This is a genomic window from Streptomyces sp. CBMA152 (assembly GCF_014596475.1).
Taxonomy (GTDB): domain Bacteria; phylum Actinomycetota; class Actinomycetes; order Streptomycetales; family Streptomycetaceae; genus Streptomyces.
This window is the reverse complement of the sequence record NZ_MECJ01000033.1, coordinates 682,854-737,630: the sequence shown is the minus strand read 5'-3', so window position 1 is coordinate 737,630 and position 54,777 is coordinate 682,854. Positions and strand designations below refer to the sequence as shown.

Here is a 54,777-nt window from a genome sequence, read left to right as displayed (position 1 = left end):
TCCTCGTCCACGATCACCGTGGAGCGGATGACGCCGGTGACGGTCTTGCCGTACAGCTTCTTCTCGCCGTACGCGCCGTACGCCTCCAGGACCTCCTTCGACGGGTCGCCGACGAGGGTGACCTTCAGGGACTCCTTCTCGCGGAACTTCGCCAGCTTCTCCGGCTTGTCGGGGGAGACGCCGATGACGTCGTAGCCGTGGCCGGTCAGGAACTCCAGGTTGTCCGTGAAGTCGCACGCCTGCTTGGTGCAGCCGGGCGTGAGGGCGGCCGGGTAGAAGTACACGATGACCTTGCGGCCCTTGTGCGCCGCCAGCGAGACCTCGTTGCCGTCCGCGTCGGGCAGGGTGAAGGCGGGGGCGGTGTCGCCGGGCTGGAGTCGCTCGCTCATGGGGGTCTTCCTCCGGAAGGGCCGAGGGTGGGGCGTACTCGGACAGAGCCTAATGGGGGCCTGTGACAGTGCATCGGCGGCAGAGCTGACAGACTGTCGATGACGGATACCCATGACAGCGACGGAGGCGGCGCAGTGTCGGAAGCCAGGACCCCTGCGCAGATCGAGGCGGACATCAGGAGCCGGCGGGATCAGCTCGCGGTGACCCTCGACGAGATCGGTGTGCGGCTGCACCCCGCGACGATCGTCGGGGACGCGAAGGCCAAGGTCGCCTCGGCCGTGGACCGGACCGCGGGCCGGGCCTTCGTCGCCGTGAACAAGACCGTCTCGGACGTGAAGGCCCAGTTCGTGCACGAGGACGGCGCACCCCGCATGGAACGCGTCGTTCCGGTCGCGCTCCTCGCCGTTGGTCTCGTCGGCCTTCTCGCCATGTCCTCGTCGAAGTCGTCGGCCAGGGCGGCGAAGGCCGCCAAGAAGAAGCGCGGCTGACCCCGCGCGCTCCCTCCCGGCCCCATCCGCGTTCGCCCTTCGGCATACGCCGGGTGCACGGGCAGGTAGGTTCGAGTCCGTGAGCGAGAACACCCACGACAAGCTGCCCATCCGGATGCTCCACGACCGCGTGCTGGTCCGGTCCGACACCCCCGAGGGCGAACGGCGTTCCGGCGGCGGCATCCTGATCCCCGCCACCGCCGCCGTCGGCAAGCGGCTGGCCTGGGCCGAAGTGGTCGCGGTCGGCCAGAACGTCCGGACCGTGGAGCCCGGCGACCGGGTGCTGTACGACCCGGAGGACCGCGCCGAGGTCGAGGTGCGCGGCATCGCCTACGTACTGATGCGTGAGCGCGATCTGCACGCCGTCGCCTCGGAGCGGGTTTCCGAGGATTCGACCGGGCTTTATCTGTAGGCGTCTCAGAAGGGGCTGGTGACCGGTGTCACCAGCCCTTTTGGTTGCCCTTTGCTATCTTTGAAGCACCTAGTAGCACCCCGACGAGACGCGTCGTACCGGGTCAGGACAAGACGACGCACCCCACGCGCGCACGCCCGTACGCGCGTGAACGTCTCTCGGAGGTGCCCGTCATGGCCTGGGTTCTGCTGCTCGTCGCCGGTCTGCTCGAAGTCGGCTGGTCGATCGGGATGAAGTACACCGACGGTTTCACCCGGCTCGGGCCGAGCGTGCTCACCGGCGCCGGGATCGTCGCCTCGATGCTGCTGCTCTCGCAGGCCGCCAAGACCCTGCCCATCGGCACCGCCTACGGCGTGTGGGTCGGTATCGGCGCGGCCGGTGCGGCGGTGCTCGGCATGGTGGTGCTCGGCGAGCCCGCCACCGCCGCCCGGATCTTCTTCGTCTGTCTGCTGCTCGTGGCGGTGGTCGGGCTCAAGGCGACCTCCGGCCACTAGCCGGCCATAGAAGCCATTACCCCGTACGTGTACGCGGCTGGCGGCGCGGGCGGTCCGCGCCACCGGCCGTCGTCCCGGCCGTCGTCGTGCCCTGTGCCGCCCCGCCGGTGCCGCCCGTGCCCGCCGTCGTGCCGCCGGTGGTGGTGCCGCCGTCCGTGGTGCCGCCGTTGGTCGGGCCGGTGGTCGTGGTGCCGCCGTCGGTGGTGCCGCCGTTGGTGGTGCCCCCGTTGGTGGTCCCGCCCTGCGTCTGCCCTTGGGTCTGCCCCTGCGTCTGGCCTTGCGTCTGCCCTTGGGTCTGGCCCTGTGTCTGACCTTGCGTCTGTCCCTGGGTCTGTCCTTGGGTCTGGCCCTGCGTCTGGCCTTGGGTCTGCCCCTGGTCCTGGCCCTGCGTCTGGCCCTGGTCCTGACCCTGGGTCTGGCCCTGTGTGTTCTGGTTCGGGTTCGGCGCCTGTGTCTCGACCGGCGGCGGCATCGCCGCGCCGTCCTGGAGCTGGAGGTCGAAGTCCTGCGGCTCGGTGCCCTTGAGGGCCGCGGCCGTGTACTGCGCCCACACCTGCGCGGGCGGCCCGCCGCCGTTCATGCGGTCCTGGCCCAGCGCCCCGTACAGCGACTTCTGGACGGCCGTGTCGGGGTCCTGGCCCATCACCGCGACGACGGTGGCCAGATCGGGTGTGTACCCGGCGAACCAGGCCGCCTTGTCCTCCTCCGCCGTGCCGGTCTTGCCCGCCGCCGTACGGTTCGCGGCCTGCGCGGCCGTGCCGGTGCCGCCCTCGACGACGCTCTGCAGGATCGAGGTGGTGGTGTCGGCTGACTCGCGGCTGACGGCCTGCTTGGTGTCGTTGGACGGCAGGTCCACCTTTTCACCGTCCTTGGTGACCGACTCGACCAGCGAGTACGTGCCGTGCTTGCCGTGGTTGGCGAGCGTCGCGTACGCCTCGGTCATGTCCAGGACGGACGCGGTCGCGGTGCCGAGCGCGATGGCCGGGCCGTTCGGCATGTCGGGCGTGCTGGACGGGATGCCGAGGGAGACCGCGGTCTGCCGGACCGCCTTGGGGCCGACGTCCACGGCCATCTGCGCGTACACCGCGTTCACCGACTTGTCGGTGGCGGTCCGCACCGTGATCGGCCCGTACGAGACGTCGTCCTCGTTGGCGGGGTTGAAGGCGGTTCCCGACCAGCCTTGTACGAAGCGCTTGTTGGTGCCGTCGTAGATGGTGTTGGGCGTGATGGTCCGCCCGTCCTGCGTCTTGGACGCGTTCTCGACGGCCGAGGTGAAGACGAACGGCTTGAAGGTCGAACCGACCTGGTAGTCGCGCCGGGTCGCGTTGTTGACGTACTGCTTGGTGTAGTCGATGCCCCCGTACATCGCGAGCACCTTGCCGCTCGCCGGGTCGATGGAGGCGCCGCCGACGCGGACGTTGCGGTCGACCTTGCGGTCGGCGCTCACCTTGGACATCACCTTGTCGTCGACGGCGGCGACGAACGCGTCCTGCTTGGCGCGCTGGAGCGTGGTGGTGATCCGGTAGCCGCCCTTGGCCAGGGTGTTCTCGTCGATGATCTTGTTGGTGGTCAGATAGTCCTTGACGGCCTCGACCACATAGCCGCGCTGTCCGGCCATCCCGGCCGCGGGCCGCGCCTTGCCCGGCACCGGGAAGGTGGTGGCGGCCCGTTCGGCCGGGCTCAGCCAGTTCTTCTTGACCATGCCGTCGAGCACGTAGTTCCAGCGCGCCACCGCCTTCCCCTTGTTCTCGGGGTGGGCGACCACGTCGAACGCGCTGGGGGCGTTGAGCAGCGAGGCCAGGTAGGCGCCCTCGGCGGTGGTGACCTTCTCGATGTCCTTGCCGTAGTACGCCTGGGCGGCGGCCTGGATGCCGTACGCGTTGCGGCCGAAGTAGCTGGTGTTGAGGTAGCCCTCCAGGATGTCCGCCTTGCTCACCTCGCGGTTGAGCTTGATGGCGATGAAGAACTCCTTCCACTTCCGGCTGATCGTCTGCTCCTGCCCCAGGTAGTAGTTCTTCACGTACTGCTGGGTGATGGTGGAGCCGGACTGCTTGCCCTTGCCGGTGAAGGTGTTCCAGGCCGCGCGGACCATGGCCTTGGGGTCGACGGCCCGTTCGGAGTAGAAGTCGCGGTCCTCGGCGGCGAGCACGGTGTGCTGCACGGTGAGCGGGATCTGCGCGAGTTTGACGTTCTCGCGGTTGACCTCGCCGTCGCGCGCGAGCTGGCTGCCGTCCGCGTACAGGAAGACGTTGGACTGGGCGGTCGCGGTGGCGTTGGCGGGCGGGATGTGGACGAGCGTGTACCCGGCGATGAAGCCGCCGATGAGCAGCAGGGCGATGACCAGGACGGTCCCGAGCACCCAGCGCCAGCTGGGCAGGAACCGCCGCCAGCCGGTGCGCTTCCTCTTGCTGTCGGGCTGGCCACCGTTCGCCGGGCCGACACCGGGTGCCGGGGCGGCGCCGGGTGCCGCGTCCGGCCCGCCGGACGCCGGGTCCCGAGGGGCCCAGCCGGGCTGTCTCGGCCGGTCCGGCTGCTCGTCGTCGCTCATGTCCCTCTCGCCACTGCGGATGTCGGAATCGCGTCGTACGCCCATATTGCACGTCCGGCCGGGGAAAAGCCGTCGCGCTGGAGCGCCCGCCGGAACTAAGGTCGGGCACTTTGGCACCTAGGACTCGGTGAGGAGGCGGCACGTGCGGTTGTACGCGGTCGTCGCGGCGGGTGGCTTCCGTCGCTACACGACCTACCGGATCGCGACGGCGGCCGGTGTGTTCACCAATACGGTCTTCGGCGTCATCGTGGCCTACACCTATATGGCCCTGTGGAAGGTCCGTCCGCATCTCGGCGGCTACGACCAGTCCCAGGCCTTGACCTATGTGTGGCTCGGCCAGGCCCTGATCATGACGGTCGCCATGATGGGCGGCGGCTTCGAGGACGAGCTCATCGAACGCATCCGTACGGGTGACATCGCAATCGATCTCTACCGTCCCGCCGACCTCCAACTGTGGTGGCTGGCCGGTGACGTGGGGCGGGCGGCGTTCCACCTGCTCGGGCGGGGCGCGGTGCCCATGGCGTTCGGGGCGCTCGCCTTCGACCTCGCGCTCCCGGCCGACCCGCTGCGCTGGCTCGCGTTCCTGTGCGCGGTCTTCCTGGGGATCGTGATCAGCTTCGCGATCCGTTTCCTGGTCGCGCTGTCCGCGTTCTGGCTGATGGACGGGGCGGGCGTCGCGCAGATCTCCTGGCTCGGCGGAATGTTCTTCTCCGGCCTGGTGCTGCCGCTCAACGTCTTCCCGGGCGCGCTGGGCGAGGTGGCGCGCGCCCTGCCGTGGTCGGGGCTGCTCCAGATCCCGGCCGACATCCTGCTGGGCCGCCACACCGGCTGGGGCCTGGTGGCGGCGTACGGGTTCCAGCTCGGCTGGGCGGCTGCGCTGCTCGGCGTCGGACGCCTGCTCCAGGCGACCGCGACGAGGAGGGTGGTGGTGCAGGGTGGCTGAACGCACGATTCAGGGTCCGGACCTTCAGGACGTACGCGGTGTCGACGAGCCCCGCAGGCTCCCGCCCCGCAGCCGCCTCCGCGACGCCGCCGACGGCATCCGCGCGTACCGCCTGATCGCGGGCATGTGGATCCGCTCCACGCTCGCCTACCGGACGTCCTTCGTCCTGACCACCTTCGCCAACTTCGCCGCGACCGGGCTCGACTTCGTGTCCATCCTGCTGATGTTCTCGCACGTGGACGCGCTCGGCGGCTACTCGCTGCCCGAAGTGGCCCTGCTGTATGGGGCGTCGGGCGCCGCGTTCGGTCTCGCCGACCTGGCGATGGGGTCTATGGACCGGCTCGGCCGCCGGGTGCGCGACGGCACGCTCGACACCCTGCTCGTCCGCCCGGTGCCGGTGCTCGCGCAGGTCGCCGCCGACCGTTTCGCGCTGCGCCGCCTCGGCCGTATCACCCAGGGACTCCTGGTCCTCGGCTACGCGCTGCTCACGCTCGACATCCACTGGACGCCGCTGCGGGTGCTGATGATCCCGCTGATGCTGCTGAGCGGCGGGGTCATCTTCTCATCGCTGTTCGTGGCGGGCGCGGCCTTCCAGTTCGTCGCGCAGGACGCCTCCGAGGTGCAGAACTCCTTTACGTACGGCGGCGTCACGATGCTCCAGTACCCGCCGACGGTGTTCGCGAAGGACATGGTGCGCGGCGTGACATTCGTCGTCCCGCTGGCCTTCGTCAACTGGCTGCCCGCGATGTACGTACTGGACCGGCCGTATCCGCTCGACCTGCCGACCTGGCTGGCGTTCGCACCGCCGTTCGTGGCGGTGGGGTGCTGCGCGCTGGCGGGACTGGCGTGGCGGGCGGGACTCAGGTCGTACCGAAGCACAGGAAGCTGACATGGAATCAGATGGCACGTATGTGGACCTCATCGAGCTCGACGGCGTCGAGAAGGTCTTCGAGGTCCGCCGCAAGAGTGGGCGGTTGAAGCGGGAGAAGAAGCAGGTCAGGGCGGTCGACGGGATCAGTTTCCGGGTCGCGCGCGGCGAGATGGTCGGCTACATCGGCCCGAACGGTGCCGGCAAGTCCACCACCATCAAGATGCTCACCGGCATCCTCACGCCCAGCGCGGGCCGGGTGCGGGTGGCGGGCCTGGACCCGTCCCGCGAACGCACGCGCCTGGCCCAGCGGATCGGTGTGGTCTTCGGCCAGCGCACCACGCTGTGGTGGGACCTGCCGCTGTACGACTCGTACCGCCTGGCCCACCGCATGTACCGCATCCCGGACGCCCGCTTCCGCGAGAACCTGGACCGCTGCGTCGAACTCCTCGATCTGGGCGAGCTGTTGGACGTGCCCGTACGTCAGCTCTCGCTCGGTCAGCGGATGCGCGGCGACATCGCGGCGGCGCTGCTGCACGACCCGGACGTGCTGTACCTGGACGAGCCGACGATCGGCCTGGACGTGGTGAGCAAGGCGAAGGTGCGCGAGTTCCTGAGCGACCTGAACGCCGAGCGCGGCACGACGGTCCTGCTGACCACCCATGACCTCACCGACATCGAGCAGCTCTGCAAGCGCGTGATGGTGATCGACCACGGCCGTCTGGTGTACGAGGGCGCGCTGTCGGGGCTGCACGAGGTGGGGGAGAGCGAGCGGACGCTGGTGGTCGACCTGGAACGCGAACTCCCGCCCATCGACGTCCCCCACGCGCGCGTGGTGAAGGTCGAGGGCCCCCGCCAGTGGCTGGCGTTCCCGGCGACGGCCTCGGCGGCGCCGCTGGTGGCGCAGGTCGCGGCACAGTACCCGCTGGTGGACCTGTCGGTGCGTGAGCCGGACATCGAGTCGGTCATCGCTCGGATGTACGCGGACCGGGGCCTTTATTAGGCTGGCGACATGACGAGTGAACCTTCGGGGGCCGGGTTTCCCGAGATGCGTGCGTCCGACGCGGAGCGCGAGCGGGTGGCCGAGGCGCTGCGGGAGGCGGTGGCCGAGGGCCGCTTGGACATGGAGGAGTTCGAGGAGCGCTTGGAGGCGGCCTACAAGGCGCGCACGCACGGGGAGTTGGCGCCGCTGGTGCGCGACCTGCCGGCGCCGGGCGGCAGTGGCGCGGCGGCTCCGGTGTCCTTGCACAAGCCCTCCGGCGAGGGTTCCGTCGAGGTCGACTGGCCGTCGCGGATCGGCGGCACGGCCACCTCGCGGGGTGCGTTCGCGCTCTGGGGCGGATTCGGCCGCCGGGGTACGTGGACGATCGCCTCGAAGTTCACCGCGTTCGCGATGTGGGGCGGCGGCGAGATCGATCTGCGCGAGGCCCGCTTCGAGTCCCGCGAGACGGTGATCCGCTGCTTCACGATCATGGGCGGCATGGGCGTGACGGTCCCGCCCGAGCTCACGGTCAGGGTCCGAGGTTTCGGCCTTATGGGCGGTTTCGGCGACCGGGCGACGGGGGACGGCACGCCGGGTTCACCGACCGTGACGATCACCGGATTCGCGCTGATGGGCGGGATCGGGGTGGAGCGAAAGCTCCGCAAGGCGGCGAAGCGCCAGCTCAGGGAGTCGGGCGGGGCGGGTCGCGACCAGGTGGAGGGCGGGGGCCCGCGCAAGGAGCTGGGCTGACAGCGGAGATTCGCTGCACTTGTCCGTGTACGTGCTGCCGGGAACTCCACGTGCGTCCCGGGAGTCCCTGAGGTAGGGACAATTGCGTACGGGGTGGTGCGCGCGGCGCGGACGGGCGGAGTGATGGAACGTACTGATGCGGCATCGGCCTCGGCGTCGGCCGGCCCGAGACCGGCCGATGCGGGGCCGCTCGGCTCCCCGTTCTCGTACACGGAGGCGGACGAGGAGAAGCGCCGGGGCGTGCGCCGGATGAAGGCGACGGCGACGGGCCTGCTGCTCCTGGTCGCGCTCATCTTCGCCCTGGCGACCTGGGCGGACCGCTCGGGCGCGGGCCCCTGGGCGGGCTATGTGGCGGCCGCGGCCGAGGCGGGCATGGTGGGCGCGCTGGCGGACTGGTTCGCGGTGACGGCCCTGTTCCGCCACCCGCTGGGCGTCCCGATCCCGCACACGGCGATCATCCCGAACAAGAAGGACCAGCTGGGAGTGTCGCTGGGCGCGTTCGTAGGCGAGAACTTCCTTTCTCCATCCGTGGTTCGTACACGCCTCGGAGCCCTGGGAATCGGCAGCAGGCTCGGCGCATGGCTGGCGGAGCCGGCGCACGCGGACCGGGTGACGTCGGAGCTGGCGACGGCGCTGCGGGGCGCGCTGACGGTGCTGCGGGACTCGGACGTCCAGGCGGTGGTGGGCGAGGCGATCACGCGCCGGGCGGACGCGGCGGAGGTCGCCCCGGGGATCGGCAAGACCCTGGAGAAGGTGGTCGCGGACGGCGGCCACCGCAGGGTGGTGGACCTGGTCTGCGCGCGCGCCCACGACTGGCTGGTGCTGCACGGGGACTCGGTGATGGACGCGGTGCAGGGCGGAGCGCCGGGCTGGACCCCGCGTTTCGTCGACAAGAAGGTCGGCGAGCGCGTCTACAAGGAGTTGCTGCGCTTCGTCACGGAGATGCGGGACATGCCGACGCATCCGGCGCGCGGGGCGCTGGACCGCTTCCTGGCGGACTTCGCGGCGGACCTCCAGTCGGACACGGACACGCGCGCGAGGGTGGAGCGCCTGAAGTCGGACGTCCTGGCCCGCCCGGAGGTCCAGGACGTGATCGCGTCGGCGTGGTCCTCGGTCCGCTCGATGATCATCGCGGCGGCGGAGGACGAACGCAGCGAGCTGCGCCTGCGGGCGCGCGCGTCCCTGCTAGCCCTGGGCGCCCGCCTCTCCACGGACACCCGCCTCCAGGCCAAGGTCGACGGCTGGCTCCAGGACGCGGCGGCGTACGTGGTCTCGACGTACCGCGCGGAGATCACGTCCCTGATCACGGACACGGTGAGGTCCTGGGACGCGACGGACACATCGAGAAAGATCGAGGCCCACATCGGCCGCGACCTCCAGTTCATCCGCATCAACGGGACGGTGGTGGGGGCGTTGGCGGGGTTGGTGATCTTTACGGTTTCGCGGGTGGTGGGGGGGTAGGGGGGGGCGGGTTTTGGGCGCGGGGTAGGTGCCTCTGACGCGCGGTGCCGGGCGCGCAGGTCTGCGGCTTCCCGGACGGTGTTCCCGATCCGTACGTGCGGTCCGGGCCGCCAGGGTTGCCCGGGTACTCGACTGCCGGGCGGCGGTGAGGCCAACGGGCTCACCCGGGAGGGGAATGTCTGCGGGGCCCTGCTGGGCGCGCGCTCGCAGTCCTGTCCCTGCTCTGCACCGTCACGCGCCCAGCCACCCTGCGGGGAGTTGCATCACTACGTACGTACGAGTCGCATCCGACGTTCAGATGGTTCCCGGTTTCGGTCAGGCACTTTTCCGGGTGACGGCCCAGGACGCCACGGCAACCCCACCCGCCACGGCGAACACGGACGGCCAGGCGCCGACCTTCTTGGCGAGCGGGTGCGACCCGGCGAAGGCGGCCACGTAACCCGCGGTGAGCCCGACGGCGGCCTTGGTCCCGGCGGCCTGCTTCCACTCCCGCGCGGCGAGAGCCCCGGCGACGGCGAGGGCGACCCCACCGAGCTGCCGCTTCTTGGTCCACCGCGCGACCCCGTACCCCCCGACAAGCCCACCCGCCGCGATAGCCGCTGCCGGAACCTTCGCCATGTCTGCCTCCTGCGCCTGCCCTGTATGGACTGTCCGTCCCGAGGCTAATCGGCGGTCGCCGACGACCTGCATCCGGTCCGCTACATCCGCCCCGCCCGAAGCGCCCCGACGAACTCGGCCCAGGCGGGGTCGGCGAAGGTGAGGCGAGGTCCGTGGGGCCGCTTGGAGTCCCGGACACCTGCCCCACCCGCGAGGAACGCGGCCTCGACACACTCGCCGCCGGATCCGTTGCTGTAGCTGCTCTTGAACCATTCTCCGTCGGTGCTGGCACACGGCATGTCGCTGGGAGAGTGTGTGGTGTTCATCGCGAGTGCTCCTCCATTACGCGCCTGATCAAGGCAGTTGAACGAGACGGGCTCGACGCGAGAGCCCGAAGGTTGTCGAAGGCCTTGGTGTACTGCCCTACATCATGCTGCGTTTCCAGATACGTGGCATCGGTCAGACCGTCTCGGTAGACCAGATCGGGATCCTCCTGTTCCGGGAACCCGAGGATGGTGAATGCGCCCGTCGCGGGATAGCTCCCGGCGGTGAACGGCAGTACCTGCAACGTCACGTTTCCCAACTCGCTCACGGCGAGCATTCGTTCGAGCTGGTCATGCATCAGCTTGCGGTCGCCGATGACGTGACGCAGCACGCTCTCGTGAACGATGAACCAGGCGTCGGGTGCCGACGCCTTGGTGAGGAGGCTTTGCCGCTCCGCCCGGACCTTCACCGCCCGTTCGAGATCCGCCGCAGGCAACTGGTTCGAGGCAAGATGCAACTCCGCGATGTACTCCGGGGTTTGCATCAGGCCCGGGACGAACTCGCACTGGTACTGGCGCAGGCTCGACGCCGCCTGCTCGAAGCCGACGTATCCGGCGAACCAACGCGGGACTCCGGTGCCGTGCGCCTGCCACCAGCCGCGCAACTTCGAATCCTTGGCCAGCGCCATGAGGAGTTCCCGCAGTTCGTCGCCGGTGCCGTAGAAGCGGCACAGGGCATCGACGTCGGAGGGCTGAACACGGCCGCTGCCCGTCTCCAACCGGTTGACCTTGGAGCCACTCCAGCTCAGTGCCTCTCCGACTTGGTTGCAGGTCAGCTGGCTGATCTCACGCAGCTTCTTGAGCTCGATGGCCAGTCGGCGGCGACGAGCAGTCGGGGAATCGGCCACATCAACTCCATGTGCTGTAGCGGACGTTCAGTCTCTGCGGAAGTGGGGCGTCCTGCCAATCGCCCGATCGTGGGAATCCCGTCGTGCAAATTGCATGACGGGATGGGCGCTGCCATGCTCGCACCATCGCCGATGCGGGACCGAGAGGGTGATGGCATGGCGGGATGCAGGTTCAAAGTCCGCAGAAAGCCGTGGGATCTGCCGTTCCTGGCGGAGCCTGAGGAGCTGAGCGGGCTGCGGAACGTGATGCGGTTACACCTGGGCATCTGGGGCCTGCCGCACATGATCGACGCCGCCCAACTGTGCGTAACCGAACTGGTCACGAACGTCATCACCCACGTCGGCCCCGGCACCCCGACAACCCTGGCGGTCTCGATGAACGGCGGCTCCCTACGCCTCGAAGTGACTGACCCGGACGTACGGGCGCTGCCGACCCTCCTCGCGGCCACCGAGGGGGAGGAGTCGGGCAGAGGGATGGCGATCGTGGACGCCGTGGCGACGCACTGGGGCGTTGTCCTCCGCGCGGACACCAAGGTGACGTGGTGCGAGCTCACCACCGGGCTTCAAGCAGCAGACGATCACGTCAGGGAGCTTGGAGTCGACACGGCGGAGGAACTGCTCTCGTTGTACTGCTACTTGGAGAACCATGCGGCCGGAGGGGACGCCACGTCCTTCAGCGTGGCGGTTGCCGAGGAGGCCGCGATCCAGATCTTTGCCGACCTCCTCGACTGGTTGCGAGCGCACGGCTGCGACCCGAGCGTCACGCTGGACCAGGCCCTTGTGCGCTGCGAAGTCGAATCGCCATAAAGCCAGAGTTGCTGCGTCAGCTCGCCACGATGTGCGCATACGTCCAGACGTCCGCCGGCAGTTCGTTGTGGAGACGCCACGTTATGGCCATCGGCTTGCTTCCCTTATGCCCGTCGTACGTTGCCGGACCCAGCAGCATCCACGGCTGGGACTTGCCGATGTCGTTGTCCTTGTAGCGGCGCATGAAGAGCATCACGTGGCTGCCCTGCTCGACATGCTTCTGGTAGCGGCGGCCCGTGGGCGAGTTCGCCGCTGTGGTGCTCTGCGACTCCCAGTGAAACTTCGTGGGGCTCAGCGCGAAGTCCTTGTACCGGATCGACGGGGAGAAGTCCTTCTCGTTCTTCTCCAGTGTGATCAGCAGGGCGTCCGTCTTGAGGGCGTCCACCCATGCCACGCCTTGCGCGAACGAGCCCGGCATTTGTCCGCCGAGTTTGGCCACGCCGAGGGCGGCCAGGATCTCCGAGCGGTTGTACGAGCTATGGATCTTCAGGGGGAGCCCGTGGTGGGGACCCGTCAGGTCGAGCGGCAGGTGGTCCGTGCGCTCGTGGATGTGCGCCAGCACCTGGCGGAGTTCACTGCGCAGCGCGACCTGCTCGCGGAGCGAGTCGAACCCCTCCTGGTAGCTGGAGAATCCGCCCGCCTTGTCCCACAGGTTGAAGAAGAGCATGCGGGCATAGCCCTGGTGCTTGACGTCCAGCTCGACGTACGCGGGCGCGTCGTCTTCCAGCAACTGGGTGTACGCCTCCACGCGCTCGCGGTCGTCTGCGTGCAGGAACGCGTGGACGCGCTTGAGGAGTTGCTCCTCGCCGGGCGGTGCGTCCTCCGGGATGAGATTCGCGTAACGCAGTATCCGCGTCCAGGAGTTGGAGCCCTTGTACAGCTCCTTGATTTCTCGGCGGCTCTCGGTGAGATAGCCCGACAGGCCCAGCTCGGCGAAGTCCTTCACCTCGGAGGCGAGGACCTTGATACCCGCCTTGAGCTGCGTACGGACGTTGTCCAGGACGATGTCCTTGGCGACGCCTTCAAGCATGATCTGGCAGCCGGAAGGGAGCTGCGGGAAGTCGCGCTCCAGGTTGTCGACCAGTCGGTTGCGCGACAGGCTCGTCAGGGCGCGGAACTGCTCCTCGAAGCGGAATTCGGCGCGGTGCTCACCGATGAAGTCGAGGACGGTCAGGACTGGCTTGTTCGGGGTGCGGCGCAGGCCGCGGCCCAGTTGCTGGAGGAAGACCGTCGCACTGTTCGTCGGCCGCAGGAGCAGCAGGGTGTCGACATCCGGGATGTCGAGCCCTTCGTTGAACAGGTCGACCGAGAAGATGACTTGGAGGGGGCCATTGCGCAGAGCGGCCAGCGCGGAGTCCCGCTCGGAGGGGGTCGAGTCACTGTCGAGGGCGATGGCTTTGATGCCCGCATCGCGGAAGAAACCGGCCATGAAGCGGGCGTGCGCCTTGGTCACGCAGAATCCGAGCGCACGCATGGACTCCGGGTGGGAGATCTTCTGCTGTATGGCCTTCACGACCAGCCGGGCCCGAGCATGGTTGCCGGTGTAGACGTCACCCAGCTCGGCAACGTCGTACGAGCCCTTCTGCCAGCTGAGCTGCTTGAGGTCGGTGCCGTCCGGAATGCCGAAGTAGTGGAACGGGCACAGCAGATCGTTGTCCAACGCCTCCCACAGGCGCATTTCGGCGGCGATACGGCCGTCGAAGAATTCGTCCTGGACGTTCAGCCCGTCCATACGCTCGGGCGTGGCCGTCAGGCCGAGCAGTTCCGCGGGTGCGAAGTGGTCGATCACCTGCCGGTAGGTGTTCGCCGTCGCATGGTGGAACTCGTCGATGACGATGACGTCGAAATGGGCCGGGTTCAACAGTGCGAGGCGCTGCTCGGTGAGCGACTGGACGCTGGCGAAGACGTGCTTCCACTCGCTCGGCTGCTCCCCGTTGTGCAGGAGCTCCCCGAATGAAGCGTCGTCGAGGACCTCGCGGTAGGTGCGCCGAGCCTGCTTGAGGATCTCCTTGCGGTGCGCCACGAAGAGCAGTCGCAGGTCCTTGCCCGTGGTGCGGAGCAGATCGCGGTAGTCCAGTGCGGCCATGACGGTCTTGCCGGTGCCGGTCGCGGCCACCAGCAGATTGCGGTGCCGGTCGTGGACCTCCCGCTCGATGGTGAGCCGCTCCAGCATGTCGCGCTGATGCGCGAAGGGGCGCACTTCGAGCCCGGAGAGGCTGATCCGCGTCTCACCTGAGCTGGTGGTGCCGCCCGCCAGACCAAGCGCCTCGTCCAAGCGTGCAGCATCCGCATCCGGGTCGTACGGCTCGAACGCGCTGCTGCTCCAGTACGCGTCGAAGGTGGACTCGAACTTGTTGAGGACGTCACGGGTGGCGACCGAGGACAGTCGTACGTTCCACTCCAGGCCGTCGAGGAGCGCGGCCTTGGAGAGGTTGGAGCTGCCGACGTACGCGGTGTCGAAGCCGGTGTTGCGTCTGAACAGCCACGCCTTGGCGTGCAGCCGGGTGGAGCGGATCTCGTAGTTGATCCGGACCTCGGCGCCGAACTCCCGCACCAGCCGGTCAAGGGCGTGCCGGTCGGTGGCGCCCATATAGGTCGTCGTGATGACCCGGATGGGTACGCCGCGCTCCTTGGCGGCGCGCAGCGAGTCCTCCAGGACGCGAAGTCCGTACCACTTCACGAAGGCGCAGAGCAGGTCGACGCGATCCGCCGTGGCCAGCTCGGCCCGCAACTCGCTGCCGAGGCTCGGGTCTTCGGGCGCATTGGTGATGAGAGCCGTCTCGGAGAGCGGGGTGAGCGGGCGCATCGCGTACACACCCGGCGCCTCCTGCTCGGCGAGGGCCAGCAGCTGGCGCGGGCCGTCGACGATGACGTCCTCGGGGTCCGTGTTCGGCTGCGCCGATGCCGCATCCTTGGGGGATACGGCATCCGGCTGCGAGGGCCCTTCGGCGGCGAATGAGGAGAACGACGCCATGATGTGGTTGGCCGCGGCTACCTGCCTGTCCTGCGGAAGCTCCCGCAACTTCCGCTGCACGGCCGCGGCGACGAACCGCGCGAGCACATGGGGCGAGGACTCCTGGCTGACCTCGGCGTCGACGGCCTTCCATCCGTCGCTGGTGAGGCTGTCGATCTGCTCCTGCACCTGCTGCGTGATCAGCTTCTCGTACACGCCGGTGATCGGCTGCGTGAAATCCCCCGAGTCCGCCACGGCCTCTCCCTGGGTCGCTGGGTCATTCGATTCCGTTGCGACTCAGTTTTAACAAAGGCCACTGACAACCCCGACAGCGGCGTCACATCGCCCCGTGGCACTCCCCATAAGCCACCCCGGACCCGCACCAGCAATCCGCCCCCCGCCGAGGCGGCCAAGCCACCGCGCGCCCCCGGGCCGCCAGCGTTGTGGCGTACTGGGGGAGGAGGTCCGCGTTGGAGGGGGAGGAGGATTCTGAGGCTGCGAAGGCCTCGTAGGACGGGACCGTGCCTGTCACGATGCCCAGGTTCGCCGTGCCCGTTGCTGACAGCTCGCGCAGCGATGCCTCGATGTCCAGCAAGTGGGCCGCGTGGGTGGGGTATTCGGACTGGAGCTCCGGGTACGCCGTGAGGAGTTCCGTCAGTTCTGGCTCCGGCCAGTGCAGGACCGCTACCGGGAACGGGCGGGAGAGGGCCGCGCGGTAGGAGCCCAACTCCGTGCGCAGGCGGGCCAGTTCCGCCTTCAGCTCCGCCGGGTCGTTCGAGCCCAGGGACCACAGGCGCTTGGGGTCGTGGAGTTCGTCCAGGGTGATCTCGGCGCGGTGCAGGCGGTCCGCGAGCTCGTCCCAGGTGTCGTGGTCCAGGGCGAGGAGGCGGCGTACGCGGTGGCGGGCCGTCAGCAACGACTGGGTGGGGTACGGGATTTCCGTCGACGCGTCGGCCGTCGGGACGAAGAGGGTCAGTGCCGTTGTCAGGACGGTGTGGGCCGCGTCGAGCTCGTCGTGGGTCTCCAGCGTCTCCGCGATGATCTCCCACGGCGCCGGGTCCCGGGGGGCCGCGATGCGGATGCCCTCGATCATCGCGCGCGCCTCGGCCTCGTGCCCGTACTCCCAGAGGTTGGCGGCCTTGAACGCCTTGATCAGGGTGGGGTGCTCCGGCTCGGATGCCAGCAGGCGGTCGTAGAGCGTGGTGGCACGCTCGCGGTCGCCGGCGAGTTCCAGATGGGCCGCGGCCTGGAGGAGCAGCGGTTCGTGGTCCTCCGGGTACTGCGTCGCGGTGCGCAGCAGACGCTCGGCTTCGGTGGTGTGATCGGCAGGCGTGTCGGGGCGCATGAGGGACACCGTACTGCTGTGCGGGGTCCCGGCGGAGGGGTGTTCCGGCCCTGGTGAGTTGACGGGGCAGCCCTTATGGTGCGCGCGTGCGGACGTCGATCTGGGTGCGGAAGCGGATGCCGAAGCCCTCGCCGGTACCTGTGGTGGTGCATGGGCGCGGGCGCTCTCGGCGGTTGCCCTTGTGTCGGCATGACGCGTACGTACGTCCAGCCGCGCGCCCCGCGCGCGTGCCCCCGGCATCGGGCCCGCGCCCCCGCCTCCTCGCCCGCGCCCTCTGGAGCGGTGCCGAGCTCGCCGTCACCCTCGGGGTCGTGATCCTCCTGCTCGTCGCCCATCAGCTGTGGTGGACCAACCGGGAGGCGCGGGCCGAGGCGCGGCAGACCGTGCACACGCTGGAGCGGGAGTGGGGTCGGCAGCCAACGGCCCACGCCCCGGTCCCACCGGCTCCCTCACCCCGCACCGCCGGGTCGCCCGCCTCCGCCACCGGCAAGCCCGCCCCCGACGACCGCCCCCAGGGCGACCAGGCGTACGCCGTGCTCCGTATCCCCTCCCTCGGCATCACCGCCCCGATCGCCGAGGGGATCAGCAAGCACGGAGTGCTCGACAAGGGGTACGTGGGGCACTACCCCGGCACCGCCCAGCCCGGCCAGGCCGGGAACTTCGCGCTTGCCGGGCATCGCAACACGCACGGCGAGCCCTTCCGGTACATCAACCGGCTGCGGCCGGGCGACCGCGTCGTCGTCGAGACGCGGACCGCCGTTTTCACCTATCTGGTGGACAGTTCGCTCAATCAGACGTCCGCCGGCGACAGTGGTGTTATCGCTCCCGTCCCGCGCAGCAATTTCCGTACGGAGTACGGATACAGCAGGGCCGGGTACTACGTCACGCTCACCACCTGCACCCCGGAGTTCACCTCCAGGTACCGGCTCGCGGTGTGGGGGAAGCTCGCCTCGGAGCGCCCCCGCTGACCTTCACGCGCGCTCGCGCAGCACCAGTGCGAGCACCGCTCCCGGGACCGCCAGCCCCGCCGACACCCACAGCGCCGCGTTCACCCCGGACGGGGCCACCGCGATCGTCAGGGTGACCCCGGCCGACGAACCGATGTACCGGGCCGTGTTGTTGGCGCCCGACCCCATCGCCGCGCGGTCGGCCGGTACGGACTCGACGGCCAGGCGGGGCAGCGCCGCGTTCAGCAGGCCGCTGCCGACGCCGCCCACCACCAGGCCGGGCACCAGGCGCCACTGCGTGCCGCCCACCGGGTGCACCGCGCCCAGCATCGCCAGGACGCCCACCGCGTGCAGCGCGAAACCGATCGCCAGCTGGTGGCGCGCGGCGACCCGGCCCGCCAGGCGCCTGGCCTGCAACGCAACCACGAACGCGAGGCCCGACCAGAGCACGAACAGCCACGCCGCCGACATCGGGGACGTACCGCGTATCTGGTGGAGCAGGTTCGGCAGGCAGCTGAACAGGCCGATCACCGACAGGCCGGTGAACAGCGCCGCCGCCGACGACGCCAGGAACACCGGGCGGCGGAAGAGCGCGAGGTCGATCGTCGGGGTGGCCGCGCGGCGCTCCACGCGCGCGAAGGCGACCGTGAGCAGTACCGCCGCCGCGAGGAGTACGCCGACGGGCGCGCGCAGCCAGCCGTCGCGGCCCAGCGTCAGTGCGCCGATGAGGGCGGTGAACGCGAGCGCGAGGGTCAGCGCGCCCGCCCAGTCGGGGCGCCCGCCCGCGCGAGGCGCGCGGGACTCGGTCAACGCGCGCGTGGCGGCCGCGAAGGCGAGCAGGGCCGCCACGGCGAGGACCGCGTACGCCAGGCGCCAGTTCACCGTCGCCAGGCCGCCCGCGAGCAGCGGGCCGACCGCGATGCCGCCGCTGACGAACGCGCCCCACACCCCCGTCGCCCGGATCCGCGCGGCCCCGGCCGGGAACGCGGCGACCAGGAGGCCGAGGCTGCTCGCCAGGATCGCCGCGCTCGCCGCGCCCTGGGCGACCCGGGCGAGCGTGAACGTCAGGGTCGTGGGCGCGACGGCGCCGAGCGCGATCGTGATGCCCAGAGCAAACGTTCCGGCGAGGAAGATCCGGCGCCGCCCGTAGTCGTCGGCCAGGCTGCCCGCGACCAGGAGCAGCGCGGCCAGGCCCAGCGGGGTGCCGTTGAGGAGCCAGGCCTGGGCGGAGACCGGGGTGCCGAACGACGCGGTCATGCCGGGGAGCGTGAGCATCGGGGCGGTGTAGTTCATCAGCGCGACGGCGGTGGCGGCGCTGGTCGCGGCGAGGGTCGCGCCCGCCCCCTTCGGGGGAGCGTCGGTCCGCGACGCCGTCGCCGTCTCGGTCGGTATGTGCACTGTCTCGCCGGTCATGAGCTCTTGGACTCCAGGCGTATCCGTAGGTTCAATCAATGAACTTGCGTGCGTGGGTGATCCTAGCACGGTCGGTTCGTTCATTGAACCCACTCCGCTAGACTGGCTCCATGGCTCTCGGCAAGGACTACGTCGCCCAGGAGTGCTCCATCGCCAGCGCGCTGGAGATCGTCGGCGAGCGCTGGACGCTGCTGGTCGTACGGGACGCGCTGTACGGCGTACGCAGGTACAACGACTTCCTCGTCCATCTGCGCATCCCGCGCGCGGTGCTTGCCGCGCGCCTCCAGACGCTTCTGGACGCCGGGGTCCTGGAGAAGCGCCGGTACCAGGAGTCGCCGCCGCGCGACGAGTACGTCCCGACCGAGCGCGCCCTCGCCCTGTGGCCCGTGCTGCGCTCGCTCGGGCTCTGGGGGCGCCAGAACATCCCCGGCGCCGTGCAGATGCGCAGCTTCCATCACGTGGGGTGCGGTACGGAGCTCGGCGCGTACGGGGAGTGCCCGGCGTGCGGGGTCGCGGTGGCGCCGCGGGACGTGGAGATGCGGCCGGGGCCCGGGCTCAACCCCGACCCCGAGGACTGGGTCAGCCGTGCGCTGCTGGCACCCCGGCTCCTGCTCCAGCCGCTTGAGGCCGAGCGCACGTGACCGAGCCCGTCTGACCGTCCGGACCCGTTGTCCGACCCGTCGTGTATAACGGCAGAAGAGTCAGGAGTCGGACAGATGCTCGGGCAACACTTGCTCGGGCAGCGCGAAAACGAGGGGGGTAAGCATGACCGGCACGACGCGTTTCGCGCGGCCCGCCCTGCGCCTGCCCTCCCTCCCGTCGGTCCGCCTCACCTTCAGCCTGCTCCTCTTCCTCCTCGTCGAGGTCCTGCTCATCGGCGGCGGCACGCTGTCCGGGGCCGTCGCCCTGGCCGCCACCGCCGCGGCCGGCTCCGCCCTCGCCGCCTGCGCGACGCTCGCGTCCCGCGCGGTGCCCAGGGTGGCGCGTACGCGTATACGTACCGCGATACGTGACCGGGAGCGGCGCACCGCCTTCCTTCCGCAGCGTGACCCCGATGCCTCCGGACGACCGCGGCCCCGAGCCCCCGGCCGCCTCGCGCCGACGGCCGCGTAGGGCTCCGCTTCTTCCTGTCGACAACCCCTGTGTGTACGTGGGGGTCTCTGCCGACCCTTGCCGCCCTCTGCCGGTCCGTCACGCCGTCGCTATGTGACTCAGAAGTGACTCCGGAGGCTTTCCATGTCCGTTTTCGCCACCCTGGTCGGGCACCTCGCCGACCTCGTCCAGCCGCTCTTCCACGGCGCCGCGGCCGCCGCCGCGATCGTGCTGTTCACCATGCTCGTACGGCTCGCCGTGCATCCGCTGTCGCGGCAGGCGGCGCGGGGGCAGAAGGCGCGGGCCGCGCTCCAGCCGCGGATAGCCGAGCTGCGCAAGAAGCACGGCAAGGACAACGAGAGCCTGCAGAAGGCGATCATGGAGCTGCACGCCGAGGAGAAGGTCTCGCCGTTCTCCGGGTGCCTGCCGAGCCTGTTGCAGATGCCCGCGTTCTTCCTGCTGTACCACCTGTTCTCCAGCACCAGCATCGGCGGCGAGCCCAACGCGCTGCTCGACCACACCCTGCTCTCCGCCCCGCTCGGCGGCCGGTGGGCGGACGCGCTCGGGCACGGCGGGGTCGTCGGCGGGCAGGGTCTCGTCTACCTCGGCCTCTTCGTGCTCGTCGCCGGGGTCGCGACCTTCAACTACCGGCGTACGAAGCGGCAGATGGCGACGACGCCGATGGTCCCGGCCGACCAGCAGGAGGCCATGCCGGGGCTGGGGGCGATGACGAAGTTCATGCCGCTGATGTCGTTCGGCACGCTGATAACCGTGGCGGTCGTGCCGCTCGCGGCCGCGCTGTACGTGGTCACGAGCACGACGTGGTCGGCCGTCGAGCGGGCGTACCTCTACCGGGACGCGCGGCCCGACGCCGAGCGGGACGCGGGCGCGCTCAGCCCGGCGTAGAAACGGCGCAGCCTGGTCCTCCCTGGTTACGGTCCAGTTTGTGAACGGGGTCTTGCGGAGTGGACGTCGACCTTGGAGGATCGAACGATCCTCCGATGGCCGCTACCCATCGGCCGGGCCACGCTCGACCATAGGGAGACAGACCATGAAGCTGCTGCGCGTAGGCACGGCGGGCAATGAGCGCCCCGCGCTGCTCGCCGCCGACGGGACCCTGCGGGACCTGTCCGGGCTCGTGCCGGACATCGACGGTGAGCTGCTCTCCGACGAGTTCGCACTGGACCGGATACGGGCCGCGGCGGACACCGGGGTGCTGCCCGCGCTGGACGCGGCGGGGGAGCGCGTCGGGCCGCCGGTCGCCCGGATCGGCAAGGTCGTGTGCATCGGGCTGAACTACCACGACCACGCGGCCGAGACCGGTGCGGCGATCCCGGGCGAGCCCGTCGTCTTCTTCAAGGCGGCGGACACGGTCGTCGGGCCCGGCGACACGGTCCTGGTGCCTCGGAAGTCGGTCAAGACCGACTGGGAGGTCGAGCTCGCGATCGTCATCGGGCGCACGGCGCGTTACATCGGGGACGACGAGGACCCGCTGGCGTACGTCGCCGGGTACGCGGTCTCGCACGACGTGTCCGAGCGCGAGTTCCAGATCGAGCGCGGTGGCACGTGGGACAAGGGCAAGAACTGCGAGACGTTCAACCCGCTGGGCCCCTGGCTGGTCACCCGGGACGAGGTCCCGGACCCGCAGGCGCTGTCGCTTCGCCTGTGGGTCAACGGCGAACTGAAGCAGAACGGGTCCACTGCCGACCAGATCTTCCCGGTCGCGGAAGTGGTGCGGTACGTCAGCCAGTTCATGACGCTGTACCCGGGGGATGTGATCAACACGGGTACCCCGGCGGGGGTCGCCATGGGGCAGCCTGAGCCGAAGCCGTATCTGCGGGCGGGGGATGTGGTCGAGCTGGAGGTCGAGGGCTTGGGGCGCCAGCGCCAGGAGCTCAAGAACGCGTAGCGCGTCCGCGGGGTGCGGGGCTTTGTCTGCGGGCCGTCGGTGGCTGGTCGCGCAGTTCCCCGCGCCCCTGAAAGGGCCCTCCGGGCCCTCCTGTTTTCGTCTGCGGACCGTGCTGGGTTGCTCGCGCAGTTCCCCGCGCCCCTTGATGCGCCCCTGCGGGGCGCCCCTTTAGGGGCGCGGGGAACTGCGCGACCAGCCCCCACCGGCCCGCAGGCGAATCCGCGCAACTCAACCCGACACAAACCCCCGCAACCCCTCCACCACCAGCGCATGGTCGTCCACCTGCGGCAGGCCGGAGACCGTCACCGTGCCGATGACGCCCGCGCCCGTCACCCGCAGGGGGAACGAGCCGCCGTGGGCCGCGTACACATCGGGGTCCAGGCGGGAGGACGCCTCGAATGTCGTGCCCTTGGCGCGGAAGCGGGCGCCGACCAGGTACGAGCTGGACGCGTACCGCTCCGTGACGCGGCGTTTGCGGTCGACCCAGGCGTCGTTGTCCGGGGTCGAGCCCGGCAGGGCGCAGCGGAAGAGCTGCTGGGCGCCCCGGTGGATGTCGATCGTGACCGGGGCGTCGCGGGCCACGGCCAGCTCCCGCAGGAGCGAGCCGAGCGCCCACGCGTCCTCGTACGTGAAGCGTGGGAGGGTCAACTCGACCTCCTGCGCCTCCAGTTCGGCCATGCTGAAATCGGGGTCGAAGACGGGCGTCGTCACAGCGCCACCTCCACCGTCACGCCCTCGCGCGCGGACCGGCGCGCCGCCTCCAGTACGTCGAGCGCCGCCGCCGCCTCGTGCGCGGTGACCGGCGGTTCGCCGCCCTCGCGCAGGGCCTTCGCGATCGCCGTGTAGTACGCGGGGTAGTCGCCCGGTACGGTCTCGACCGGGCGGCCGCCGCCCGTCAGCGGGGACTCGCCGGAGCCGACCCGGCCCCACATCCCCTCCGGTTCCCGGCCCCACGGCTGCCCGGCGACCGGCCGCTTCCCGTCCCGCAGCGCCGCCTCCTGCGGGTCGAGGCCGTATTTCACATAGCCCGCCGACGAGCCCAACACCCGCATACGCGGGCCGAGTTCGGCCGTCGTGGCGCTCACGTACAGATGCGAGCGCACCCCGCCCGCGTGCGTGATCGCGATGAACGTGTCGTCGTCGGCCTGGGCGCCCGGACGGCGTACGTCCGCCTCCGCGTACACCCGTAGCGCCGGGCCGAAGAGGACCAGGGCCTGGTCGACGAGGTGGCTGCCCAGGTCGTACAGCAGGCCGCCGATCTCCGCCGGGTCGCCCGACTCGCGCCAGCCGCCCTTGGGCTGCGGGCGCCAGCGCTCGAAGCGGGACTCGAAGCGCTGGACCTCGCCGAGCTCGCCCGAGTCCAGGAGCGCGCGCAGGGTCAGGAAGTCGTTGTCCCAGCGGCGGTTCTGGAAGACGGAGAGCAGCAGCCCGCGCTCCTCGGCGAGCGCGGCAAGCCCCCGCGCCTCGGCGGCCGTGCCCGCGACCGGCTTGTCGACCACGACCGGCAGGCCCGCCTTGAGGGCGGCGGTGGCGATCGGCACATGGGTCTTGTTGGGGGACGCGATCACGACAAGGTCGAGGTCCGCGTCGGCGAGGTCGTCGGGGGAGTCGGCGAACCGCAGCCCCTCGCCGAACTCGGCGCGGGCCTGCGCCCGGCGCTCGGGGCTGGACGTGACGACGGTGTCGAGGGCCAGGCCCTCGGTCGCGGCGATCAGCGGGGCGTGGAAGACGGATCCCGCCAGGCCGTAGCCCACGAGTCCGACGCGAAGGTCAGAGTCCGTACGAGCATTCATGCGTCCCACTTAAGCAACGCTGTTGTCAAAGTGCAAGCGCAGGAGACAATGGAGGTGTGAACAGGAGTAACCCGAGAGCATCGGGAACCTCGGGAGCCAATCTGCCGGCCCTGCGCAGCCACAACGCCGCGCTGGTGCTCGATCTGCTGCGCACGGCCGGGGACGCCGGGATCAGCAGACTGGAGCTCGCCGAGCGGACCGGGCTCACCCCGCAGGCCGTCAGCAAGATCACCGCGCGGCTGCGGGCGGAGGGCACGGCGACCGAGGCGGGCCGCCGCGCCTCGACCGGCGGCAAGCCGCGCACGGTGCTCAAACTGGTGCCGTCCGCCGGACACGCGATAGGACTGCACCTCGACCGCGACGAGCTCACCGCCGTCCTGGTCGACCTGGCGGGCACGCTGGTCGGCGTGCGGACCGTGCCGCTCGACTTCGGCGCGGGCCACGACACGGTCGTCGAGGCCGCCGCCCGCGAGGCCGAATCGCTCATCGGTGGCCGCCGGGTGCTCGGCGTCGGCGTCGCCAGCCCCGGCCCGCTCGACCACCACACCGGCGTGCTCCACCGCGTCACCGGCTTCCCCCTGTGGAACGGCTTCCCGCTGCGCGACGCGCTCGCCGACCGCCTCGGCCTGCCGGTCGTCCTCGACAAGGACACCAACGCGGCGGCCCTCGGCCTCGCCCTGCGCGGCCCGGCCGACTCCTTCGCGTATCTGCATCTCGGTACGGGCCTGGGCGCGGGTCTCGTCCTCGACGGCACCCTGCTGCGCGGCTCGCGGACGGGCGCGGGCGAGTTCGGCCACCAGACCATCCTGCTCGGCGGCCCGGCCTGCGGCTGCGGGGCGCGCGGCTGCATCGAGGCGCTGTGCCTGTCGTCCGTGGCGCGCGGCGACATCGCGGCCGCCGCCCGCTTCCTGGGCGTCGGCGCCGCGAACCTCGTCGGCCTGCTCGACATCGACCGCGTCCTGCTCGGCGGCCGTACGGTCATGGGCGCGCCGGACAGTTTCGTACGCGGCGTACGGGCCGTCCTGGAAGAACGCGCCCGCCGGGGCGGCGGCGACGCCCGCGCGATCCCGGTCTCGGTGACCCCGGGCGGCCCGCACGCGGTGGCGGAGGGTGCCGCGAGGCTGATCCTGGGGCCGGTGTTCGGGCATGGGGCGGCGGGGCCGGGGCAGCGACTCGCGGGCGACGCCGGATAGGCGACGCCATATAACTGTCCGACAGGACGATATTGGGCTGATCAGGTGGATTCGCGGGGCCGATCCGTCGGCGGCGGGCGTGGCGGCGGTGAGGCTTCGCGCGCGCGTGGCAGGGTCCGGAGGCACGAACGCCTGCGACCAGCAAAGGCTCCTCATGCGACTGCGCAACGCCCTCGCCATCGGAATGACCGCGGCCACGGCCCTGTCCGGGACCTCCGCCGCGACGGCCGACGAGAGCGAGCCGCGCGGCCGGCACGGGCACGCCTCGCTCTTCGCCGCCAACCAGCCGGTGTGCGGGGACAAGGACGGTCGCGACTTCCCGTTCGACACCCGGATCCACGGCGGGCCCGCCGAGTACCACCCCGGTGACGGCGCCCAGGTCTGGTACGTCGACCTCACCAACACCACCGCCCGCACCTGCCGCAACATCCACCCCGTCGTCGTCCTCGTCGACCGGGACCGGACGCTCAAGAACTCCCAGGCCAAGATGGAGTTCTTCGATACGGCGGCCGGGCGCCCGCACCCCGTTCCGTTCGAGCGCACGGACGAGGACGAGCACATCGGGGTCTTCGACGACGGGTTCCCCGGGTTCGTGATCGGCGCGCGGCAGACCGTCACGATCAAGGTCCGGCTCGGCTTCACCGCCGACACCCGGGCCAACCAGGTCACCGTGAACGCGGCGGTCGTGCAGCGGCGGGGCGACAGCGGGGAGTGGGTCGGGGAGTCCGGCGGGTACCGGTTCGGGATCGCGCCGCCGGGTGCGGTGACGCCGCGTGCGCCTGAACTGGCCGGGCTGGGTGACCAGGACGACCTGGACGACTTCGACGAGCTGGCCGAGACCGGGACCGGTTCGCCCGTCGTGCCCGGGGCTGTGGCCGGGGGGCTGGTTCTCGGTGGTGGGGCGCTGGTGATCGGGTCGCGGAGGCTGCGTCTTCGGCGCCGCTGAGCCGGTGTCCGCGCCGACGGCTTCGGCGCCGACAGCTTCGGCGCGGCTGAGGCGCACGTACCTTCCCGTGCGAACATCCCCCTCGTGGACTACCCGAACGATCAAGCCCCCGGCGCCCCCGTCCGCTCCGGCATCCCCGAGCACGGGCGCATCCCCAAGTACTACGCCGTCAAGGCCCAAGTGGCCGCGCTCATCGACGAGTTGGGGGAGGGCGGGCTGCTGCCGACCGAACGCGATCTCGCCGTACAGTACGAGGTCGCCCGCGAGACCGTGCGCCAGGCGCTGCGCGAGCTGCTGCTCGAAGGACGGCTGCGGCGGCAGGGGCGCGGGACGGTGGTCGCGGGCCCGAAGCTGGAGCAGCCACTCTCGCTCGCGAGCTATACGGAGGGCGTACGTCGGCAGGGGCGTCGTCCGGGGCGCGCGCTGATTTCCCTCGACCGGTTCCCGTGCCCGGCCGCGCTGGCCGCCGAGACGGGTCTCTCGCGGGGGGAGCCTGTGTGGCACATGGAGCGTGTGCTGCTCGCGGACGATGAGCGGATGGGGTTGGAGAGTACGTACGTGTCGGTGGGGCGGGTGCCGCGTCTGGATGTTGAGTTCGAGCCGGACTCGTCGTTCTATGCGTATCTGCATGACCGGCTCGGGATTGCCTTCGGGGACGCGGATGAGCGGATCGAGACCGTACTTGCTACTCCGCGGGAGGCGTTGCTGATTGGTACGCCGCCTGCGTTGCCGATGTTGCTGATTCATCGGGTTTCCCGGGATACGGCGGGGTTGCCGCTGGAGCGGGTGCGGACGCTTTATCGGGGGGATCGGTTCTCGTTCACCACGCATCTGGGCGGTGCGGTGTAGCCGTTTTCGTCAGCGGGTGCGTTGTGGCTGGTCGCGCAGTTCCCCGCGCTCCTAGGAGGTGGGGGGTGCTGTGCCGTGCTGTCTGCGGATCGCGCTGGGTTGCTCGCGCAGTTCCCCGCGCCCCTTGTAGGGCCAGCCACTTTGTATAACAGAACCATAACGGGTCTAGGCCAAACTTGAAGGGGCGTTCACCGTCCCGTCGGCGGGTGGACCCCTTTGGTCCACCCGCCCCGAGGACTGTTCACCGCGTGAGAGTCATCGTCGTTGGAGCCGGCGTGGTGGGAACCATGCACGCCTGGCACGCAGTGGAACGCGGCCACGAGGTCGTACAGATCGAGCGCGAGAGCGAGGCGCGCGGGGCTTCCCTGCGTAACTTCGGGCAGATATGGGTCAGTGGCCGCGCCGGGGGTGAGGAGTTGGACACCGCTCTGCGGGCCCGGGAGCTGTGGGAGGGCATCGGGGAGCGGGTGCCGGAGCTGGGGTTCCGGGCCTGTGGCTCGCTCACCCCCGTACGTAACGACCTCGAACTCGCCGTCGCCGAAGCCGCGTTGGCGCGCGAGGACGCTGCCGCCCGGGGCTACAAGCTGCTCACCGCCGACGAGGCGCGGGCCGTCAACCCCGCGCTGCGTGGTGACTTCGTCGCCGCCCTGTGGTGCGAGCGCGATGCCGCCGTCGAACCCCGTACCGCCCAACTCGCGCTCAAGAAGGCGCTGTTTGCGTCCGGGCGGTACACCTTCCTCGGTGGGCGGGAAGTCCGTGAGGTCATCGGCGAGAATGCTGTCCGCGACGATCACGGCGACACCCACACCGGCGACGTCGTCGTCCTGTGTACGGGTGCGTGGCTCGGCGGGCTCGTGCGCGAGCTCGTGCCCGACCTGCCCGTCCGTCGCGTACGGCTGCAGATGATGCAGACCGAGCCGCTCGGCGAGACGCTGACCACGTCCGTCGCCGACGCCGACAGCTTCCGCTACTACCCGGCGTACGCGAGCGGCGCGCTCGACGCGCTCAACGCGGGCCAGGCGCAGGATCCGACGGCCGCCGCGCACAAGATGCAGCTCCTGATGGTGCAGCGCGCGGACGGCGGGCTGACGATCGGCGACACGCACGAGTACGAGCACCCCTTCGCCTTCGACGTCGTCGAGGAGCCGTACGAGCATCTGGCGCGGGTCGTCGAGTCCTTCCTCGGCCGCCCGATGCCGAAGGTCCGCCACCGGTGGGCCGGGGTGTACGCGCAGTGCACCGACACCTCCCGCGTCGTCCACCGCCAGCAGGTGCGCGACGGGGTGTGGCTGGTGACCGGGCCGGGCGGGCGCGGTATGACCTGCTCCCCGGCGATCGCCGAGCGGACCGCGAACGAGCTGGGCTGGTAAGGGAGTTGAGTGACATGAGTACTGCGTACAAGCTGGTCGTTCTTGACATGGCGGGCACCACCGTCGCCGACGGCGGGCTCGTCGAGCAGGCCTTCGCGGCCGCCGCCCGGCGGCTCGGCGAGGATCCGGACACGATGGTCGACTACGTCCGCGCCACCATGGGCGAGTCCAAGATCTCCGTCTTCCGGCATCTGTTCGGCACCGAGGAGCGGGCGCAGACCGCGAACACCGCCTTCGAGCAGGCGTACGGGGAGCTCGTCGCGGGCGGCAGGATCGCCGCGCTGCCCGGCGCCCGCGAGGCGATCGAGCGGCTGCGGGCCGAAGGGCGCACGGTCGTCCTGACCACCGGATTCGCCCGGGTCACCCAGGACGCCATCCTCGGCGCGCTCGGCTGGCGCGACCTCGTCGATCTCACCCTGTGCCCGGCGGACGCGGGGGGCCGGGGGCGGCCGTACCCGGACATGGTGCTCGCGGCGTTCCTGCGCACAGGCGCGGTGGACGGGGTGCGGGAGATCGCGGTGGCCGGTGACACCTCGTACGACGTGCTCAGCGGGGTGCGTTCCGGCGCGGGCATCGTCGCCGGGGTGCTGACCGGCGCCCATGACGAGGCCGCGCTGCGGGCGGCGGGGGCGACCGACGTGCTCGGCTCGGTGGCCGAGCTGCCGGACCTCATCGCGCGGGCGGAAAGCTCATGACCGGCATACGGTTCGACGGGGTCAGCGTCGTCTACGACGGGAACACCGTCCTCGACTCGCTCGACCTCACCGTCGAGCCCGGCGAGGTCATGGCGCTGCTCGGGCCGTCCGGGTCCGGCAAGACCACCGCGCTGCGGGCCGTCGCCGGGTTCGTGCGGCCCGCCGCCGGGCGGGTGTTCATCGGCGGCCGGGACGTCACCGCGCTGCCGCCGCACCGGCGGGGCATCGGCATGGTCGTGCAGCAGTACGCGCTCTTCCCGCACATGCGGGTCGCCGACAACGTCGCGTTCGGGCTGCGCGCCCAGAAGGCGCCCCGGGCCGAGATCCCCGGACGGGTCGCCGAGGCGCTGGAGATGACCGGGATGTCGGCGTACGCGCGGCGCTATCCGCGCGAGCTCTCCGGCGGCCAGCAGCAGCGCGTCGCCATCGCGCGGGCGCTGGCCATCCGGCCGGGCGTACTGCTCCTCGACGAGCCGCTGTCGGCACTCGACGCCCAACTGCGCTCCGGCATGCTCACCGAACTCGCCCGGCTGCACCGCGAGTTGCCGGACGTCTCGATCCTGTACGTCACCCACGACCAGGTCGAGGCGCTGACCCTGGCCGACCGTATCGCCGTGATGGACCGGGCCCGGCTGCGGGACTGCGGCACGCCGCAGGACCTCTATCGGCGCCCGCGTACCGAGTTCACCGCGTCGTTCGTCGGCAACGCCAATCTGCTGCCGGTGCGGGTCGGTTCGGGGTACGTGTCGTTCGGCGGGACCTCGCTCGCGGTCGCCACGGACGAGGTCGCGGTGGGGGCGTCGGCCACGCTGTGCGTACGGCCGCACCTGGTCGGGCTCGGGGACGGCCCCAACGCCCTGCGCGGGCGGATCGCCGAGGTCCAGTGGCGCGGCTCCACGCATCGCCTGTACGTGGACGTGGCCGGTCACCGCATCAAGGCGGACCTGCGCGAGCTGCGCGCGACGCCTGCGCTGGGCGACGAGGTCACGCTGCACTTCGCGGCGGAGGACGCGGTGCTGCTCTCCGCAGGGGTCGGGAATGGGTAATCCGACGCGCCCCACAGTGTCCGGGCACCCGGGACCGGGGGTTGTGCCCACCCGTTCCGCCGTGCGGAACGCCTGCCCACAACGGGAGGAGGGGGATAAACGGGCTCGGCCACGCCTGCCCAAGGCGCTGTGGGCGCTTCCCCCCGTCCTCGTCCTCGGACTCACCTTCCTCTACCCCCTCGTCCTCGTCGTACGACAGTCACTGACCCCCGACGGCTCCGACGGGATGTCGCTGGCCCCGTACACCGACGTCTTCGCGTCCCACGCGTTCCGGGACGCGCTCACCACCACGGTGTGGCTCGCCACAGGCGCCACGGCTGGGTGCCTGGTGCTCGGATTCGTCCTCGCCCTCGTCATCGCCTTCGTCCCGTTCCCCGGCGGAAAGGCCGTCGCGCGGTTCATCGACGTCTTCCTCTCCTTCCCGTCGTTCCTGATCACGCTCGCGCTGCTGTTCATCTACGGCACGGTCGGTATGGCCAACGGGATGTGGACGGATGTGACCGGTGCGCACAGCGGGCCGTTCCAGTTCCTGACCACCCCCTGGGGCGTACTGCTCGCGGAGATCACGTACTTCACGCCCTTCGTGATGCGGCCGCTGCTCGCCGCGTTCTCCCAACTGGACACCGCACAGCTGGAGGTGGCGTCGTCGCTCGGCGCGCGGCCCGCCCGGATCGTGCGGCGGGTGATCCTGCCCGAGGCGCTGCCCGCGCTCGCCGCCGGCGGCTCGCTCGTCCTCGTCATGTGTCTCAACGAGTTCGGCATCGTGCTCTTCACCGGGGCGAAAGGGGTCACCACCCTCCCCATGCTCGTCTACAGCAAGGCGATCCTGGAGTCGGACTACCCGGCCGCCTGTGTCGTCGCCGTCGTCAACATCGCGATCTCCGTGGGCCTCTACGGCCTCTACCGGGTGGTGAGCCGACGTGTTGGTGCATAGCCGGGGCGGCCGCTGGGCCACCTGGACCGTCTTCTTCGTCCTGTTCCTGCCGATCTTCGCGCTGCCACTGCTCGTCATCGTCGCCGCGTCGTTCGCGACCAACTGGTCGGGCGCGTTCCCGTCCGGCTTCACCACCTCCCACTACGACGCGGCCACCACCGGCGACTCGCTCCAGGCGCTCACCACCAGCCTGGTCACGGCCGTCTCGGCCAGCCTGCTGGCGCTGACCGTCGGGGCGTGGGCGGCGCTGGCCGCCGCCTCGCTGGGCAAGCGCGGCAAGCGGGCGATGGATGCGCTGTTCGTGCTGCCCGTCGCCGTGCCCTCGGTGGTCGTGGGGCTCGCGGTCCTGGTCGCGTTCTCCAAACCGCCGGTCCTGCTCAACGGAACGCGCTGGATCGTGATCCTCGCGCACACCGTTCTTGTCACGGCGTTTGCCTACCAGTCGGTTTCGGCCGCCATCGTGCGTCTGGACCCGATGTACGAGCAGGCCGCGGCCAGCCTCGGCGCCCGGCCCGCGTACGTCCTGTGGCGGGTCAGGCTGCCGCTTCTGCTGCCGTCCCTGACCGCGGCCGCCGGGCTCTGCTTCGCCCTGTCCATGGGCGAGTTGAGCGCCACGATGATGCTCTACCCACCGGACTGGACGCCCCTGCCCGTACAGATCTTCGCGGCCACCGACCGTGGCTCGCTCTTCACCGGCGCGGCCGTCGCCGTGGTCCTCATGGGCACGACGCTGCTCGTCCTGCTCGCGGTCTCCCGTATCCGTACCAAAGCCCGCTTCAGATAACAGGCTTCAGACAACAGGAGTTCGAAACGCCATGCGCACAAGCCCGCTCAAGCCGCTCGCCGCCGTGACCGGCAGCCTCGTCCTCGCCGCCACCCTCTCCGCCTGCGGCGGCTCCTCCTCCGCCGACTCCAAGGCGGACGAGAAGGTCGTCACCGTCTACAGCGCCGACGGCCTCAAGGGCGAGAAGGGCGACGGCTGGTACGACAAGGTCTTCAAGGACTTCGAGGCGAAGACCGGCATCAAGGTCAAGTACGTCGAGGGCGGCTCGGGCGAGATGGTGCAGCGCGCCGTCCGCGAGAAGTCCAACACGCAGGCCGACGTGCTGGTCACGCTGCCGCCGTTCATCCAGCAGGCCGATGCCAAGGGCCTGTTGCAGTCGTACGTACCGGCCGGCGCCGACAAGGTGCCGGACCCGCAGAAGAACTCCAAGGGCAAGTGGACGGCCGTCGTCAACAACTACTTCGGCTTCGTCTACAACAAGAAGGAGCTCACCCAGGCCCCCAAGACCTGGGAGGAGCTGCTGGACGGCAAGTACAAGAACAAGCTCCAGTACTCCACCCCGGGCGTCGCCGGTGACGGCACCGCCGTCGTCATCAAGGCGATGCACGACTTCGGCGGCAAGGAGGCCGCGATGGAGTACCTGAAGAAGCTCCAGGCCAACAACGTCGGCCCGTCCGCCTCCACCGGCAAGCTCGCGCCCAAGGTCGACAAGGGCGAGCTGCTCGTCGCCAACGGCGATGTGCAGATGAACTACGCCCAGGCCAAGACCATGCCCAACCTCGGCATCTGGTTCCCGGCGACCGGCCCCGGCAAGCCCACCACCTTCGCGCTGCCGTACGCCGCCGGTCTCGTCGACAAAGCCCCGCACACCACCAACGGCAAGAAGCTGCTCGACTTCATGCTGACCGAGCAGGCGCAGCAGGAGGTCAGCGCGATCGGCGGCGGCTTCGCGGCCCGCAGCGACGTCAAGGCCACGGATGCCAACGCGACCGCGCTCGCCCAGCTGACGCAGGGCGTCGAGATCTTCGACCCGAACTGGCTCGACATCAGCACGCACCTGACCGAGTACGTGGACGCCTGGAAGTCCGCGACCGGCAGCTGAACCCCGGTCCCGGGATCCACCAGCTGAATCTCGGTCCCGGGATCCACCAGGTGATCGACCAGGTGAAGATCCGCGCATCTTGACTAGGCTGGGCGCTGTCGGCACCGCACACCGTGGTGCGACCGGCATCGCCCAGCCCCCCGCGCCCACCGGCGCACACCGCAGGAGAGTCCGCCCCATGGCAGAGCGCAAGCCGATCGAATCCTGGCTCACCGACATGGACGGGGTCCTCATCCACGAGGGCACGCCGATCCCGGGTGCGGACGCCTTCATCACCGGGCTCAAGGAGTCGGGCAAGCCCTTCCTGGTCCTGACCAACAACTCGATCTACACCCCGCGCGACCTCCAGGCCCGGCTCGCCCGGATGGGCCTGCACGTCCCCGTCGACAACATCTGGACCTCGGCGCTCGCCACCGCCAAGTTCCTGGACGACCAGCGGCCCGGCGGCACGGCGTACGTCATCGGCGAGGCCGGTCTGACGACCGCGCTGCACGACATCGGGTACGTCCTGACCGACCACGAGCCGGACTACGTGGTCCTGGGCGAGACCCGTACGTACAGCTTCGAGGCGCTGACCAAGGCGATCCGGCTGATCAACGGCGGTGCGCGGTTCATCTGCACCAACCCGGACGAGACCGGGCCGTCCACCGAGGGCCCGCTGCCCGCGACGGGCGCGGTGGCCGCGCTGATCACCAAGGCGACGGGGAAGAAGCCGTACTTCGCGGGGAAGCCGAATCCGTTGATGATGCGGACGGGGTTGAATGCGATCGGGGCGCATTCCGAGACCAGCGCGATGATCGGTGACCGGATGGACACGGATGTCCTGGCCGGACTGGAGGCGGGGATGCAGACGTTTCTCGTGCTGACCGGGCTCACTCGGCCCGAGGATGTGGAGAACTTTCCCTTCCGGCCTTCTACGACTGTCGACTCGATCGCCGATCTGGTGAAGCTGATCTAGTCGCTGCGGACCGTGCGTGGCTTGTCGCGCAGTTCCCCGCGCCCCTAAAGGCAGCCGTCCGGGATGCTGAATGGCGCGGGGTGCAGCCGTTCGGGCGCGTCCCGGATGCGAAATGGCCTCCGTCGCGTGAATCTTCCTTCTAGGAGGTTCACGATGCGTTTTCGACAGGTCACGCTCTGTGCGGCCGTGGCGGTGGCTGCCGCGGTGATGCCCGTGTCCGCCGCTACGGCGGAGTCCGAGCCGCACGGGTCGGTGACGGTGACGCCGTCCACGATCGCGCCGGGCGGTGAGGTGGATCTACGGGTCAGCGTGTGCAGCGGGCGGCAGGCCGTCGGGACCTCGGAGGCCTTCGTGGCGCAGGCGAACTTCGCGCCTGCCGCCGACGGGGGCCTCTTCGCACAGGCCAGGATCCGCTCCGACGCCCAGCCGCGCGACTACGACATCTGGGTCAACTGCAAGGACAGCGCCGGGCAGGCCAGTGGCCGGGTCACGGTCGTCCGCGGCGGCAACCGCGACGGACACGACGGCGACCACCGAGGCCGTCCCACCCCGCACGCCCCCGTCCACGCGGGCGGCGGCGGCACCTCCCGGCTCGCCTCGGACCACCAGCCCACCGAGCAGGGCCCGGGCACCAAGCACGCCGTGATCGGCCTGGCCCTGGCGGCCGTGGCGGCGCTCGCCGTGGCGGGCCGGGGCGTGCGGCGCCGGCGCCGCAGCGACTGAGGAGCCACCCGTGTCCAGCGAGCACGCGTCCGGCACCGGGCGGCTGCTCACCGGGGTCGCCTGGGCGGTCCTGCTGGTCGGCCTGTGGCTGTGGGGCCGCGAGGTCAGCGACGGCCCGGGCGGCAGCTCGGCCCCGACCACGGGCGATGTGGCGGCGGTGGGGCGCCCGCTGGGCGTGGCGCTGCCGCCCGCGCACGACCCGGTGACGGCGGCGGCGCCGCAACGTGTCGAGATCCCGTCGATAGGCGTGACCGCACCCGTCGTGCCGCGCGGCCTGGACACCTCGGGCGCGGTCGACCCGCCGCCGTACGACCGGCCGGGCACGGTCGGCTGGTACGGCGCCGGGGCCCAGCCCGGCGCCCCGGGCGCGGCGCTGCTCGTCGGCCATGTCGACACCGAGAGCAAACCGGCCGTCTTCTACGGCCTGAGCGCCACCCGCCCCGGCCAGAAGGTCGACGTGGTCCGCTCCGACGGCTCGGTCGCCGAGTTCACCATCGACGACGTACGGGTCTTCACACGCGACCGGTTCGACGCGCACAAGGTGTACGGGCCGCGCGAGGCGGGCCGCGCCGAGCTGCGGCTGATCACCTGCGGGGGCACGTACGACCGCAAGGCGCGTACGTATACGGCGAATGTCGTGGTCTCCGCCTATCTGACGGATGTACGGGCGCCGCGTCAGGCGGCGGTCAAGTCCTGAGCGCGCGCGGGCGGTTGGCCCGGGCACCTGGCCCGGCCGACGGCCCGCTCCCCCCGGAGCCGCCGGCCGGGCTGGTCCTCGACCGTGGGCGCGCGGGCTGCGGGAGAAGCCCGGCGCCGCCACGGGAGGCTCAAGGGGAACGGCGTCGCACAAGCGGCCGGGGCTGGGGCCGACGCGACCACTGTAGAACCGGTGTGCGCTTTCGGCCTAGTCCCGGATAACGCCAAGTCGCCCTCCGTGTGCGCTCGGTGGGGATCGCGTCGGTGCGGGACGTCCGGGTGTGCCACGATGGATCGGGGGAAGCGTCCGGGGAAGCACGTTTGAGGGGGATCGGATGTTCCGGAGCTGTGCGCGGGCGGGCGCGGTCGCTGTGGGCGCGGCGCTGCTGCTGACGTCCTGCTCGTCGTCGGACGGTGGCAAGAAGCCGACGGTGGCGCAGCAGCCCAAGTCGGTCGACCCGTTCTGGGTCAACCCGGACGGCAACGCCTCGCGGCAGGTCGCGGCGTACCGCAAGGACGGCGACGACTCCAACGCCGCGCTGATCTCGAAGATCGCGGAGCAGCCGGTCGGGGAGTGGATCGGCCCGGAGAACCCCGAGTCGGAGGCGAAGGGCTTCACCGAGGCCGCGGCCAAGGCCGACCGCACGGCGCTGCTCGTGCTCTACAACATCCCGCACCGCGACTGCGGCCAGTTCTCCAAGGGCGGGGCGGCGGACGGGGACGCGTACCGGGCGTGGGTGGACAAGGTCGCCGCCGGGATCGGTGACCGGGGTGCCACGGTGGTCCTGGAGCCGGACGCGGTCCTGCACCTCGTGGACGGCTGCACCCCGCCCCAGTTCGCCGAGGAGCGGTACGACCTGCTGAAGAAGGCGGTCTCGCGGCTGAAGCAGCAGCCGGGGGTGAAGGTGTACGTGGACGCGGGCAACGCGGGGTGGCAGCAGCCGGACGCCCTTGACGAACCGCTCCGCCGGGCGGGCGTGGACCTGGCCGACGGTTTCGCGGTGAACGTCTCCAACTTCCAGACAACAGCGGCCAGCAAGGACTTCGGCCACAAGCTGTCCGCGAAGCTGTCCGGCAAACACTTCGTGATCGACACCAGCCGCAACGGCAACGGCCCCTACACGGGCGGCGACCCGAAGGAGACCTGGTGCAACCCGCCGGGCCGCGCGCTGGGCGAACGCCCCACGACGCACACCGGTGACCCCCTGGTGGACGCCTACGTCTGGGTCAAGCGCCCCGGCGAATCGGACGGCGACTGCAAGGGCGGGCCGAAGGCGGGGGAGTGGTGGCCGGAGTACGCGCTGGGGCTGTCGCACAACACGAAGTAGCCCCACCCCGCCCCTTAGATGGGCCCTTCGGGCCCTCCTAGGGGCGCGGGGAACTGCGCGAGCAACCCAGCACGGTCCGCAGCCGAAGCGGGGTGCAGGGGCCGCAGGCCCCGCAAAAGGGGTCCGGGGGCGCAGCCCCCGGGAGAACCCACCTCCACCCCCACCCGCCCCCGGCAGGGTTCAGGGAAGGGGCGGGGTGGGGGCCAAAACGCCGCCGCCCCCTACGGCACCTCCACCCACACCGCCTTCGACGGCACGCCCTCCCCGTCCGTGACGAACAGCATGTACCACCCCGGCGGCACCAGGTTGCGGCTCTTGGGAACCGTGACCTGCACACCGTCCGCCGTCTTCGAGACATCCAGCGCGATCGACCGCTGGTCGATGTCCGTGACATGCGTCGTCGCGCTGGGCCGGATCAGCCGGGCCGTCCTGATCGACGCCGCGTCCTTGGACTTGAACACCCCGCTCCCGCCCAGCGCAAGGGACTTGGGCCCCTCGCCCAGGTCGGGCTGCTTGCCCTTGCCCTTGTACAGATACGGCGGCGTATAGATCTCGATGCGCTGCTCGAACACACCCGGTTTCGTGTCGTCCTTGTCGGCGAAGAGCGAGTCGCCGCCGAACGTCACGACCCGTCCATCCGGGAGCAGGATCGACCCCGAGTGATAGTTGCGGCCGACCTCCGGATCCGCCACCCGCCGCATCGTGCCCGTCTTCGCGTCGTAGATCCGCGCCTGGTGCAGATTGGACCCGCCCCGGCCCCGGTAGTCCTTGGAGCCGCCGCTGATCAGCATGGTGTCGTCGGGCAGGACCGACGTCTCGGGGTAGCGGGTGCCGTCGGACAGCGAAGGGCCGTCCTTGAAGGACGGGTCGGGGTCCTTCAGGTCCACGATCCGCGTCTTCTTCGACGACTTCTCGGACTCGCCGACCCCGCCCCCGCCGATCACCATGTACTTCTCGTCCTGCGCCGGCGGCATGAGCACCGTGCCCGACGTCTCCATCTCGGTCGCGTCGCTCAGCCCGGGGATCTTGGTGAACTTGTTGGTCTCGAAGTCCCAGATGCCCGGGTCGCGCCCGACGTTGTCCGGCCCGTACCCCGCGTTGGAGCCCGAGTAGAACAGCTTGCCGTTCTGCAGCAGGAACACCGCCGGGTACGTGGGGAACTGCATGATCCCCTTGGTGTACGTCCACTTCTTGGTCTTCGGGTCGTACACCTCGTTCTTGCCCGGCACCAGCTGCCCGATGTCGTCCAGGCCCGACAGCGCCAGGACCTTGCCGTCGGCCAGCGTCGTCAGCGTCGGGTACCAGCGCGCCTCGTTCATCGGGTCGACGGTGATGTACCGCTCGGCGACCGGGTCGAACTCGTACGCGTCCCGGATCCCCTGGAAGTCCTTCTTGTCCAGGGCGAGTTTCTGCGCGATGCCGTAGACGTTGCGGGTGTCGGAGCCGGTGAGGCCCTGGATGCGGTAGTTGTCCTCGGTGCCGGTCTCGTGCTCGGTGCCGGACTGCTCGGCCTCGACGTAGATCCGCCCGAGCCCGGCCTCCGTACGCAGGAACTTGCCGGTGCTCTTGTCGAAGATCTTCTTCGCGCGCGAGACGAGCACGGGGTCCTTGGAGACGAACGTCTTGCCGTTGGACTTGCCGGTGAACCGGGTGCCCGCGGGCAGCGTGATCGGCTTGTCCGGGTCCTCGTTGTGGACGATCATCAGGCCGCCGGCCTTGGTGACATCGCCCTTGAGCTTCTCGTACCGCTTGGTGCCGCCCGCGATCAGCAGATTGCCGTCGGCCAGCTGGGTGTGGCCGGTGCAGAACAGGTCGTTGGGCGTGTGGATCTTCTTGAAGGTGTTCTTCTCGGGATCCCACAGCACCGTGTCGAACTTCTTCGCGTCGAAGTTCTTGGCGTTGTTGCCGGAGCCCGCGACCAGCAGGATCTTGCCGGTGTGCAGGAGCGCCGCGTGGATCGTGTTGAGGCGGAACTCCTTGGGCATGTCGACCATGTCCCAGTGGCCGTTGTCCGCCTTGTACCCCGGCTGGTTGATCTTGTAGTCGTGGTACTGGTCCGTGGAGAACCGGTACAGCCAGGGCCCGTTGGCGCCCGCGAGCGCGAGGACCACCGCCGTACCGATCGCCCAGCGGCGGGTACGGCGGCTCGGACGGTATCTCATGGGTTACGTCCCCCAAGCACGATCTGCACGGTCTGGTCGTCGGCCGGTCCGTCGGTCCCGGGCCCGGCCTGCGTCCTGGGCTGCGGAAGCGGCTGCGATCCGGCATGGGGTCCGGCCTGCGGAAGCGGCTGCGGTCCGGCCTGGGCCTCGGGGGCCGGGGCCCACTGCGGGCGCTGCTGCGGATGCGGCGGCTGCGCCTGGGCCGGAGGCGCGGGCGGTCCGGACCGGCGCCGCTTGCCGCGCTTCTTCTTCTCCGCCCGTACGGTCCACCGCCAGCCGATGATCGGCGCGGCCGTGATCAGCAGGGCCAGCGCGGCCCAGGTGATCATCGCGGGGTGGCTGTGGCCGTTGAAGAGCGAGGCGATCAGCGAGCCGCCGAAGACCACGATGAAGAACAGGTGGATGCGGAAGGTGCCGAAGAGCGTGTCCGGGCTGGACGAGTCGCCCTTGGGCGTCACCACGAAGGAGCTCTTGCGGCGCAGTACGGCGTCCATCAGCGAGCGGGCGTAGATCGGCGCGGAGAGCGCGGACATCACCATGCCGGCGATCCCGCCGGAACCCTCCGGCTCGTGCGGCGAGACGTTGTGGCGCCGGTTCCAGATGTAGAGCCCGATCTGGAGGGCCGAGGCGTTGCCGTACAGCATCATCCAGATGACCGGGTCGATCTGCACACCCGAGGCGCCCAGGCCCAGGAACAGCGTGCAACTGAGCGCCGCCAGGATCCAGTTGAGGGCCGACATCGGGTAGAAGATGATCATCATCGTGTAGTTGAAGAGCTTGCCGAACGGCAGCGTGGTGAAGCCCTTCCAGTACTGCTTGAGGATCGTCTCGTACGTACCTCTCGACCAGCGCAGCTGCTGGGTGAAGAAGTCGGTCCAGGCGGACGGGCCCTCGCCGACGGCCAGCACGTCCGGGGTGTAGACCGAGCGCCACTTGTTGCCGGTCGCCGGGTTGCTGTGCCGGTGCATCTCGAAGCCGGTGGCCATGTCCTCGGTGATCGAGTCGTACAGGCCGCCGATCTGCTTCAGGGCGCTGATGCGCACCGCGTTGCTGGTACCGACGAACATCGGCGCGCCGTACTTGTTGCCGGCGCGCTGGATCAGCGCGTGGAAGAGGAACTGCTGGGACTCGGCCGCCTTGGTGACGAACGTGTCGTAGTTGCCGTAGACCTGCGGGCCGATGACGAAGCCGACGTCCGGGTCGCGGAAGTAACCGAGCATCCGCTCCAGGTAGTTGGGCAGCGGCACGTGGTCGGTGTCGACCGAGGCGAAGAAGTCGTAGTCGCCGCCGTGCGCCTCCAGCCAGGCGTTGTAGTTGCCGTGCTTGGTCTTGGCGCGGTGCGGGCCCTTGGGCTGGTTCCAGCGGGATATGCCCTTGCGGGAGAAGTGGTGCACCCCGAGGCGCGCACAGACCTCCTTGACCGCCGGGTCGTCGCCCTCGTCGAGCAGCCAGACGTGCATCAGGCCGCGGTGGCGGATGCGGACCGCCGCCTCAAGCGTCTTGGTCACCATCTCCAGCGGCTCCTTGCCGGGCACGAAGGAGGTGAGGAAGGCGACCTTGGTGCCGGTCTCGGGCACCACGGGAATCGGGTCGCGGGCGACCAGGGTCGCGTGCGCGTTCGACAGGACGTTCATCGTCCGGAAGAGCTCGATCAGGCCGATCGAGACCAGCATGACGATGTCCAGGACCAGCAGGGACTGCGAGGCGTGGTCGCGCTTGGTCCAGTGCTCCGGCTGCATCAGCCAGGCGAACAGGCCGAGCGAGACCAGCGGGGCCGCGCCGAGCAGCAGGGCCGCGCGTATCCGGTGCGGCTCCTGCGAGAGGAGCGACCGGTACTGCACGCGGTACGGCTTCGTCGGGTCCGGCTGGGTGAGCGGGCCGGCGAGCCTGCTGTAGTGCTCGTAGTCGTAGCGGGGCAGGGACTTTTTCAGCCGCTGCCGCGCCGCTCCGGCCCGCAGATGCGCGGGGATCCGGAGCTGGGTGGTCTGGGACGGGTCATCGTGTTGCCGGGCGCCGGTCGGCGTCGACGTCATGAGTCATCCCCCCGCACGCAAAGGTCCGCTTGCGTGTGTGTCGTGTTCCTGCGTCCGCGTCGGTCCCCCTCGACCGGTGCGGACGTACTGATGGTCAGTCAGGGGCGGGCCGCACCCTTGTTCTAGACATGGGACGAGACCCTTCCGGTTGCATGATGCCTTCATCGGCACCGATTGATGAACGGGGCCCCCACCCCGTGGTCCGCACAACCGGGACATTCCCCTCCGAATCGCTCGCGCGGCCCCTCGTGCCCTCCAACTGATGGAGCCGCGCACCCCCTTGGGGCCAATGGGCCCCCAGTCAGGTTTCTATGTCGACCGGCTTGATCGCAAGGGTGAAACAAGCTGTTTACCGGTCATACACGGGCTTTACGGGGCGCTTGTGCAGGGCGTGCGGATTTCGGGTAGAGCTCCCGTGGCAGTGCGACGCGCCGCATGGCACCGGAGGCGCGGGCGTGCGCCGGGGAAAACGACCGCGACCCCCTCACCGATGGTGAGGGGGTCGCGACTGTCTGTGCGCCGCCAGGGACTCGAACCCCGGACCCGCTGATTAAGAGTCAGCTGCTCTAACCAACTGAGCTAGCGGCGCCTGCTGACAACAAGAACTCTACCGGACGCGGACGGGTGGTTCTGACCGGCGACGCGCGATGAGATGTTCGTTTCATCCGTTTTGATCCGTCACAATGCGATTTGTGCGGACAGTTGGAAAGCTGTCGGCCCGTGCAGAAGCGCAGAAAAGATCTTCAAAGGCCACGAGATCTCCGAGAGCGGCAGGTGACGGGTATGGCGGCGGTGCTGGAGTTGCCGCAGTTCGAGGAGTACGAACCGGGTGCGTGCGGGTGCGCGGGGTGCGCGGAACGGCGGCGCTCGGCCGCCCGACCGCTCCGCGCCGGCGGCGCCCGCCGCGCGATCGTCCTGGCGACGGCGGCGGGGGTGGTCCTGAGCGGCACCGCCGCCGCGGCGGACGGGGGTGGCCGGGACGTCGGCGTCGGCCATGGTCCGGCTGCCGGGCACCCCACCCCCCACGACCGCGCCCTCGACGGCGACGGTGCGACGGGGGCGGACGACGAGCCCGTCACCGCGCAGGGTGTGACCAGCGCGTTGCACGGGAGCCCGGCCGGTGTCGGCGGACTGACGCCGCCGCGACGGCTTCAGCCGATGACCCGGGCCGACATCGTCAACCGGGCCAAGAAGTGGGTGAGTGCCCAGGTCCCGTACAGCATGGACGAGTACTGGTCGGACGGGTACCGCCAGGACTGCTCCGGCTTCGTCTCCATGGCCTGGAACCTCGGCACCAACGAGTGGACCGGCAGCCTCGCCACCTTCGCGGTGCGGATCACCAAGGACGAGCTCCAGCCCGGCGACATGCTGCTCTTCCACAACCCCGACAACCCGACCCGCGGCTCGCACGTCGTGATCTTCGGCGGCTGGACCGACTACACGCACACCTATTACGTCGCGTACGAGCAGACGCCCCCCAACGCCCGCAAGCAGTCGACCCCGTACGCGTACTGGAGCAACTCCACCCGCTATCTGCCCTACCGCTACAAGGGCCTCAGCAACGGGACCTCCGGAACGCTCCCGGCCACCGCGACGGACAGCGCCCCGGACAAGTCCGCCCCGGACAAGCCCTCCACGGCCTTCCCGGGCGCGGCCTCCTTCGGGCCGGGCGCCAACAACGCCAACGTCACCCGTCTCGGCCAGATGCTCGTCGCGCGCGGCGGCAAGCGCTTCTACACCGAGGGCCCGGGACCGCGCTGGGGCGACGCGGACCGGCGGGCGACCGAGGCGTTCCAGCGGGCGCAGGGCTGGACCGGCACGGAGGCCGACGGGCTGCCCGGCCCCGACACCTGGAGCCTGCTCGTCAAGGGCACGGGCAGGGACATCCCCGCCGCCCGCACCCCGGCGGTCACCGCGACCCCGGCGTCCTTCGTGACGGCGCCCGCCTACCCCGGCGCGGGGTACTTCCGCCCTGGTCAGTCCAGTACGTACGTGACCGACCTCGGCCGCCGGCTCGTGCTGAAGGGCTTCGGCCGCTACTACACATCCGGCCCCGGACCCGACTGGGAAGAGGCCGACCGCCGCAACGTCGAGGCGTTCCAGCGTGCCCAGGGCTGGCGCGGCGCCGAGGCCGACGGCTACCCCGGCCCCGAGACCTGGCGGCGGCTCTTCGCATGACGGAGGTATCGATGCAGCAGACGAAGACGACGGACGGCGGCGACGGTGGCCGGGCCGGGGACACCCCGGGGCGGCGGGTCGCGGTGATCAAGGGCGAATCCACCGCCGAGATCCCGGTGCATCTGCTGTTCCGGGACGACACGGGGTCCAACCCGGTGGTGCCGCAGCCCCTCGCTCCGGTCCCGGCCCGCCGTGCCGTGCCCACCACGCCCCTCCCCGCGCCCGCCCGTCCCGCCACGCCCGGTGACCCGGGGCTCGTCGAGCGGCCCGGGCCCGTGCTGCCCGGGGTGGTCGCGGTCGGGGCGGGAGTCGCCGCGCTCGCCGGGTGCGCGGCGGTGATCTGGTCGGCCCGGGTGCTTCCGGCCGCGCTGACGGGGGTGCCGCGTCTGCACTCGTATACACATGGAGGGACGGGCATCGGCCCGGCGCGCTGGGCGCTGCTCGTGCTCGGGGTGGCTCTCGCGGTCGTCTGCTTCGGCGGGCTCGGGCGGGGCCGGGTCGGGGGTGCCTGGGTGCTGTCGCTCTTCGGTGACTACCGGGGGAGCGTGCGGCGTACGGGGCTGATGTGGACGAACCCGCTGCTGCTGCGCCGCCGGGTCGACGTACGGCTGAGGCACTGGCGCAGCGAGCCGATGCCCGCGGTCGACGCCGACGGCACGGCGCTGCGGGTGGTGGTCCTGGTGGTGTGGCGGGTCAGGGACACCGCGCGGGCGGCGCTCGCCGTCGAGGACCACGTCGTCTATCTGCGCGAACAGGTGGAGGCGGCGATGGCCCGGGTCCTCTCCCAGCTCCCGGCCGACGCCTTCCACGACGACGCCCCGACCCTGCGCGACGCGGAGGCCGTCGGGGACGCGCTGACCCGGCTGCTCAAGGCGGAGGCTGCGCCGGTCGGGATCGAGGTGTACTCGGCGCAGCCCACCGTGATCGAGTACGCGCCCGAGGTCGCGGCCGCGATGCGGCGGCGCCGGGTCGCGGCGATCGACGCCCGGCACCGGGACGCGGTGCTGACGTCGGTGGTGGACGCGGTCGAGGACACGGTCACCCGGCTCACCTCGCGCGGCCTGGTCGAGCTCGACGACTACGAGCGCAGGGCGCTGGTGAAGGACCTGACGGTGGCGTTCTATACGGGGAGGGGTGGGGCGGAGGGAGCGTAGGGAGGGGTTCGGGCGAGCGGGAGACCCGGCCGTGTGATTGGTCTGGACATGCTCAACTGGCGTGAATAGTCTGGTAGTTGGTCCAGACCAAGACTGGACCATGCTCCATCACGGACGCGCGCGTGCCCGATCCCGGAACTCCCCCACGTTCTCCAGGAGCGTCAGCATGCGGAAAAAGAAGCTGGGCGCGGCCGTGGTCGCGCTCGTGGCGGCGGGGACCTCCCTGCTGGCCACTTCGACCGCGAGCAGCCACGGCTACACCGATCAGCCACTGAGCCGCCAGAAGGTGTGCGCCAACGCCCACGACTGCGGCGAAATACAGTGGGAGCCGCAGTCCGTCGAGGGACCCAAGGGCTTCCCGGACGCCGGGCCCGACGACGGCACGATCTGCGCGGGCGGCAACAGCAGGTTCGCCGAGCTGGACGATCCGCGCGGCGGCACCGGCTGGCCCACGACCCAGCTGACGGCAGGTCAGACGTACACCTTCCGCTGGCAGTTCACGGCCATGCACGCCACCACGGACTTCACGTACTACATCACCAGAGACGGCTGGGACCCGAGCCGGCCGCTCACCCGGGACGCGCTCGACCCGCAGCCGTTCCTGACCGTCCCCTTCTACGGCCAGCGGCCGCCGTCCACGCTCTCCCACGAGGGCACCATCCCCGCCGGCAAGACGGGCCGCCATCTGATCCTCGCGGTCTGGACGATCGCGGACACGGGCAACGCGTTTTACGCCTGTTCGGACGTGCAGTTCTGAAACTTCCGCGTGCCTCGGACTACCCAGGGGCGCGGGGAACTGCGCGACCAGCCCCCACCGGCGCGCAGCCGAAATGCGAAACGACCGCCGGGCAAGCTCATAACGAGCCCGCCCGGCGGTCGTACGCGTACGGGGCTTACGCCACCAGCTCACCCTCCGGCTCGGGAGCCCGCGCGGGCTCGGCCGCCGCGGTGCCGCGCAGCATCGCCACCGCAAGGACCGCCGTACCCAGAAGCAGCACCGTGCCGCCGACCGCCGCGTACTGCATCCCGTGGACGAAGGCCTCCCGGGCCGTCGTCACCAGCGCGTGGTCGGCGCTCGCGACGGCCGCGCCCAGGGTCTCGCGGGCGGCGGGCGGAGCCGAGTCGGGCATGTCGGAGCGGTAGACCGCGGTGCCGATCGAGCCCAGGACCGCCATACCGAGCGCGCCGCCGAACTCCTGGCCGGTCTCCAGGAGCGAGGCCGCCGAACTAGCCTTCTCGGCCGGGGCCGATGCCAGCGCCATGTCGGAGACGAGCGCCATCACCGTGACGATGCCGCTGGCGATCACCGCGGCGCCGGTCAGTACGAGCCAGAGGGAGTCGGTGCCGGTGAGGGCGAGGATGCCGTAGCCCGCGCCGCCGATCATGAAGCCCGCCGCGATGACCGGGGCCTTGCCGACCTTCGCCGCCACGGCCGTGGCCGTCGGGGCCGCGATGCCCACCGCGACCGAGGGGGCCAGCGACCACAGAGCCGCCTCCATGGTGCCCATGCCGAGCACCGACTGGAGGTACTGCGTGGTGAAGTACGCGGAGCCCATCATCGCGAAGGCGGCGACGGCGTTGAGCGAGATCCCGGCGCCGAAGACGCGGTCGCGGAAGAGTTCACGGCTGATCATCGCGTCCCGCTTGGTGCGCTGGCGGCGGACGAAGACCCAGCCGATCGCGAGGCCCGCGGCCACCGAGAGCAGTCGCGCCCAGCTGAAGCCCTCGGCCGCGAACTCCTTCAGCCCGTACACCACCGGCAGCACCGCGCCCATCGACAGCGGCACGCTCAGCAGGTCGAACTTGCCGGGCGCCGGGTCCTTGAACTCGGGGACCAGGAGCGGGACGAGGACCAGCAGGAGCAGCATCGCGGGCACGTTGATCAGGAACACCGAGCCCCACCAGAAGTGCTCCAGCATCACCCCGCTCATCACCGAGCCGAGCGCGATGCCGCCCGCCATGGCGCCCGACCAGATGCCGATCGCCTGCCCGCGCTGCTTGTCGTCGCGGAACATGTTGCGGACCAGGCCCATGGTGGAGGGCATCAGGGTGGCCCCGCCGACGCCGAGCAGGGCGCGGGCCGCGATGAGCATCTCGGCGCTGGTCGCGTACGCCGCCGTCACCGAGGCGAGGCCGAACGCCGTCGCGCCGATCAGCAGCAGCTTGCGGCGCCCGATCCGGTCACCGAGCGACCCCATCGTGATGAGCAGCCCGGCGAGCGCGAAGGCGTACACGTCGAAGATCCACAGCTGCTGGGTGGCGCTCGGGTCCAGCTCCCGGGTGATCGACGGGATGGCGAAGTAGAGGACGGAGACGTCCATCGAGACCAGGAGGAGCGGCAGCAGGAGGACGACGAAGGCGGTCCATTCCTTGCGGCCGGCTCGGAGGCCGGTCGGGCTGCTCGGGCTGTTCGTGCGCGGCGAGTGCGTCATGACAGGAACTGTACGGCTGTTTAAAACACTTGTCTAGAACGTTTGTATAAGACATGCGTACGGCCCCTTCCCGAGGTGCGGGAAGGGGCCGTACGCAAGGCAGTTGACGACAGACGGGCTAGGGGTTGGGCTGCCAGGGAGGGGTCTGATTCCACCCCCACCGGGGCACGCGGGCGCCGGTCCCCTCCACCGGCGGCGGGTTCGGCCCGGAGTAGAGGAGCGCCATACGGGTGCCCCACTCGATGTAGTACGCGAACACCGCGCGGAACTCCGGGTCGCCCGCGAGCCCCACCTCGTCCGCCGAGTCCATCAGCAGCGCGATCCAGCGCCGCCGCTGCTCCTCGGTGATACCGCGGCCGAGGTGGCGCGCGGCCATGTGGTCGTGGCCGCCGTGGGAGGCGGTGTAGTCGGCGGGCCCGCCGAAGACCTCGGCGAGCCAGACGGCGACGTGGTGGGGGTGCTCGGGCGGAGCGCCCGCGAACACCGGCGCGAGCACGGGGTCCTTGTGCACATGCCCGTAGAACACTTCGGTCAGCCGGTCGAGGGCGGCCTGACCGCCCATCCACTCAAAGATGTTGGGCGTACCCGGACTGTCGTCGCTCATGCACGATCCTCACTCACTCTCCGGTGCGGATGTCTCCGGCGGACGGTCGGGCCCCTGGGCGCGCACTTCCCGTACGCGTTCCAGGGAGTCGCGCAGATCCCCGAGCCAGTCGTCGGTGTGACTCTGCACCAGTCGTACGCACCAGGCGAGCGCATCACTACGACTGCGGGCGACCCCGCCGGCGACCAGGGTGTCGAGAACCTGCCGCTCCGGCTGCCGCAGCCGGGTCATGACGGGCGCCGCGACATGCGTGAACAGAGCCCGCCGCCCCCCGCACTCCGCCCCCCACGACACCTTCCGCCCATACCGATGCTCGGCCTCCCGCGCCACGGCGATCCGCTCGTCCCGGGTGCGCTCCCGAAACTCCTGGATACGCCCGTCGAGCGCGGCGTCCCGCTCGACGGGGGACGCGTTGTCGCTGACCTTGGGCTCGGGGATACGCCCGATGACGGTGATCTCCTCACGGTCGACCACCACCTCCACCAGACGCTCATAGAGATCGTCCGGTATGCGACCGGAAAACCAGCCGCGAAGCTGCTCGTGCTGTTCGGCTGTAATCATGTAATCAACGTTACTCGGGCGGGGTGGTTTGTCGAGGGTGTTCGCCGTGGGGGAACGCGGACAGCGTCCGTCGCGTCCCGGCGGCCGATCGAGGACGTGGATCACCCTGGCGTCCACGTCCTAGGATTGCGCCTCCACGCAGTAGGAACCGTGAAGCTGAAGAGCGTGGTCGCATCGAAGGCACCGCACTCCTTGGGGGAGTAGCCGTCCCGGTTCTCGGAGTCGGCGAGGAGGTGGGTGGGGTTGTCTTCGCCTGGCTGTCTACGGCGCTTGGACGACCGGCAGGAGGTTGTCAGGCGAGTCGAGCCAGACTCGTTCGCCGCCGCCGTCCACGACGAGCCCGAAGCGATCGAATCCGGGGCGGCCTTGCTCATCCCACCACTGGTGGGCCGACTCCACTTCGTCCCAGAGTCGGCGTGGACCCGATTGCCAGACGCGCGCGTGGTCGCCGTCGCGGAACTGCACGCACGCCCACGAGCGGTCGGTGAGCCCGTAGAACCACACGGGCCGGGCCCCATCGGCTTTGGCGGCAACGACGCGCACGCTGTCGCGCACCCGCAGCCCCAGTGCGAACTCCTGCGGCTTGAACCGGCCGCCCACGAACTCGCCTTCCGTGATCGTGGTGGACGACTCGTCGCCGTCGGCGACGCCGCCCTTGACGTACTCGGCATGGACGACGGCCGGCAGTCGCTGCGCCCGCAGTTTCATGAACTCCACGGGGCCCGTGAACGGCCCCGACGCGCTCTTGCCGTCATCGGCCACGGTCAGTCGGGCCACAGCGTCACCATTGCTGTAGTCCGTCCCCCACGGGGCCACGATCACCCCGCCGGGTCGGCTCTGCTCCACCCACGCGAAGGGGATGGACCGCAGCCCGCACGTGGCAATGATCCGGTCGTACGGCGCCTCTTCCCGGTGCCCCTTGAAGCCGTCGCCGTGGACCACCCGGGCGGGCAGACCGAAGCGGTCGAGAGCCGCCCGCGCGGTCGCCGCCACCGCCTCGTCCACCTCAACGGTGACGACGTTCTCGGGGCCGAGCCGGTGGGCGAGCAGGGCGGCGTTCCAGCCCGTGCCGGTGCCGATCTCCAAGACCCGGTTCCCGGCCTGGACGTCCAGGTCCCGGAGCATGGAGAACACCACACTCGGCATCGATGCGGAGCTCGTCGAGACCGCTCCGGGCTCCGTGCCGGAATGCTCGCCGTCGTCCCACTGCGTGACGATGGGCGCGTCCGCCTCGGCATACCGCTGCCACACGTCGGGATCACGCCGCTTGTCCACGGCGACGCTGCCACCCGCCTCCATGTCGAAGGGCCACATGAGGTCGGGCAGGAAGGCGAACCGACGCACGGCGGCAAATGCCGGCATCCAGTCGGAAGAGAGGAGGCCGCCGGCCGTGAGTACTCGTCCCAACTCCGCCCACTCCGCGGACTCTTCGTGCCCGTCAGCCGTCACGGGATGACGCTCGGCTGGGGCGGGTTCGGTACGCCGGGGCCCCCGTCCGGGGTCGGCGGCTGGTGCGGGCCGGGATACGGCTCGCCCGGAAGCTTGTCGCCACCGTTCCCACTGTCGTCGCGCAGGATGAGATTCACTGTGCGCTCTCCTTCGGCATGGCCGACACGGGATCGCTCCCGCGCTGCCGTCCTACCCGCTCCGGCCTGATGGCGCCGGATGCGGGTCCCACCACTGCCGTCTTGCCCTTGCACTTGGAGTACGGCCTGGCTGCCGGGCAGGGGCGGAATCGTTGAACAACGGGACCTAGGCCGTCCGCGTGTGCGGCAACCGGGGCTCACCGGTCCTCCCCCCGCCGGGCGCGCTCGGCCAGCCGCTCCGCGATGTCGGCGGGCAGGTGGCCGATGTGCACGAGCGGCCGCCCGTGGTGCGTGGCAGATCCTCGGACGCTGTTGATCGTCCGCTCAGGCGCGCCCGCCAAGCGGTCGGCGCTTGGGGTCTCGGGTTCGCTGTCCACAGTGGCCACCACGCATCTCCCCTCGATGCCGCGTCATGGGGCGCGTCCTTGGTTGCTCGGGCTAGAGAGCGACCGTAGAGCGGCCGCGAGTCAACTACCAAGAAAATTGCGCGAGTTTGCAGCAGGCCGATAGACTGGGGCGAACGTCTCGCGCACGATCCCTGTGTCACGCAAACCTGCGCAAGGCGGCGGACGGGAGAGCAACCATGAAGTTACGGTTCCTCGGTAAGAACTCCACCCCCGGAGACAGCCCCACGCTCGACGCCAGCGACCAGGACAGCTACGTCATCCAAGGCTGGAAGGTCTTCGCCAACGAACTGCTCATGCAGCTCGATGTGCCCGAAGGGCAGACGGTCGTCGAGGTGCCGACCGAGCTGTTCGAGCACCTGACCAAGGACGGCCAAGTGTCCGGCGAGGTCAGGAAGTTCACCGCCCCGATCATGCTCGTCACAGAACAGGGCACGTGCGTGCTCCAGGGCCCCGAAATGCACGATCCTGAAGCCCTGAGCCAGATGCGCCTGCCCGACTACGAGACCTGCATCGAGGTCCCCAGGTCCTCGATCACGGCCCTGTTGGAGGAAGACGATGGACCTGATCACTCCTGCTCAGCGTGACGAGCTGTTCAACAGCTTCGAACGCGACGCCTTCCACCTGGAGCTCAGAGACGACTACGGATCTCCGATCGAGGACACGCCGTACGCCCGATGGCAGCGGGGCGAACCCGATGACTACGCCTGGCTCGACGAGTGGATGGCCTTGATGAAGCGGGTCACCGGCGAAGGCAAGACGGTGCGCCGCGTGCGGGTGGTGTCGGAGCCGCACAGCCAGTACGTCACGTGGGAGCGCTCGCTGACCCACCTCAACATCGACGTCGGCGAGGACATCCGGTGGCTACCGCGGCACCGCTTGCCCGACGGCATCACCTTCCCCGTGGACGGCGATGACTGGTGGCTCTACGACGACCGGCTGCTGGCCGTCGGCCGCTTCGACCCGGAGGGCCGTGTCCTGGGTTCCGAGATCATCGAGGACCCTGACACCGTGGCCGCATGCGTCCGCGTACGCGATCTGCTCTGGGCCGATGCCGTCCCGCACGTCGAGTACAAGCCCTGATCCATCAGTGAGTCACCAAGCACAAGAAGCACGAGAGGCGCTGGGTGCCCGGCTTCGCGGATTCCGCAAGGATGCGGGGTTCGCCAGCGGCCGGGCATTCGCCGTGGCCACCGGGTGGGCGGAGTCGAAGGTCTCCCGGCTGGAGAACGGCAAGCAGAACCCCAGCGAAGCCGACATCCGCACTTGGTGCATCACCACCGACCGGCCAGAGCAGATCCCCGACCTGATCGCGACCGTCCGGCACATCGACGAGCTGTGGCTGGAGTGGCGCCGGCAGCTGGAGCCCGGCGCGGAAGAACGACAGAGGAAGGCCTTGCCGGTCTACGCCAGGACGAAGGTCTTCCGTATCTGGCACCCGACGCTGGTGTGGGGGACGCTCCAGACGGCGGAGTACGCGGCGGAGACCTTCCGCCAGGTCGTGGACTACTACGAGATCCCGGACGACGTAGAAGCCGCCACGGCCAAGCGACTGGAACGGCAGCAGTACCTGTACCGCGGCAACCGGATCTTCAACGTCGTCCTCGGTGAGCAGGCGCTCTACACCAACTTCGGCGGGCCGGAGGTGATGTTGGGGCAGCTCGACCGCCTGCTGGCGGTGATGCGGCTGCCCCGGATGAGCCTGGGCATCATCCCGCGCTCCGCACCTGTGGGGATCTGGCCCGGCAACTCGTTCTCGATGTTCGACGACAAGCTCGTCCTGGTGGAGACCTACTCGGCGGAGTTCTCCGTCACGCAGCCCCGAGAGATCGAGCTGTACACCAAGGCGTTCGCCCTCTTGCAACGATCAGCCGTCTACGGCACCACGGTCCGGGACCTGATCCTCGCCGCCATCCAGCATTTTGATCAGATGCCGAAGGACTAGGAGGTCGCGATGCAGAGGCCCCCGGAGGTCGTGCCGTGACCAACACCGAGCAGCAGGACGCCGCCGTCACCGACCCGAAGCTGCTGGCCACCAGCGCTTACGGCGACGGTCGGCATCTGGCTGCCCGGCAGTCGATCTATCGCGCCGTTCGCCGAGACGATTCGGCGTGCTGAACAGCTGGTGCGGCGTGACATCGAGGACCGGGGCGCTTTCCGTATTCGGTGCCTGGGCGGCATTCTCGTCGGCCGCCGACGCCGTTGGCCCCCGCCAGCATCCGACCCCCGAAACGACCGCAACCCCCTCACCAATGGTGAGGGGGTTGCGACTGTCTGTGCGCCGCCAGGGACTCGAACCCCGGACCCGCTGATTAAGAGTCAGCTGCTCTAACCAACTGAGCTAGCGGCGCCTGCTGACAGAGAAAATACTACCTGGTCCGCGGGGGTGCTCCCGACCACCCGCAGGCGGCCCCGGACCCGGCCGCAGGCGCGGGCGCGGACCGGGGAAACGACACGCCTAGATCGCCAGTGAGAGCACCACCGGGGCCGCGCGGCGGTTCAGGGTGTCGGCTGCCGAGCGCAGGCGGTGGGCGTGTTCGATCGGCATCGAGAGGGCCAGGCAGCCGACCGCCGAGCCCGCCGTCAGCGGGACGGCCGCGCAGACCGTGCCCACCGCGTACTCCTGGAGGTCGAGCACCGGGACCGTCGCCGGCTGGGCGTCCAGCTTGGAGAACAGGATCCGCTCGTTGGTGATCGTCCGCGAGGTGAGGCGGGCGATCTTGTGGCGGGACAGGTGGTCGCGGCGGCCGTTCTGGTCCAGCTGGGTCAGCAGGCACTTGCCTACCGCGCTCGCGTGGGCCGCCGAGCGGAAGTCCACCCACTCGTTGACCTTCGGGGCGCGCGGCCCGTCCGCGTACTGGGTGATCTTCACCTCGCCGTCGATGTACCGGCTGATGTAGACCGCCGCGCCGACCGAGTCGCGCAGCTCGGTGAGGGTGCTCTGGAGCTTGGCCTCCAGGGCCTGCTGGCGCACGGCGCCGGAGCCGAGGAGGACCGTCGAGTCGCCGATGACGTACGCGCCGTCGGCGACCTGCTCCACGTAACCCTCGCAGCGGAGCATGAGAAGAAGTGAGGCGAGATGTGCGGTCGGCAAACCGGTCTCTCGTGCGATCTGGACATCCGTCACGCCGCCGGCGTGCTTGGAGATCGTCTCCAGGACGCGGAAGGCGTACTGCACCGAATGGAACGGCGCGGTCGGCTCGGGCTTCAGCGCCACGGTTTCCCCCTAGCAGGTCGAGACCGCAAGCTTGCCCAACCACGATAACCGCCAAGACCCCTTTCTGGTGGGGGTGTTGACGAGATTGATGATGCGCCCCGGCCGTTACGCTGGGGCGCATCCCTGTGGCATATGTCAATGGCACGGTCTGTGGCTGGAACCAGAGGTCAGAGCACCGCGCCCAGGAACTCGCGCGTACGTTCGTGCTCTGCTTCCGCAAAGATTTTTTCCGGCGGACCCTGCTCGATGACCTTCCCGGAGTCGAACATCATCACCTCGTCCGAGATGTCCCTGGCGAAATTCATCTCATGGGTGACGCACAGCATGGTGATGTCGGTCGTCTTCGCCACATCACGCAGGACGTCCAGGACCCCGGCCACCAGCTCCGGGTCGAGCGCGGACGTCACCTCGTCGAGAAGCAGCACCTGGGGGCGCATGGCCAGGGCCCGCGCGATCGCCACCCGCTGCTGCTGACCGCCGGAGAGCTGCCCGGGCTTCGCGTCGCCCCGGTCGCCGAGCCCGACGAGGTCCAGCAGATCCTTCGCGCGCGCGTGGGCCTCGTCGGGCGAGAGCCCGAGCACCCGCACCGGCGCCTCGGTGATGTTCCGCAGCACCGTCATATTGGGGAAGAGGTTGAACTGCTGGAAGACCATCCCGATCTTCTTGCGGGCCTCGCGCCGCTCCTTCTCGGCGGCCGGAAACAGCCGGTCCCCATTGACCCGGATCGTCCCGGAGTCGGGCGTCTCCAGGGTCATGAGCAGCCGCAGGATCGTGGTCTTGCCGGAACCGGACGGTCCGATCAGCGTGACATGGCGCCCCGGCTTCACCGAGAAGCACAGGTCGTCGAGGACCGTCGTGCCTCCGAAGCTCTTCGTGACGTTGTCGAAGGTGATCAGGGGGTGGTCAGGTGCGTGGTCAGCGGGCAAGGCGGCGCTCCAGGGCTCGTACGAGAAGGGATGCCGGGTAGGCGATGAGGACGAAGGCGACACCGACCACCGTCAGCGGCTCGGTGTACTGGAAGGTCGACGCCCCTTCGAGGCGCGACTGCTGGAGCATCTCCAGCACGCTGATCCCGGCGAGCAGCGGAGTGTCCTTGAGCATCGAGATGACGTAGTTGCCGAGCGCGGGAACGATTCGGCGGACCGCCTGCGGCAGGATCACCGCGAGCCAGGTCCGGTGCACGGGCAGGCTGAGCGCGGTGGCCGCCTCCCACTGTCCGTTGGGCACGGCGTCGATCCCGGCCCGGTAGACCTGCGCGGTGTACGTCGAGTAGTGCAGCCCGATGGCGAGGACTCCGGTGGTCAGCGCGGAGAACTTCACGCCCCACTCGGGCAGCACGAAGAACAGGAAGAACAGCTGCACCAGCAGCGGCGTGGTGCGGATGAACTCGGTGACGGCGGCGATGGGCCACCGTACGAGCCGGGCCGGGGAGCGCAGGCCGAGGGCCCACACCAGCCCCAGCGAGAACGAGATCAGCGAGCCGAGCGCCAGGACCTGGAGGGTGACGAGCATCCCGTCCCACAGGCGCGGCATGAAGTCCGAGACGGCGGACCAGTCCCAGGACGAGTGGTGCGCGGTGGTGCTCACTTGGCCGTCACCCCCAGGTTCGCCTTGGCCCGGCGCTCAAGTGCCTTCATGCCACGGGTGATTCCGAAGGCGAGGACGAAGTAGATGACGAGGGTGACGCTGTAGATCTTCGCGCTGTCCTGGGTGGCCAGGCGGACGAGATAGGCGGCGAAGGACACGTCTCCGACGCCGAGGAGCGAGACCAGGGCGGTGCCCTTGAGGAGTTCGATCAGCAGGTTGCAGAACGGCGGGATCATCTCCGGCACCGCCTGCGGCAGCAGGATCAGCCGCATCCGCTGCCAGGGCGTGAAGCTGAGCGCGATGCCCGCCTCGCGCTGCGCGCGCGTCACCGAGTTCAGCGCGCCCCGGACGATCTCGGCGCCGTACGCCCCGTACGAGAGGCCGAGCGCCAGGACCGCCGCCCACATCGGCACCAGCTGCCAGCCCACCAGCGGGGGCAGCACGAAGAACAGCCAGAACATCAGGACCAGGGCGGACATGCCCCGGAAGATCTCCGTGTAGCAGCCGGCGAGGAAGCGGACGAGGCGCGAGCGGTGCGTGCGGGCCATGCCGACCCCGAAGGCGACGGCCGCGGCGAGCGCCGCGCTGTACACGGTCAGCTGCACCGTGATCCATATTCCCGGCAGCACCCAGTGCTGCCACAGTCCCGCCGTCATCGGCACAGCTCCTTGGCGGTGAGGGTGGTCATCTCGGCCTCGGTGAAGCCGAACGGGCGCAGGATCCGGAAGAGTTCGCCGCTGTCGCGCATCTTGTGGATCTCGGTGTTGAAGGCGTCGCGCAGCGAGGTGTCGGTGGGGCGGAAGGCGAAGCCGCCGCCGTCGACCTTCTTCTTGCCGTCGACCACGGCGGCGAAGGGTGCGGTGGCCTCGGCC

57 protein-coding genes, 2 tRNA genes and 1 riboswitch (2 of these 60 running past the window's edge) are annotated in these 54,777 nt (G+C 70.1%); of the genes, 34 read left to right on the top strand and 25 right to left on the bottom strand.

Translation table 11 applies throughout. The features are described 5' to 3' along the window. Positions 1-389: the 5' portion of a thioredoxin-dependent thiol peroxidase gene (bcp, locus tag BG418_RS36220; RefSeq protein ID WP_188278282.1), read on the bottom strand. Its footprint begins 79 nt before the window's first position; 389 of the gene's 468 nt are visible here — the first part of the coding sequence; the start codon lies at positions 387-389; the stop codon falls past the left edge of the window. A 135-nt stretch (positions 390-524) separates the two neighbouring features. Between bcp and BG418_RS36215 the strand changes: the two genes are divergently transcribed. The 3 genes from BG418_RS36215 to BG418_RS36205 all read left to right on the top strand — a co-directional run bounded on the left by BG418_RS36215 (position 525) and on the right by BG418_RS36205 (position 1,784). Beyond that, positions 525-878: a DUF3618 domain-containing protein gene (locus BG418_RS36215; RefSeq protein WP_188278281.1), complete on the top strand. Its 354-nt coding sequence runs from the start codon at positions 525-527 to the stop codon at positions 876-878. A gap of 79 nt (positions 879-957) precedes the next feature. Further along, positions 958-1,290 carry a co-chaperone GroES gene (locus tag BG418_RS36210; RefSeq protein ID WP_067159470.1) on the top strand — a complete coding sequence of 111 codons (333 nt, stop codon included), beginning with the start codon at positions 958-960 and terminating at the stop codon, positions 1,288-1,290. Positions 1,291-1,338: 48 nt separating this feature from the next. Then, a riboswitch (guanidine-III (ykkC-III) riboswitch) is annotated at positions 1,339-1,413 on the top strand. 50 nt (positions 1,414-1,463) lie between these two features. Beyond that, on the top strand, positions 1,464-1,784 hold the full coding sequence (locus BG418_RS36205; protein WP_188278280.1) for a multidrug efflux SMR transporter: 321 nt from the start codon (positions 1,464-1,466) through the stop codon (positions 1,782-1,784). A gap of 16 nt (positions 1,785-1,800) precedes the next feature. Here BG418_RS36205 and BG418_RS36200 read toward each other — a convergent pair whose 3' ends face one another. Then, positions 1,801-4,332 (bottom strand): transglycosylase domain-containing protein, encoded by a 2,532-nt coding sequence (locus tag BG418_RS36200; RefSeq protein ID WP_188278279.1) that lies wholly within the window; start codon positions 4,330-4,332, stop codon positions 1,801-1,803. Between the two features lie 142 nt (positions 4,333-4,474). On the opposite strand from BG418_RS36200, the gene BG418_RS36195 reads away from it, so the two are divergent. The 5 genes from BG418_RS36195 (at position 4,475) to BG418_RS36175 (ending at position 9,336) form a co-directional block, all read left to right on the top strand. Beyond that, positions 4,475-5,275, top strand: coding sequence for an ABC-2 family transporter protein (locus BG418_RS36195; RefSeq protein ID WP_188278278.1), 801 nt, complete (start codon positions 4,475-4,477; stop codon positions 5,273-5,275). Then, positions 5,268-6,164, top strand: coding sequence for an ABC transporter permease (locus tag BG418_RS36190; RefSeq protein WP_317453871.1), 897 nt, complete (start codon positions 5,268-5,270; stop codon positions 6,162-6,164). Before BG418_RS36195 ends, BG418_RS36190 begins: the two co-directional genes overlap by 8 nt. Position 6,165: 1 nt before the next feature. Then, positions 6,166-7,146, top strand: a complete 981-nt coding sequence (locus BG418_RS36185) for an ATP-binding cassette domain-containing protein (protein ID WP_188278277.1) — start codon at positions 6,166-6,168, stop codon at positions 7,144-7,146. 45 nt (positions 7,147-7,191) lie between these two features. After that, on the top strand, positions 7,192-7,875 hold the full coding sequence (locus BG418_RS36180; RefSeq protein WP_188278375.1) for a DUF1707 domain-containing protein: 684 nt from the start codon (positions 7,192-7,194) through the stop codon (positions 7,873-7,875). Positions 7,876-7,998: 123 nt separating this feature from the next. Further along, on the top strand, positions 7,999-9,336 hold the full coding sequence (locus BG418_RS36175; protein WP_188278276.1) for a DUF445 domain-containing protein: 1,338 nt from the start codon (positions 7,999-8,001) through the stop codon (positions 9,334-9,336). A 315-nt stretch (positions 9,337-9,651) separates the two neighbouring features. Here BG418_RS36175 and BG418_RS36170 read toward each other — a convergent pair whose 3' ends face one another. The 3 genes from BG418_RS36170 to BG418_RS36160 all read right to left on the bottom strand — a co-directional run bounded on the left by BG418_RS36170 (position 9,652) and on the right by BG418_RS36160 (position 11,104). After that, positions 9,652-9,954, bottom strand: a complete 303-nt coding sequence (locus tag BG418_RS36170; protein WP_188278275.1) for a hypothetical protein — start codon at positions 9,952-9,954, stop codon at positions 9,652-9,654. Positions 9,955-10,034: 80 nt separating this feature from the next. Next, a complete protein-coding gene (locus tag BG418_RS36165) occupies positions 10,035-10,259 on the bottom strand; it encodes a DUF397 domain-containing protein (protein ID WP_223185845.1) in 225 nt (74 codons plus the stop codon). Beyond that, complete coding sequence (locus tag BG418_RS36160; protein ID WP_188278274.1) at positions 10,256-11,104, bottom strand: Scr1 family TA system antitoxin-like transcriptional regulator; 849 nt, start codon at positions 11,102-11,104, stop codon at positions 10,256-10,258. Before BG418_RS36160 ends, BG418_RS36165 begins: the two co-directional genes overlap by 4 nt. Before the next feature lie 102 nt (positions 11,105-11,206). Here BG418_RS36160 and BG418_RS36155 point away from each other — a divergent pair, with 102 nt between their 5' ends. Beyond that, complete coding sequence (locus BG418_RS36155) at positions 11,207-11,911, top strand: ATP-binding protein (protein ID WP_223185844.1); 705 nt, start codon at positions 11,207-11,209, stop codon at positions 11,909-11,911. Positions 11,912-11,927: 16 nt separating this feature from the next. Here the strand turns inward: BG418_RS36155 and BG418_RS36150 are convergent, their stop codons facing one another. Next, positions 11,928-15,119: a DUF3427 domain-containing protein gene (locus BG418_RS36150; RefSeq protein ID WP_188278273.1), complete on the bottom strand. Its 3,192-nt coding sequence runs from the start codon at positions 15,117-15,119 to the stop codon at positions 11,928-11,930. Positions 15,120-15,201: 82 nt separating this feature from the next. Beyond that, on the bottom strand, positions 15,202-16,209 hold the full coding sequence (locus tag BG418_RS36145; protein WP_188278272.1) for an SEC-C domain-containing protein: 1,008 nt from the start codon (positions 16,207-16,209) through the stop codon (positions 15,202-15,204). Positions 16,210-16,436: 227 nt separating this feature from the next. Here BG418_RS36145 and BG418_RS36140 point away from each other — a divergent pair, with 227 nt between their 5' ends. Next, entirely contained in the window at positions 16,437-17,177 is a 741-nt protein-coding gene (locus BG418_RS36140) for a class E sortase (RefSeq protein WP_317453870.1), read from the top strand. 3 nt (positions 17,178-17,180) lie between these two features. Here the strand turns inward: BG418_RS36140 and BG418_RS36135 are convergent, their stop codons facing one another. After that, the gene (locus BG418_RS36135) at positions 17,181-18,569 is read right to left on the bottom strand and encodes an MFS transporter (RefSeq protein WP_188278271.1); all 1,389 of its coding nucleotides are present in this window, start codon (positions 18,567-18,569) and stop codon (positions 17,181-17,183) included. A 110-nt stretch (positions 18,570-18,679) separates the two neighbouring features. Between BG418_RS36135 and BG418_RS36130 the strand changes: the two genes are divergently transcribed. From BG418_RS36130 to BG418_RS36115, 4 genes are all read left to right on the top strand, one after another. Beyond that, on the top strand, positions 18,680-19,210 hold the full coding sequence (locus tag BG418_RS36130) for a helix-turn-helix domain-containing protein (protein ID WP_188278270.1): 531 nt from the start codon (positions 18,680-18,682) through the stop codon (positions 19,208-19,210). 124 nt (positions 19,211-19,334) lie between these two features. After that, a complete protein-coding gene (locus BG418_RS36125; protein WP_223185842.1) occupies positions 19,335-19,682 on the top strand; it encodes a DUF6412 domain-containing protein in 348 nt (115 codons plus the stop codon). 123 nt (positions 19,683-19,805) lie between these two features. Further along, complete coding sequence (locus BG418_RS36120; RefSeq protein WP_188278269.1) at positions 19,806-20,567, top strand: YidC/Oxa1 family membrane protein insertase; 762 nt, start codon at positions 19,806-19,808, stop codon at positions 20,565-20,567. 145 nt (positions 20,568-20,712) lie between these two features. Next, a complete protein-coding gene (locus BG418_RS36115; RefSeq protein WP_188278268.1) occupies positions 20,713-21,570 on the top strand; it encodes a fumarylacetoacetate hydrolase family protein in 858 nt (285 codons plus the stop codon). A 228-nt stretch (positions 21,571-21,798) separates the two neighbouring features. On the opposite strand, the gene BG418_RS36110 is transcribed toward BG418_RS36115, so the two are convergent. Next, positions 21,799-22,248 (bottom strand): heme-degrading domain-containing protein, encoded by a 450-nt coding sequence (locus BG418_RS36110; protein WP_188278370.1) that lies wholly within the window; start codon positions 22,246-22,248, stop codon positions 21,799-21,801. 29 nt (positions 22,249-22,277) lie between these two features. Continuing rightward, complete coding sequence (locus BG418_RS36105) at positions 22,278-23,363, bottom strand: Gfo/Idh/MocA family oxidoreductase (RefSeq protein ID WP_188278267.1); 1,086 nt, start codon at positions 23,361-23,363, stop codon at positions 22,278-22,280. Positions 23,364-23,419: 56 nt separating this feature from the next. Here BG418_RS36105 and BG418_RS36100 point away from each other — a divergent pair, with 56 nt between their 5' ends. The 13 genes from BG418_RS36100 to BG418_RS36040 all read left to right on the top strand — a co-directional run bounded on the left by BG418_RS36100 (position 23,420) and on the right by BG418_RS36040 (position 35,987). Beyond that, entirely contained in the window at positions 23,420-24,556 is a 1,137-nt protein-coding gene (locus BG418_RS36100) for an ROK family transcriptional regulator (RefSeq protein WP_188278266.1), read from the top strand. Between the two features lie 154 nt (positions 24,557-24,710). Beyond that, complete coding sequence (locus BG418_RS36095; RefSeq protein WP_188278265.1) at positions 24,711-25,502, top strand: hypothetical protein; 792 nt, start codon at positions 24,711-24,713, stop codon at positions 25,500-25,502. Positions 25,503-25,586: 84 nt separating this feature from the next. After that, positions 25,587-26,351, top strand: a complete 765-nt coding sequence (locus BG418_RS36090) for a GntR family transcriptional regulator (RefSeq protein WP_188278264.1) — start codon at positions 25,587-25,589, stop codon at positions 26,349-26,351. Positions 26,352-26,599: 248 nt separating this feature from the next. Beyond that, entirely contained in the window at positions 26,600-27,721 is a 1,122-nt protein-coding gene (locus tag BG418_RS36085) for a TIGR03364 family FAD-dependent oxidoreductase (RefSeq protein WP_188278263.1), read from the top strand. Between the two features lie 14 nt (positions 27,722-27,735). Next, positions 27,736-28,416 carry a phosphonatase-like hydrolase gene (locus BG418_RS36080; protein ID WP_188278262.1) on the top strand — a complete coding sequence of 227 codons (681 nt, stop codon included), beginning with the start codon at positions 27,736-27,738 and terminating at the stop codon, positions 28,414-28,416. Further along, complete coding sequence (locus BG418_RS36075) at positions 28,413-29,462, top strand: ABC transporter ATP-binding protein (RefSeq protein WP_188278261.1); 1,050 nt, start codon at positions 28,413-28,415, stop codon at positions 29,460-29,462. Before BG418_RS36080 ends, BG418_RS36075 begins: the two co-directional genes overlap by 4 nt. Beyond that, a complete protein-coding gene (locus BG418_RS36070; protein WP_188278260.1) occupies positions 29,455-30,396 on the top strand; it encodes a 2-aminoethylphosphonate ABC transporter permease subunit in 942 nt (313 codons plus the stop codon). Before BG418_RS36075 ends, BG418_RS36070 begins: the two co-directional genes overlap by 8 nt. Beyond that, the gene (locus BG418_RS36065; protein ID WP_188278259.1) at positions 30,383-31,180 is read left to right on the top strand and encodes an ABC transporter permease subunit; all 798 of its coding nucleotides are present in this window, start codon (positions 30,383-30,385) and stop codon (positions 31,178-31,180) included. Before BG418_RS36070 ends, BG418_RS36065 begins: the two co-directional genes overlap by 14 nt. A 31-nt stretch (positions 31,181-31,211) precedes the next feature. Beyond that, positions 31,212-32,282, top strand: a complete 1,071-nt coding sequence (locus BG418_RS36060) for a 2-aminoethylphosphonate ABC transporter substrate-binding protein (RefSeq protein ID WP_188278258.1) — start codon at positions 31,212-31,214, stop codon at positions 32,280-32,282. Positions 32,283-32,460: 178 nt separating this feature from the next. After that, a complete protein-coding gene (locus BG418_RS36055) occupies positions 32,461-33,240 on the top strand; it encodes an HAD-IIA family hydrolase (protein ID WP_188278257.1) in 780 nt (259 codons plus the stop codon). A 153-nt stretch (positions 33,241-33,393) separates the two neighbouring features. Further along, a complete protein-coding gene (locus BG418_RS36050) occupies positions 33,394-33,963 on the top strand; it encodes a hypothetical protein (protein WP_188278256.1) in 570 nt (189 codons plus the stop codon). A gap of 10 nt (positions 33,964-33,973) precedes the next feature. Further along, the gene (locus BG418_RS36045; RefSeq protein ID WP_188278255.1) at positions 33,974-34,660 is read left to right on the top strand and encodes a class F sortase; all 687 of its coding nucleotides are present in this window, start codon (positions 33,974-33,976) and stop codon (positions 34,658-34,660) included. Between the two features lie 334 nt (positions 34,661-34,994). Further along, a complete protein-coding gene (locus BG418_RS36040; protein ID WP_188278254.1) occupies positions 34,995-35,987 on the top strand; it encodes a glycoside hydrolase family 6 protein in 993 nt (330 codons plus the stop codon). Between the two features lie 221 nt (positions 35,988-36,208). On the opposite strand, the gene BG418_RS36035 is transcribed toward BG418_RS36040, so the two are convergent. From BG418_RS36035 to BG418_RS36025, 3 genes are all read right to left on the bottom strand, one after another. Then, a complete protein-coding gene (locus BG418_RS36035) occupies positions 36,209-38,149 on the bottom strand; it encodes a kelch motif-containing protein (protein WP_188278253.1) in 1,941 nt (646 codons plus the stop codon). Then, positions 38,146-40,182 carry a glycosyltransferase family 2 protein gene (locus tag BG418_RS36030; protein ID WP_188278252.1) on the bottom strand — a complete coding sequence of 679 codons (2,037 nt, stop codon included), beginning with the start codon at positions 40,180-40,182 and terminating at the stop codon, positions 38,146-38,148. Before BG418_RS36030 ends, BG418_RS36035 begins: the two co-directional genes overlap by 4 nt. A 515-nt stretch (positions 40,183-40,697) precedes the next feature. Continuing rightward, positions 40,698-40,771, bottom strand: a tRNA-Lys gene (locus BG418_RS36025). A 206-nt stretch (positions 40,772-40,977) separates the two neighbouring features. On the opposite strand from BG418_RS36025, the gene BG418_RS40325 reads away from it, so the two are divergent. The 3 genes from BG418_RS40325 to BG418_RS36015 all read left to right on the top strand — a co-directional run bounded on the left by BG418_RS40325 (position 40,978) and on the right by BG418_RS36015 (position 44,271). After that, complete coding sequence (locus tag BG418_RS40325; protein ID WP_223185963.1) at positions 40,978-42,360, top strand: peptidoglycan-binding protein; 1,383 nt, start codon at positions 40,978-40,980, stop codon at positions 42,358-42,360. An 11-nt stretch (positions 42,361-42,371) separates the two neighbouring features. Beyond that, a complete protein-coding gene (locus tag BG418_RS40320) occupies positions 42,372-43,514 on the top strand; it encodes an SPFH domain-containing protein (RefSeq protein WP_399001607.1) in 1,143 nt (380 codons plus the stop codon). Positions 43,515-43,680: 166 nt separating this feature from the next. Beyond that, positions 43,681-44,271, top strand: a complete 591-nt coding sequence (locus BG418_RS36015) for a lytic polysaccharide monooxygenase (RefSeq protein ID WP_188278251.1) — start codon at positions 43,681-43,683, stop codon at positions 44,269-44,271. 136 nt (positions 44,272-44,407) lie between these two features. On the opposite strand, the gene BG418_RS36010 is transcribed toward BG418_RS36015, so the two are convergent. The 6 genes from BG418_RS36010 to BG418_RS35985 all read right to left on the bottom strand — a co-directional run bounded on the left by BG418_RS36010 (position 44,408) and on the right by BG418_RS35985 (position 49,083). After that, positions 44,408-45,946 (bottom strand): MFS transporter, encoded by a 1,539-nt coding sequence (locus BG418_RS36010; RefSeq protein ID WP_188278250.1) that lies wholly within the window; start codon positions 45,944-45,946, stop codon positions 44,408-44,410. 118 nt (positions 45,947-46,064) lie between these two features. After that, positions 46,065-46,550 (bottom strand): group II truncated hemoglobin, encoded by a 486-nt coding sequence (locus BG418_RS36005; protein ID WP_188278249.1) that lies wholly within the window; start codon positions 46,548-46,550, stop codon positions 46,065-46,067. Between the two features lie 9 nt (positions 46,551-46,559). Continuing rightward, positions 46,560-47,111 carry a hypothetical protein gene (locus tag BG418_RS36000; RefSeq protein WP_188278248.1) on the bottom strand — a complete coding sequence of 184 codons (552 nt, stop codon included), beginning with the start codon at positions 47,109-47,111 and terminating at the stop codon, positions 46,560-46,562. Between the two features lie 261 nt (positions 47,112-47,372). Then, positions 47,373-48,473, bottom strand: coding sequence for a methyltransferase domain-containing protein (locus tag BG418_RS35995; protein WP_188278247.1), 1,101 nt, complete (start codon positions 48,471-48,473; stop codon positions 47,373-47,375). An 83-nt stretch (positions 48,474-48,556) separates the two neighbouring features. Next, the gene (locus tag BG418_RS35990) at positions 48,557-48,697 is read right to left on the bottom strand and encodes a hypothetical protein (protein WP_188278246.1); all 141 of its coding nucleotides are present in this window, start codon (positions 48,695-48,697) and stop codon (positions 48,557-48,559) included. Between the two features lie 197 nt (positions 48,698-48,894). Next, positions 48,895-49,083, bottom strand: a complete 189-nt coding sequence (locus BG418_RS35985; protein WP_188278245.1) for a hypothetical protein — start codon at positions 49,081-49,083, stop codon at positions 48,895-48,897. A 197-nt stretch (positions 49,084-49,280) separates the two neighbouring features. Here BG418_RS35985 and BG418_RS35980 point away from each other — a divergent pair, with 197 nt between their 5' ends. From BG418_RS35980 to BG418_RS35965, 4 genes are read left to right on the top strand one after another with little or no spacing between them, the layout of a single operon-like run. Next, the gene (locus BG418_RS35980) at positions 49,281-49,688 is read left to right on the top strand and encodes a hypothetical protein (protein ID WP_188278244.1); all 408 of its coding nucleotides are present in this window, start codon (positions 49,281-49,283) and stop codon (positions 49,686-49,688) included. After that, positions 49,660-50,184, top strand: coding sequence for a DUF6879 family protein (locus BG418_RS35975; protein WP_188278243.1), 525 nt, complete (start codon positions 49,660-49,662; stop codon positions 50,182-50,184). Before BG418_RS35980 ends, BG418_RS35975 begins: the two co-directional genes overlap by 29 nt. 7 nt (positions 50,185-50,191) lie before the next feature. Continuing rightward, the gene (locus tag BG418_RS35970) at positions 50,192-51,046 is read left to right on the top strand and encodes a Scr1 family TA system antitoxin-like transcriptional regulator (RefSeq protein ID WP_188278242.1); all 855 of its coding nucleotides are present in this window, start codon (positions 50,192-50,194) and stop codon (positions 51,044-51,046) included. 35 nt (positions 51,047-51,081) lie between these two features. Further along, on the top strand, positions 51,082-51,219 hold the full coding sequence (locus BG418_RS35965; protein ID WP_223185840.1) for a hypothetical protein: 138 nt from the start codon (positions 51,082-51,084) through the stop codon (positions 51,217-51,219). 159 nt (positions 51,220-51,378) lie between these two features. On the opposite strand, the gene BG418_RS35960 is transcribed toward BG418_RS35965, so the two are convergent. The 6 genes from BG418_RS35960 to ehuB all read right to left on the bottom strand — a co-directional run. Beyond that, positions 51,379-51,452, bottom strand: a tRNA-Lys gene (locus BG418_RS35960). 107 nt (positions 51,453-51,559) lie between these two features. Next, positions 51,560-52,318, bottom strand: a complete 759-nt coding sequence (locus BG418_RS35955; RefSeq protein WP_188278241.1) for an IclR family transcriptional regulator C-terminal domain-containing protein — start codon at positions 52,316-52,318, stop codon at positions 51,560-51,562. Between the two features lie 167 nt (positions 52,319-52,485). After that, on the bottom strand, positions 52,486-53,244 hold the full coding sequence (locus BG418_RS35950; protein ID WP_188278240.1) for an amino acid ABC transporter ATP-binding protein: 759 nt from the start codon (positions 53,242-53,244) through the stop codon (positions 52,486-52,488). After that, entirely contained in the window at positions 53,234-53,851 is a 618-nt protein-coding gene (gene ehuD, locus BG418_RS35945) for an ectoine/hydroxyectoine ABC transporter permease subunit EhuD (protein WP_188278368.1), read from the bottom strand. Before ehuD ends, BG418_RS35950 begins: the two co-directional genes overlap by 11 nt. A gap of 50 nt (positions 53,852-53,901) precedes the next feature. Continuing rightward, positions 53,902-54,561, bottom strand: a complete 660-nt coding sequence (ehuC, locus tag BG418_RS35940) for an ectoine/hydroxyectoine ABC transporter permease subunit EhuC (RefSeq protein WP_188278239.1) — start codon at positions 54,559-54,561, stop codon at positions 53,902-53,904. Next, positions 54,558-54,777, bottom strand: the final stretch of a protein-coding gene (gene ehuB / locus BG418_RS35935) for an ectoine/hydroxyectoine ABC transporter substrate-binding protein EhuB (protein WP_188278238.1). Its footprint extends 653 nt past the window's final position; 220 of the gene's 873 nt are visible here — the last part of the coding sequence; the start codon falls outside the window, past its right edge; it ends in the stop codon at positions 54,558-54,560. The genes ehuC and ehuB overlap by 4 nt, the downstream gene beginning before the upstream one ends.

Coding starts and splice junctions, on each gene's coding strand:
- BG418_RS36205 (WP_188278280.1), top strand. CDS start 1,464: ATGGCCTGGGTTCTGCTGCTCGTCGCCGGTCTGCTCGAAGTCGGCTGG.
- BG418_RS36200 (WP_188278279.1), bottom strand. CDS start 4,332: ATGAGCGACGACGAGCAGCCGGACCGGCCGAGACAGCCCGGCTGGGCC.
- BG418_RS36185 (WP_188278277.1), top strand. CDS start 6,166: ATGGAATCAGATGGCACGTATGTGGACCTCATCGAGCTCGACGGCGTC.
- BG418_RS36180 (WP_188278375.1), top strand. CDS start 7,192: ATGCGTGCGTCCGACGCGGAGCGCGAGCGGGTGGCCGAGGCGCTGCGG.
- BG418_RS36175 (WP_188278276.1), top strand. CDS start 7,999: ATGGAACGTACTGATGCGGCATCGGCCTCGGCGTCGGCCGGCCCGAGA.
- BG418_RS36170 (WP_188278275.1), bottom strand. CDS start 9,954: ATGGCGAAGGTTCCGGCAGCGGCTATCGCGGCGGGTGGGCTTGTCGGG.
- BG418_RS36165 (WP_223185845.1), bottom strand. CDS start 10,259: ATGAACACCACACACTCTCCCAGCGACATGCCGTGTGCCAGCACCGAC.
- BG418_RS36155 (WP_223185844.1), top strand. CDS start 11,207: ATGGGCGCTGCCATGCTCGCACCATCGCCGATGCGGGACCGAGAGGGT.
- BG418_RS36145 (WP_188278272.1), bottom strand. CDS start 16,209: ATGCGCCCCGACACGCCTGCCGATCACACCACCGAAGCCGAGCGTCTG.
- BG418_RS36135 (WP_188278271.1), bottom strand. CDS start 18,569: ATGACCGGCGAGACAGTGCACATACCGACCGAGACGGCGACGGCGTCG.
- BG418_RS36130 (WP_188278270.1), top strand. CDS start 18,680: ATGGCTCTCGGCAAGGACTACGTCGCCCAGGAGTGCTCCATCGCCAGC.
- BG418_RS36125 (WP_223185842.1), top strand. CDS start 19,335: ATGACCGGCACGACGCGTTTCGCGCGGCCCGCCCTGCGCCTGCCCTCC.
- BG418_RS36120 (WP_188278269.1), top strand. CDS start 19,806: ATGTCCGTTTTCGCCACCCTGGTCGGGCACCTCGCCGACCTCGTCCAG.
- BG418_RS36115 (WP_188278268.1), top strand. CDS start 20,713: ATGAAGCTGCTGCGCGTAGGCACGGCGGGCAATGAGCGCCCCGCGCTG.
- BG418_RS36110 (WP_188278370.1), bottom strand. CDS start 22,248: ATGGCCGAACTGGAGGCGCAGGAGGTCGAGTTGACCCTCCCACGCTTC.
- BG418_RS36105 (WP_188278267.1), bottom strand. CDS start 23,363: ATGAATGCTCGTACGGACTCTGACCTTCGCGTCGGACTCGTGGGCTAC.
- BG418_RS36095 (WP_188278265.1), top strand. CDS start 24,711: ATGCGACTGCGCAACGCCCTCGCCATCGGAATGACCGCGGCCACGGCC.
- BG418_RS36080 (WP_188278262.1), top strand. CDS start 27,736: ATGAGTACTGCGTACAAGCTGGTCGTTCTTGACATGGCGGGCACCACC.
- BG418_RS36075 (WP_188278261.1), top strand. CDS start 28,413: ATGACCGGCATACGGTTCGACGGGGTCAGCGTCGTCTACGACGGGAAC.
- BG418_RS36070 (WP_188278260.1), top strand. CDS start 29,455: ATGGGTAATCCGACGCGCCCCACAGTGTCCGGGCACCCGGGACCGGGG.
- BG418_RS36060 (WP_188278258.1), top strand. CDS start 31,212: ATGCGCACAAGCCCGCTCAAGCCGCTCGCCGCCGTGACCGGCAGCCTC.
- BG418_RS36055 (WP_188278257.1), top strand. CDS start 32,461: ATGGCAGAGCGCAAGCCGATCGAATCCTGGCTCACCGACATGGACGGG.
- BG418_RS36050 (WP_188278256.1), top strand. CDS start 33,394: ATGCGTTTTCGACAGGTCACGCTCTGTGCGGCCGTGGCGGTGGCTGCC.
- BG418_RS36040 (WP_188278254.1), top strand. CDS start 34,995: ATGTTCCGGAGCTGTGCGCGGGCGGGCGCGGTCGCTGTGGGCGCGGCG.
- BG418_RS36035 (WP_188278253.1), bottom strand. CDS start 38,149: ATGAGATACCGTCCGAGCCGCCGTACCCGCCGCTGGGCGATCGGTACG.
- BG418_RS36030 (WP_188278252.1), bottom strand. CDS start 40,182: ATGACGTCGACGCCGACCGGCGCCCGGCAACACGATGACCCGTCCCAG.
- BG418_RS40320 (WP_399001607.1), top strand. CDS start 42,372: ATGCAGCAGACGAAGACGACGGACGGCGGCGACGGTGGCCGGGCCGGG.
- BG418_RS36015 (WP_188278251.1), top strand. CDS start 43,681: ATGCGGAAAAAGAAGCTGGGCGCGGCCGTGGTCGCGCTCGTGGCGGCG.
- BG418_RS36010 (WP_188278250.1), bottom strand. CDS start 45,946: ATGACGCACTCGCCGCGCACGAACAGCCCGAGCAGCCCGACCGGCCTC.
- BG418_RS36005 (WP_188278249.1), bottom strand. CDS start 46,550: ATGAGCGACGACAGTCCGGGTACGCCCAACATCTTTGAGTGGATGGGC.
- BG418_RS36000 (WP_188278248.1), bottom strand. CDS start 47,111: ATGATTACAGCCGAACAGCACGAGCAGCTTCGCGGCTGGTTTTCCGGT.
- BG418_RS35995 (WP_188278247.1), bottom strand. CDS start 48,473: ATGCCGGCATTTGCCGCCGTGCGTCGGTTCGCCTTCCTGCCCGACCTC.
- BG418_RS35980 (WP_188278244.1), top strand. CDS start 49,281: ATGAAGTTACGGTTCCTCGGTAAGAACTCCACCCCCGGAGACAGCCCC.
- BG418_RS35975 (WP_188278243.1), top strand. CDS start 49,660: ATGGACCTGATCACTCCTGCTCAGCGTGACGAGCTGTTCAACAGCTTC.
- ehuD (WP_188278368.1), bottom strand. CDS start 53,851: ATGCCGCGCCTGTGGGACGGGATGCTCGTCACCCTCCAGGTCCTGGCG.
- ehuC (WP_188278239.1), bottom strand. CDS start 54,561: ATGACGGCGGGACTGTGGCAGCACTGGGTGCTGCCGGGAATATGGATC.